At 71.1% G+C, this 56,318-nt stretch carries 51 protein-coding genes, 2 pseudogenes and 1 riboswitch (1 of these 54 running past the window's edge); of the genes and pseudogenes, 32 read left to right on the forward strand and 21 right to left on the reverse strand.

Annotated elements, in window-relative coordinates; all coding sequences use genetic code 11:
• Nucleotides 1-87: 87 nt before the first annotated feature.
• Together QMG73_RS21935 and QMG73_RS21940 are read right to left on the reverse strand one after the other, a co-directional pair.
• The gene (locus tag QMG73_RS21935) at nt 88-1,725 is read right to left on the reverse strand and encodes a thiamine pyrophosphate-binding protein (RefSeq protein WP_281898525.1); all 1,638 of its coding nucleotides are present in this window, start codon (nt 1,723-1,725) and stop codon (nt 88-90) included.
• A 17-nt stretch (nt 1,726-1,742) separates the two neighbouring features.
• Entirely contained in the window at nt 1,743-2,504 is a 762-nt protein-coding gene (locus QMG73_RS21940) for a cyclase family protein (protein WP_281898527.1), read from the reverse strand.
• Between the two features lie 202 nt (nt 2,505-2,706).
• Between QMG73_RS21940 and QMG73_RS21945 the strand changes: the two genes are divergently transcribed.
• On the forward strand, nt 2,707-3,693 hold the full coding sequence (locus QMG73_RS21945; protein ID WP_281898529.1) for a pectate lyase family protein: 987 nt from the start codon (nt 2,707-2,709) through the stop codon (nt 3,691-3,693).
• Between the two features lie 39 nt (nt 3,694-3,732).
• Here QMG73_RS21945 and QMG73_RS21950 read toward each other — a convergent pair whose 3' ends face one another.
• Nucleotides 3,733-4,191 carry a MarR family winged helix-turn-helix transcriptional regulator gene (locus tag QMG73_RS21950; protein ID WP_309299512.1) on the reverse strand — a complete coding sequence of 153 codons (459 nt, stop codon included), beginning with the start codon at nt 4,189-4,191 and terminating at the stop codon, nt 3,733-3,735.
• A gap of 32 nt (nt 4,192-4,223) precedes the next feature.
• Here QMG73_RS21950 and QMG73_RS21955 point away from each other — a divergent pair, with 32 nt between their 5' ends.
• The 3 genes from QMG73_RS21955 to QMG73_RS21965 are packed head-to-tail and all read left to right on the forward strand — an operon-like array spanning nt 4,224 to nt 6,746.
• On the forward strand, nt 4,224-4,652 hold the full coding sequence (locus QMG73_RS21955) for a GNAT family N-acetyltransferase (RefSeq protein WP_281898533.1): 429 nt from the start codon (nt 4,224-4,226) through the stop codon (nt 4,650-4,652).
• Between the two features lie 16 nt (nt 4,653-4,668).
• Entirely contained in the window at nt 4,669-5,790 is a 1,122-nt protein-coding gene (locus tag QMG73_RS21960; protein WP_281898536.1) for a 5-methyltetrahydropteroyltriglutamate--homocysteine S-methyltransferase, read from the forward strand.
• A gap of 50 nt (nt 5,791-5,840) precedes the next feature.
• Complete coding sequence (locus tag QMG73_RS21965; protein WP_281898538.1) at nt 5,841-6,746, forward strand: ABC transporter substrate-binding protein; 906 nt, start codon at nt 5,841-5,843, stop codon at nt 6,744-6,746.
• 906 nt (nt 6,747-7,652) lie between these two features.
• On the opposite strand, the gene QMG73_RS21970 is transcribed toward QMG73_RS21965, so the two are convergent.
• Nucleotides 7,653-9,032: a cellulase family glycosylhydrolase gene (locus QMG73_RS21970; protein ID WP_281898540.1), complete on the reverse strand. Its 1,380-nt coding sequence runs from the start codon at nt 9,030-9,032 to the stop codon at nt 7,653-7,655.
• Between the two features lie 246 nt (nt 9,033-9,278).
• Here QMG73_RS21970 and QMG73_RS21975 point away from each other — a divergent pair, with 246 nt between their 5' ends.
• The 12 genes from QMG73_RS21975 to QMG73_RS22030 all read left to right on the forward strand — a co-directional run bounded on the left by QMG73_RS21975 (nt 9,279) and on the right by QMG73_RS22030 (nt 18,454).
• Nucleotides 9,279-9,866, forward strand: a complete 588-nt coding sequence (locus tag QMG73_RS21975) for a CDP-alcohol phosphatidyltransferase family protein (RefSeq protein WP_281898542.1) — start codon at nt 9,279-9,281, stop codon at nt 9,864-9,866.
• Nucleotides 9,863-10,726 carry a DUF881 domain-containing protein gene (locus QMG73_RS21980; RefSeq protein WP_281898544.1) on the forward strand — a complete coding sequence of 288 codons (864 nt, stop codon included), beginning with the start codon at nt 9,863-9,865 and terminating at the stop codon, nt 10,724-10,726. The genes QMG73_RS21975 and QMG73_RS21980 overlap by 4 nt, the downstream gene beginning before the upstream one ends.
• The gene (locus QMG73_RS21985; protein WP_281898546.1) at nt 10,723-11,055 is read left to right on the forward strand and encodes a small basic family protein; all 333 of its coding nucleotides are present in this window, start codon (nt 10,723-10,725) and stop codon (nt 11,053-11,055) included. Before QMG73_RS21980 ends, QMG73_RS21985 begins: the two co-directional genes overlap by 4 nt.
• Before the next feature lie 12 nt (nt 11,056-11,067).
• Nucleotides 11,068-11,955, forward strand: a complete 888-nt coding sequence (locus QMG73_RS21990) for a DUF881 domain-containing protein (protein ID WP_407676843.1) — start codon at nt 11,068-11,070, stop codon at nt 11,953-11,955.
• Nucleotides 11,956-11,967: 12 nt separating this feature from the next.
• On the forward strand, nt 11,968-12,348 hold the full coding sequence (gene gcvH / locus QMG73_RS21995) for a glycine cleavage system protein GcvH (protein ID WP_281898551.1): 381 nt from the start codon (nt 11,968-11,970) through the stop codon (nt 12,346-12,348).
• A gap of 124 nt (nt 12,349-12,472) precedes the next feature.
• Complete coding sequence (odhI, locus tag QMG73_RS22000; RefSeq protein ID WP_265251338.1) at nt 12,473-12,919, forward strand: oxoglutarate dehydrogenase inhibitor Odhl; 447 nt, start codon at nt 12,473-12,475, stop codon at nt 12,917-12,919.
• A 54-nt stretch (nt 12,920-12,973) separates the two neighbouring features.
• Nucleotides 12,974-13,639, forward strand: coding sequence for a transcriptional regulator FtsR (gene ftsR, locus QMG73_RS22005; protein ID WP_281898554.1), 666 nt, complete (start codon nt 12,974-12,976; stop codon nt 13,637-13,639).
• Between the two features lie 173 nt (nt 13,640-13,812).
• The gene (locus tag QMG73_RS22010; RefSeq protein WP_265251340.1) at nt 13,813-14,277 is read left to right on the forward strand and encodes a bifunctional nuclease family protein; all 465 of its coding nucleotides are present in this window, start codon (nt 13,813-13,815) and stop codon (nt 14,275-14,277) included.
• A gap of 94 nt (nt 14,278-14,371) precedes the next feature.
• Nucleotides 14,372-14,941, forward strand: a complete 570-nt coding sequence (locus tag QMG73_RS22015; protein ID WP_281898556.1) for a MerR family transcriptional regulator — start codon at nt 14,372-14,374, stop codon at nt 14,939-14,941.
• Between the two features lie 879 nt (nt 14,942-15,820).
• A complete protein-coding gene (locus QMG73_RS22020; RefSeq protein ID WP_281898557.1) occupies nt 15,821-16,228 on the forward strand; it encodes a YciI family protein in 408 nt (135 codons plus the stop codon).
• A gap of 96 nt (nt 16,229-16,324) precedes the next feature.
• A complete protein-coding gene (locus QMG73_RS22025; RefSeq protein WP_281898559.1) occupies nt 16,325-17,476 on the forward strand; it encodes an RNA polymerase sigma factor in 1,152 nt (383 codons plus the stop codon).
• A gap of 36 nt (nt 17,477-17,512) precedes the next feature.
• Nucleotides 17,513-18,454: a C45 family autoproteolytic acyltransferase/hydolase gene (locus QMG73_RS22030; protein WP_281898561.1), complete on the forward strand. Its 942-nt coding sequence runs from the start codon at nt 17,513-17,515 to the stop codon at nt 18,452-18,454.
• A gap of 24 nt (nt 18,455-18,478) precedes the next feature.
• Here the strand turns inward: QMG73_RS22030 and mgrA are convergent, their stop codons facing one another.
• Nucleotides 18,479-19,471, reverse strand: coding sequence for an L-glyceraldehyde 3-phosphate reductase (gene mgrA, locus QMG73_RS22035; protein ID WP_281898563.1), 993 nt, complete (start codon nt 19,469-19,471; stop codon nt 18,479-18,481).
• A 43-nt stretch (nt 19,472-19,514) separates the two neighbouring features.
• A riboswitch (glycine riboswitch) is annotated at nt 19,515-19,609 on the forward strand.
• Between the two features lie 76 nt (nt 19,610-19,685).
• On the opposite strand from mgrA, the gene gcvP reads away from it, so the two are divergent.
• The 3 genes from gcvP to QMG73_RS22050 all read left to right on the forward strand — a co-directional run bounded on the left by gcvP (nt 19,686) and on the right by QMG73_RS22050 (nt 23,102).
• Nucleotides 19,686-22,445 carry an aminomethyl-transferring glycine dehydrogenase gene (gcvP, locus tag QMG73_RS22040; protein ID WP_281898565.1) on the forward strand — a complete coding sequence of 920 codons (2,760 nt, stop codon included), beginning with the start codon at nt 19,686-19,688 and terminating at the stop codon, nt 22,443-22,445.
• A 103-nt stretch (nt 22,446-22,548) separates the two neighbouring features.
• Nucleotides 22,549-22,725 (forward strand): hypothetical protein, encoded by a 177-nt coding sequence (locus QMG73_RS22045; RefSeq protein ID WP_281898567.1) that lies wholly within the window; start codon nt 22,549-22,551, stop codon nt 22,723-22,725.
• Nucleotides 22,722-23,102 carry a hypothetical protein gene (locus QMG73_RS22050; protein WP_281898568.1) on the forward strand — a complete coding sequence of 127 codons (381 nt, stop codon included), beginning with the start codon at nt 22,722-22,724 and terminating at the stop codon, nt 23,100-23,102. The genes QMG73_RS22045 and QMG73_RS22050 overlap by 4 nt, the downstream gene beginning before the upstream one ends.
• A 372-nt stretch (nt 23,103-23,474) precedes the next feature.
• On the opposite strand, the gene QMG73_RS22055 is transcribed toward QMG73_RS22050, so the two are convergent.
• Nucleotides 23,475-23,675 carry a DUF5999 family protein gene (locus tag QMG73_RS22055; RefSeq protein ID WP_281898774.1) on the reverse strand — a complete coding sequence of 67 codons (201 nt, stop codon included), beginning with the start codon at nt 23,673-23,675 and terminating at the stop codon, nt 23,475-23,477.
• A gap of 126 nt (nt 23,676-23,801) precedes the next feature.
• On the opposite strand from QMG73_RS22055, the gene QMG73_RS22060 reads away from it, so the two are divergent.
• Both QMG73_RS22060 and def read left to right on the forward strand, forming a co-directional pair.
• Nucleotides 23,802-24,998 (forward strand): chorismate-binding protein, encoded by a 1,197-nt coding sequence (locus QMG73_RS22060; protein ID WP_281898570.1) that lies wholly within the window; start codon nt 23,802-23,804, stop codon nt 24,996-24,998.
• Nucleotides 24,999-25,102: 104 nt separating this feature from the next.
• Nucleotides 25,103-25,600 carry a peptide deformylase gene (gene def / locus QMG73_RS22065; protein WP_281898572.1) on the forward strand — a complete coding sequence of 166 codons (498 nt, stop codon included), beginning with the start codon at nt 25,103-25,105 and terminating at the stop codon, nt 25,598-25,600.
• Nucleotides 25,601-25,642: 42 nt separating this feature from the next.
• Here def and QMG73_RS22070 read toward each other — a convergent pair.
• The 5 genes and pseudogenes from QMG73_RS22070 to QMG73_RS22090 all read right to left on the reverse strand — a co-directional run.
• Nucleotides 25,643-26,026, reverse strand: a pseudogene (locus QMG73_RS22070) (proprotein convertase P-domain-containing protein); the annotation flags it as partial.
• 66 nt (nt 26,027-26,092) lie between these two features.
• A pseudogene (locus tag QMG73_RS22075) lies at nt 26,093-26,686 on the reverse strand (HNH endonuclease family protein); the annotation flags it as partial.
• 49 nt (nt 26,687-26,735) lie between these two features.
• Nucleotides 26,736-27,920 carry a type III PLP-dependent enzyme domain-containing protein gene (locus QMG73_RS22080; protein WP_281898574.1) on the reverse strand — a complete coding sequence of 395 codons (1,185 nt, stop codon included), beginning with the start codon at nt 27,918-27,920 and terminating at the stop codon, nt 26,736-26,738.
• Nucleotides 27,910-29,526 (reverse strand): IucA/IucC family protein, encoded by a 1,617-nt coding sequence (locus QMG73_RS22085; protein WP_281898576.1) that lies wholly within the window; start codon nt 29,524-29,526, stop codon nt 27,910-27,912. The genes QMG73_RS22080 and QMG73_RS22085 overlap by 11 nt, the downstream gene beginning before the upstream one ends.
• Complete coding sequence (locus QMG73_RS22090) at nt 29,523-31,214, reverse strand: IucA/IucC family protein (RefSeq protein WP_281898577.1); 1,692 nt, start codon at nt 31,212-31,214, stop codon at nt 29,523-29,525. Before QMG73_RS22090 ends, QMG73_RS22085 begins: the two co-directional genes overlap by 4 nt.
• Here QMG73_RS22090 and QMG73_RS22095 point away from each other — a divergent pair.
• Nucleotides 31,201-31,755 carry a class I SAM-dependent methyltransferase gene (locus QMG73_RS22095; RefSeq protein ID WP_281898578.1) on the forward strand — a complete coding sequence of 185 codons (555 nt, stop codon included), beginning with the start codon at nt 31,201-31,203 and terminating at the stop codon, nt 31,753-31,755. The two genes, QMG73_RS22090 and QMG73_RS22095, sit on opposite strands and share 14 nt — an antisense overlap.
• A 232-nt stretch (nt 31,756-31,987) precedes the next feature.
• Here QMG73_RS22095 and QMG73_RS22100 read toward each other — a convergent pair whose 3' ends face one another.
• The gene (locus QMG73_RS22100; protein WP_281898579.1) at nt 31,988-33,487 is read right to left on the reverse strand and encodes an MFS transporter; all 1,500 of its coding nucleotides are present in this window, start codon (nt 33,485-33,487) and stop codon (nt 31,988-31,990) included.
• Nucleotides 33,484-34,515 (reverse strand): NAD(P)/FAD-dependent oxidoreductase, encoded by a 1,032-nt coding sequence (locus QMG73_RS22105; RefSeq protein ID WP_281898581.1) that lies wholly within the window; start codon nt 34,513-34,515, stop codon nt 33,484-33,486. Before QMG73_RS22105 ends, QMG73_RS22100 begins: the two co-directional genes overlap by 4 nt.
• A 301-nt stretch (nt 34,516-34,816) precedes the next feature.
• Here QMG73_RS22105 and QMG73_RS22110 point away from each other — a divergent pair, with 301 nt between their 5' ends.
• Nucleotides 34,817-36,460: an FAD-dependent oxidoreductase gene (locus QMG73_RS22110; protein ID WP_281898583.1), complete on the forward strand. Its 1,644-nt coding sequence runs from the start codon at nt 34,817-34,819 to the stop codon at nt 36,458-36,460.
• A gap of 117 nt (nt 36,461-36,577) precedes the next feature.
• Here QMG73_RS22110 and QMG73_RS22115 read toward each other — a convergent pair whose 3' ends face one another.
• A complete protein-coding gene (locus tag QMG73_RS22115) occupies nt 36,578-37,393 on the reverse strand; it encodes an oxidoreductase (RefSeq protein ID WP_281898584.1) in 816 nt (271 codons plus the stop codon).
• Between the two features lie 139 nt (nt 37,394-37,532).
• On the opposite strand from QMG73_RS22115, the gene QMG73_RS22120 reads away from it, so the two are divergent.
• Nucleotides 37,533-38,156, forward strand: coding sequence for a TetR/AcrR family transcriptional regulator (locus tag QMG73_RS22120; protein WP_281898587.1), 624 nt, complete (start codon nt 37,533-37,535; stop codon nt 38,154-38,156).
• A gap of 518 nt (nt 38,157-38,674) precedes the next feature.
• Nucleotides 38,675-41,425 (forward strand): Hsp70 family protein, encoded by a 2,751-nt coding sequence (locus QMG73_RS22125; RefSeq protein ID WP_281898589.1) that lies wholly within the window; start codon nt 38,675-38,677, stop codon nt 41,423-41,425.
• On the opposite strand, the gene QMG73_RS22130 is transcribed toward QMG73_RS22125, so the two are convergent.
• Nucleotides 41,422-41,913 carry a methyltransferase family protein gene (locus QMG73_RS22130; RefSeq protein ID WP_281898591.1) on the reverse strand — a complete coding sequence of 164 codons (492 nt, stop codon included), beginning with the start codon at nt 41,911-41,913 and terminating at the stop codon, nt 41,422-41,424. The genes QMG73_RS22125 and QMG73_RS22130 overlap by 4 nt on opposite strands.
• Complete coding sequence (locus QMG73_RS22135) at nt 41,906-43,105, reverse strand: glycosyltransferase (RefSeq protein ID WP_281898593.1); 1,200 nt, start codon at nt 43,103-43,105, stop codon at nt 41,906-41,908. Before QMG73_RS22135 ends, QMG73_RS22130 begins: the two co-directional genes overlap by 8 nt.
• Nucleotides 43,106-43,123: 18 nt before the next feature.
• Here QMG73_RS22135 and QMG73_RS22140 point away from each other — a divergent pair, with 18 nt between their 5' ends.
• Both QMG73_RS22140 and QMG73_RS22145 read left to right on the forward strand, forming a co-directional pair.
• A complete protein-coding gene (locus tag QMG73_RS22140; protein ID WP_281898595.1) occupies nt 43,124-43,579 on the forward strand; it encodes a MarR family winged helix-turn-helix transcriptional regulator in 456 nt (151 codons plus the stop codon).
• A 131-nt stretch (nt 43,580-43,710) separates the two neighbouring features.
• Entirely contained in the window at nt 43,711-44,571 is an 861-nt protein-coding gene (locus QMG73_RS22145; RefSeq protein ID WP_281898597.1) for a phytanoyl-CoA dioxygenase family protein, read from the forward strand.
• Between the two features lie 7 nt (nt 44,572-44,578).
• Here the strand turns inward: QMG73_RS22145 and QMG73_RS22150 are convergent, their stop codons facing one another.
• Nucleotides 44,579-45,532, reverse strand: a complete 954-nt coding sequence (locus QMG73_RS22150; protein WP_281898599.1) for a tyrosine-type recombinase/integrase — start codon at nt 45,530-45,532, stop codon at nt 44,579-44,581.
• A 325-nt stretch (nt 45,533-45,857) separates the two neighbouring features.
• Here QMG73_RS22150 and QMG73_RS22155 point away from each other — a divergent pair, with 325 nt between their 5' ends.
• The 3 genes from QMG73_RS22155 to QMG73_RS22165 all read left to right on the forward strand — a co-directional run bounded on the left by QMG73_RS22155 (nt 45,858) and on the right by QMG73_RS22165 (nt 47,536).
• Nucleotides 45,858-46,244 (forward strand): hypothetical protein, encoded by a 387-nt coding sequence (locus QMG73_RS22155; protein ID WP_281898601.1) that lies wholly within the window; start codon nt 45,858-45,860, stop codon nt 46,242-46,244.
• Nucleotides 46,245-46,336: 92 nt separating this feature from the next.
• Nucleotides 46,337-47,047 (forward strand): hypothetical protein, encoded by a 711-nt coding sequence (locus QMG73_RS22160; protein ID WP_281898603.1) that lies wholly within the window; start codon nt 46,337-46,339, stop codon nt 47,045-47,047.
• A gap of 6 nt (nt 47,048-47,053) precedes the next feature.
• Complete coding sequence (locus QMG73_RS22165) at nt 47,054-47,536, forward strand: pyridoxamine 5'-phosphate oxidase family protein (RefSeq protein WP_281898605.1); 483 nt, start codon at nt 47,054-47,056, stop codon at nt 47,534-47,536.
• A 1,115-nt stretch (nt 47,537-48,651) separates the two neighbouring features.
• Here the strand turns inward: QMG73_RS22165 and cydB are convergent.
• Together cydB and QMG73_RS22175 are read right to left on the reverse strand one after the other, a co-directional pair.
• Nucleotides 48,652-49,638 carry a cytochrome d ubiquinol oxidase subunit II gene (gene cydB, locus QMG73_RS22170; protein ID WP_281898607.1) on the reverse strand — a complete coding sequence of 329 codons (987 nt, stop codon included), beginning with the start codon at nt 49,636-49,638 and terminating at the stop codon, nt 48,652-48,654.
• A gap of 11 nt (nt 49,639-49,649) precedes the next feature.
• Complete coding sequence (locus tag QMG73_RS22175) at nt 49,650-51,038, reverse strand: cytochrome ubiquinol oxidase subunit I (RefSeq protein ID WP_281898609.1); 1,389 nt, start codon at nt 51,036-51,038, stop codon at nt 49,650-49,652.
• A gap of 27 nt (nt 51,039-51,065) precedes the next feature.
• Here QMG73_RS22175 and QMG73_RS22180 point away from each other — a divergent pair, with 27 nt between their 5' ends.
• Nucleotides 51,066-51,800, forward strand: coding sequence for a lysophospholipid acyltransferase family protein (locus QMG73_RS22180; RefSeq protein WP_407676844.1), 735 nt, complete (start codon nt 51,066-51,068; stop codon nt 51,798-51,800).
• A 60-nt stretch (nt 51,801-51,860) separates the two neighbouring features.
• On the opposite strand, the gene QMG73_RS22185 is transcribed toward QMG73_RS22180, so the two are convergent.
• Both QMG73_RS22185 and QMG73_RS22190 read right to left on the reverse strand, forming a co-directional pair.
• Nucleotides 51,861-52,394, reverse strand: a complete 534-nt coding sequence (locus QMG73_RS22185) for a LuxR family transcriptional regulator (protein ID WP_281898613.1) — start codon at nt 52,392-52,394, stop codon at nt 51,861-51,863.
• Nucleotides 52,391-54,865, reverse strand: coding sequence for a LuxR C-terminal-related transcriptional regulator (locus QMG73_RS22190; RefSeq protein WP_281898615.1), 2,475 nt, complete (start codon nt 54,863-54,865; stop codon nt 52,391-52,393). Before QMG73_RS22190 ends, QMG73_RS22185 begins: the two co-directional genes overlap by 4 nt.
• Before the next feature lie 154 nt (nt 54,866-55,019).
• On the opposite strand from QMG73_RS22190, the gene QMG73_RS22195 reads away from it, so the two are divergent.
• Nucleotides 55,020-56,318 carry the 5' portion of a dynamin family protein gene (locus QMG73_RS22195; protein WP_281898616.1) on the forward strand. It continues 204 nt past the right edge of the window, so 1,299 of the gene's 1,503 nt are visible here — the first part of the coding sequence; it begins with the start codon at nt 55,020-55,022; its stop codon lies off the right edge, out of view.

Below are 56,318 nucleotides of genomic sequence, written 5' to 3' on the forward strand. Positions count from 1 at the left end.
GCTATCGAGCGTGCAGGCGATCTAACCGGAACCGACCGACCACGCCCGGCGTGTCAGCAAACCCGGTGAACGTTTCTGGTCAGCGCACTAGTGGCCGCGGAAGGCTTCCTCCAGCCACCAGGAGCCGCGGCGCGACGCCACCTTGGCGTCGACCACGAGGGGACGCTCGCGCGGGCCGGCCAGCCATTCGCGTACCGCCGGCAGGTCACCGGGGTCGCGCACGGTCACGGCCGCGCAGCCGAACCCGCGCGCGACCGCCGCCAGGTCCGCGTCCGGGAACGTCACCGTGTCCAGCGGGTGGCCGTGCGGCCCGAAGTGGTGCACCTCGGCGCCGTACGCGGCGTCGTCGTACACGACGACCAGCAGCGGGACGCCGAGCCGGACCGCGGTGGTCAGCTCGGCCACGGACATGAGGAAGCCGCCGTCGCCGAGCGCCGCGACGGTGAGCCGGTCGGGCCGGGCGACCGCCGCGCCGAGCGCGCTGGCGAGGCCCAGCCCGATCGACTGGAACGCCTGCGTGAAGCAGAACCCGGCGGCGTCCGGCACGGACAGGAACATCGACGGGTACCCCATGAAGTTGCCCGAGTCGACGACCACCGTGCGTTCGGCGGGCAGCAGGTCGTCGAGCGCGATCGTCAGGGTGCGCGGGTCGATCCGGCCGTCACCGCCCTCGTCCACATAGGACACGTCGCGCCAGCGGCCCTCCGCGGCGATCCGCTCCCGTAGTTCAGGGCCGCGCCAGCCGGCGCGTGCGGGGCCGCGACGGTCCAGCTCCGCCCCGCACGCCCGGGCTATGACGGCGGCGTCTCCGGGTACCCCGATGTCGACGGGACGGTGCACGCCGAGCGCCGCCGGCTCCAGGTCGACCTGGGCGACCACCGCCGACGGCGGGATGAGCCGGCCGTGGCGGGTGGTCCACATGTTCAGGGTGCTGCCCCAGGCGACCACCAGGTCGGCGCCGGCGACAAGTTCGGCGCAGAGCGGCGTCGCGAAGCCGCCGGACACGTCGAGGTACCAGGGGTGGCCGGCGAACAGGCCCTTGGCCGCCGCGGAGACCGCGAGCAGCGCGCCGCACCGGTCGGCGAGCGCCGCGATCTCGTCGCGGGCCTTCCGGGCGCCGCGCCCGGCGATGAAGACCGGCCGGCGGGCGGCGTCGAGCGCGTCCACCAGCCGTCCGTGCTCTCTCCCTTCGTGATCAGGGCGTCCCTCATGCTGCTCTAGCGACTTGAGGGACGCCCTGATCACGGTCATTGCTTGGACGTCGAGGGGGAGGGCCAGGATCACGGTGCGGCCGGCGCCGGACGTGGCGAGGTGGCAGGCGGCCGTCACGTCTTCGGTGACCCGGTCGACGCTCAGGCGGCGGAACTCGGCACCGATCGCCGCCGCGAGCCCCGGCAGGTCGACGAAGAAGTTGGAGCGCGGGTTGGTCGCCTCGGGCGCCAGCACGACCATCGGGGTGCGGCTCTTGGCCGCCTCGGTCAGGCCGGTGAGCGCGTTGGTGACGCCCGGGCCCTGGTGCACGCTGAGCACCGCCAGCTGCCCCGACACCCGGGCGTACCCGTCGGCCATGCTCGCCGCGCCGCCCTCGTGCGCGGCCGGTACGAAGCGGGCGCCGGCCGCCACGAGCGCGTTCGTGACGTGGAAGTTGCCGCTGCCGACCACGCCGAAGACATGCTCGACGCCCTGCGCGCGCAGGGCGTGGCCGGCGGCGGTCGCGACGTCCATATCGCTGGCGCTCGACGCTACTGCTCGACCAGGGCGAGGACGCGGCAGGGGCTGCCGGAACCGTCCACGATGGGCAGTGGGCTGGCGATCAGTACCGCGCCGGTGGGCGGCAGCGCGGCGAGGTTCCGCAACTGCGTGAGCCCGTACTTGCCGGCGCCCAACAGGTACGAGTGGCAGGGGAACGGCGGGTCGAACGAGTGGGCGGCGCCCGCGTCGGTGCCGACCGTCTCCACGCCCACGCCGATGACCGGTGCCTCCTCGGCGAGCCACTTGGCGCACGCGACCGAGACGCCCGGCGTGTGGCCGGCGTTGGCGTACACGTCGTCGTCCTCGGAGCGGGCGTCCCAGCCGGTGCGCACCAGCAGCCAGCCGCCCTCGGGCAGCGGGCCGTGCGTGCGCTGCCACGCCTCGACGTGCTCGACCTCGACGAGGAAGTCGGGGTCGGCGGCCGCCTCGGCGGAAACGTCGAGCACGGCGGCGGGGCCGATGAGGTGCTTCGGCGGTACCTGGGACACGTCGGGCAGCTCGCGGCCGGTGACCCAGTGGATGGGCGCGTCGAAATGGGTGCCGGTGTGCTCGCCGGTGGCGAAGTTGTTCCAGTACCAGGCCGGCCCGGCGGCGTCGTACCGGCTGATCTCGGTGAGTTCGAAGCGGCGGGTCTGGCCGAACTGTTCGGGGAGGCCGATGATCGGCGTCCGCGCGGAGAGGGGAGCGGTGAGATCCACCACCTCGACCGCGCCGGTGGACAGGGCGCCGACGAGACCGGAGAGGAGCGTCATGGGGCGACTCTAAAGGACACCTTGTTGACAGGATCGATACAAATCGATAATCTCGCTGCTACGGAAAGCGCTTTCCGACGTGTGGGGACCTTGTGACCCGCACGAACCAGAAACGGGCTCCCACAGCTAGCGCACCCGCCAGCGGCTGCTCTGCCGCAGTGCCGGCGGCTCGCGGCATTCCGTCCAATGGGAGGTTTCCGCAATGACACCAGAACCGACCGGTACCGCCACCCCGAAATCCCGGTCACGCCGCTGGCGCGGTCCGCTGATCGCGGCCGCCGCCCTCGGCCTCGCCGCCACCGGCGCGCTCGTCGCGATGCCGAGCGCCAACGCGGCCACGTTCAACATGCAGGGCTGGGCGACCCAGGGTGGCGGCACCAGCGGCGGCGGCAGCGCCTCGCCGGTCACGGTCACCACGGCGTCCGCCCTGATCAGCAACATGCAGGCCAGCGGCTCGCGGGTCATCCGGGTATCCGGGACGATCTCGATCAGCGGCATGCAGAAGGTCGCCGCCAACAAGACGATCATCGGTGTCGGCAGCGGCGCGACGATCACCGGCGGCGGGCTCAACGTCGCCAGCGTCAGCAACGTCATCATCCGGAACATCAACTTCCGGAACTGGGGCGACGACGCGATCAACGTGCAGTACTCGACGCGCGTCTGGATCGACCACAACGCCTTCAGCAACGGCTACGACGGCGCGGTCGACATCAAGCGCGCGTCCGACTACGTCACCGTGTCGTGGAACAGGTTCTTCAGCCACGACAAGTCGGCGCTGCTCGGGCACTCCGACAGCAACGGCGGCGAAGACCGGGGCAAGCTGCGCGTCACGTACAACAACAACTACTTCGACGGCAGCAACCAGCGCCACCCGCGGGTCCGCTTCGGCAACCCGGTGCACGTGTTCAACAACTACTACCGCAACGTCGGCAGCTACGGCGTCGCCTCCACCTGCGAGGCCGGTGTTCTCGTCGAGGGCAACTACTTCGAGAACGTCTCCGACCCGTTCCACCGCGGTGAGGGCAGCTCGCCGGCCGGTTCACTGGTCGCGCGCAACAACCACTTCGTCAACTCGGGCTCGGGCTCGCAGGGCGGCAGCGTCCGCGCGATCCCCTATGGGTACCAGATGGACAGCGCGAGCAGCGTGAAGGCCTCTGTGCAGAGTGGCGCCGGCACCGGCAAGATCTGATCTGTCTCATCCTGAGCGGGCGGCCGGAAGGCCGCCCGCTCAGCACGTCTCGTCGGGATCCACCTTCGCGATGATGGCGCGGGCAACCTCTTCCATGCGCTTGACCTGCTCCGGCGTGAGCGCGTCGAACACCAGCTTGCGCACCTCGCCGACGTGGCCGGGGGCGCTCTCGACGACCTTCTCGTATCCGGCGTCGGTGAGCACCGCGACGTATCCGCGGCCGTCCTCCGGGGTGCGCTCGCGCCGCACCCACCCGCGCTCCTCCAGCCGCGCGACCAGGTGCGACAGCCGCGACTGGGAACCGTTGGCCAGGGCGGCCAGCTCGCTCATCCGCGCCGACCGGGTCGGCGACTCGGACAGCATGGCCATCACCGTGTACGCGAAGTGGGTCAGCTGGGAATCGCGCTGCAGCTGGGTGTCGAGCGCCGAGGGAACGAGCATGATGACGCCGACGAGCGCACGCCAGGCCCGCTGCTCGTCGTCGCTCAACCACCGCACGTGATCCACTCCTCAAGAATAGGGGGTGAGCCGTGTACAGCCTGCGACCCGCCACGGCTGTCGATCTTGACCTGTGTTTCGACCTGCACGCGGCGGCGATGCGTTCCTACGTGGCGGCGGTCTGGGGTTGGGACGACGGCGTCCAGCGCGACTTCCACGCCCGCGGCTTCGACCCGGCCAGGACCCGCATCCTCACGGTGGACGGCCGCGACCTCGGTGTGCTGATCGTCGAGTACCGGCCGGACGAGATCGTGCTGGGCCGGATCGAGCTGCACCCCGACGCGCAGGGGCGGGGGATCGGCACCGCCCTGATCCGCGGGGTGCTGGCCGAGGGCGCGGCGAGCGGCCGGCCGGTCACCCTCGAAGTGCTCACCGTCAACCCGCGCGCCCAGGCCCTGTACGAACGCCTCGGATTTCGCGAGGTCGGACGGTCCGGAGTGAAGGTGCGGATGCGACATTGAGGACTATCGTTAGCGCATGGTAGCGCGCACGATGCCTCCGTACCGCGCCGATCACGTCGGCAGCCTGCTGCGCCCGCCCGCGCTGTTGCGCGCCCGGGAAGACCGTGCCGCCGGCCGGATAACGGCCGACGAGCTGCGGTCCGTGGAAGACGACGCGATCAGCGCCGTGGTCCGCATGCAAGAGGAGGTCGGGCTCCAGTCGGCCACCGACGGCGAGTTCCGGCGTACCTCCTGGCACATGGACTTCATCTACCAGCTCGGCGGCATCGACCCCGTCGACGAGAAGCTCACCGTCCAGTTCTACAACGAGTCCGGCACCCTGGAGTTCCAGTCGGCCGCGCTGCGCGTGCACGACCGCGTCACGCTGGACGACACCATCTTCGGCGACGCCTTCACGTACCTGCGCGGGCAGGTGACCAGCGCCCGGCCGAAGCTCACCATCCCGTCACCCAGCATGGTCCACTACCGCGGCGGCCGGGCCGCGATCGACCCGACCGTCTATCCGGACCTCGACCAGTTCTGGGACGACCTCAGCTCCGCCTACGCCGAGCAGGTGCGGCGGCTCGGGGTGCTCGGCTGCACCTACCTGCAGCTCGACGACACCAGCCTCGCGTACCTCAACGACCCCCGGCAGCGCGAGCTGGTCGCCGCACAGGGCGGCGACCCGATGCACCAGCACGAGCGGTACATCCGGCAGATCAACGCCGCGCTGGCCGGGCGCCCGCCCGGCATGGCCGTGACCACCCACATGTGCCGGGGCAACTTCCGGTCGTCGTGGGCTGCCGAGGGCGGGTACGACTTCGTCGCCGAAGCCCTCTTCACGCAGCTCGACGTCGACGGCTTCTTCCTGGAGTTCGACGACGAGCGCTCCGGAGGCTTCGCGCCGCTGCGGTTCGTGCCGCCCGGGAAGATGGTCGTACTCGGTCTCGTCACCACCAAGCGCGGCGAGTTGGAGAGCAAAGACGACCTGAAGCGGCGCATCGACGAGGCGGCCAAGCATGTGCCGCTGGAGCAGCTGTGCCTGTCGCCGCAGTGCGGGTTCTCCTCCACAGTGGAGGGCAACGCGCTCACGTACGACGACCAGGTCGCCAAGCTGAGCCTGATCGTCGAGACCGCGCTCGACGTCTGGGGTGACTGATCGTGCGCCGGCGATCGTTGCTGGTTTTTGGTGTGGTTGGCGCTGCCGGGGTGGCTTGTGGTGACGGCGGGGGAGCCACCCCCGCCCCCGGCCGCCGCGACCAGGTCACCGTGGGCGTCATCGCGATCCTCGACGTGGCGCCGATCCACCTCGGCAAGCAGAAGGGCTTCTTCACCAGCCGCAACATCGAACTGACGCTCACCAACGCGCAGGGCGGCGCCGCGATCGTGCCGGCGGTGCTGAGCGGGCAGTTCCAGTTCGGCTTCAGCAACGTGGTGTCGTTGTTGCTGGCCCAGTCCCGCAACCTGCCGCTCAAGGTAGTTTGCAACGGAAACAACTCCACCGGCGTCGACGGCGAGGATTTCGGCAGCGTACTGGTCAAGGCCGACAGCCCGATCCGCGCCGCCGCCGACCTGCCCGGCCGGTCGGTCGCCGTCAACACGCTGCAGAACATCGTCGATACGACGGTGCGGGCATCGGTACGCAAGGCCGGCGGCGACCCTCGCGCATTGCGGTTCGTGGAGATGCCGTTCCCGGACATGCCGGCGGCGCTGCAAGGCGGCCGGGTCGACGCCGCCTTCATGGTCGAGCCGTTCCAGTCCGCAGCCCGCGCGCAGGGAGCCCGCTCGGTCGCGACCAGCTACGTCGACGCGGCACCCGACCTGACGGTGGCGCTGTACTTCACGTCTTCCGCCTTCCTCGAGAAGGAGCCCGACCTGGCGCGGCGGTTCGGCGAGGCGATGCGGGAGTCGCTGGCGTACGCGAACGACAATCCCGACGAGGCGAGAGCGGTGATCGGCACGTACACGCAGATCGCCCCGGAGGTGATAGCCGACCTGACCCTCCCGAAGTGGCCCCCGGACATCAACCGCACCTCCGTACAGACCTTGGCCGACCTGGCCCTACAGGACGGCCTCCTAACCAAACCCGCCAACCTGGCCACCCTCCTCCCATAGCCCGCACTCCCCTCCGCTTCCCGCCGCCCTTTTCCGCGGCCCCGCTGCCCCCTCTCGCCGTCGATCAAGGGCGAATGCACGTGGTTGGATCGCTTTTCGGCGTGCGTTCGCCCTTGATCCATGCGAATGCCCTTGATCGGCGTGGTGAGTGGCGCGCTCTTGCGACGTGCGACCTCACGACGCACGGCTACGCCGCGCCTTTCGCGGCGTGGCCCAGGGCCGGCGTTGGTGGGCGGGCGTGAGAGCGCCGCGCGGTCAGCGAGGCCGCGCGGTCCGGTCGCGCCCTGGCCCACGTCTTCACCCGGCCCGGCGCCGGGCGTACGGCCGAACTGCCTGTAGCGCCGCATCCATCGGGCATTGCGGACGATACGGGCGGCGCGCCTGCATCTGGCTCGCCCGGGCGCCTGGCTGCGCGCGGCGCGCCCGCTACGCCGTGCGCCGTGCGCCATGCGGCGTGCGCCGTGCGGCCGTGCGGCCTGGCGGCCGAACGCCGCGTCGATCAAGGAGAAACGCATGGATCAAGGGCAAATGCACGCGGAAAGAGATCGAACCACGTGCCTTTGCCCTTGATCGGCGGTCCGGGCGTGGCGACACGCCGCTGCCGTCGGACTCGCGCCCGCCGACGGCGTGCTGGCCCGCGCGCGTCCGCCGGCAGCGTGCCGGCCCACCCGCGCCCGCTGGCGGCGCGCAGGCCCGCCCGCGTCCGTCGATCAAGGGCATTTGCATCGATCAAGGGCGAATGCACGCGGAAAAGAGATCCAACCACGTGCATTCGCCCTTGATCGACGGAGGGAGGGGGCCCAGCCCCGGGCGGCCGCGCCGGCCCCGGGCGGTGGTCCCGGGCCGCCGGCCCCGGGATGGGGTGGTCGTCCCGGCCGGGGTATGTGCCCGGCCTGGCGCGGGATGTTAGGTGGCGGTGCAGGTGGGGGTGGGGGCGGAGTTGGTGCCGTTCCAGGAGCCGAGGAAGCCGAACGTCGTGCTCGCCCCAGCGCCCAAACTGCCGTTGTAGCTGACGTTGCGGGCGCTCACCGACGAGCCGCTGGAGGTCAGCGTCGTGTTCCAGGACTGGGTCACGGACTGGCCGTTGGCGTATGTCCAGTTGACCGTCCAGCCGCTGATCGCCGAGCTGCCCGCGGTTACCCGGACCTCGGCCTGGAAGCCGCCCTGCCACTGGCCGGTGATCGCGTACGTGGCCGTGCAGGCGCGGCCGGTGGGCGGGTTGCTGGTCGGGGGAGTGGTGGGCGGCGTGGTCGGGGGACGCGTCGTGGGCGCCGTGGTCGTGGGCGTCGTCGGGTTGACGCCGCCGAACCAGGTTGCCTCGCGGGAGGTGGCGCGGATGCCGTTGGTGCCGTTGAAGATCCGCTGACCCCAGGAGGTGAGCTGGGCGGGGTTGAAGTTGGTGACCATGTCGAGGTACTCGACGCCCCCGCCGTTGCCGCTCCACGACCAGCCGATGTATCCGATGCCGTTGGCCTGCGTGTACGACATGATGGTGTCTTCATCGGGGTTGCCATCGGAGTGGTTGTGCCCGAACTCGCCGACCACGATCGGCAGGCCGGCCGTGCGGAAGCGTCCCAGGTAGTCCTGGATCTCCGCGGCGGTGTCGAACACGCCGTACATGTGGATCGAGAAGACGGTGTTGCGCTGCGGGTCGCTGTTGAAGACCGACTGTGCGTTGTCGCGCATGATGAACTGCCAGTCCTGGCCCCACATCGGCGCGTCCACCATGATCATGTGCTCGAAGCCGGCGCTGCGCAGGCGGCCGATCGCGTTCGACGTGGCGGTGGGCCAGGTGGCGCTGACGCTGGCGTTGTTGCCGAACGGCTCGTTGCCGATGTTGATGATGATGAAGTTCTCGGTGCCGGCGAGCGCGGTGCGCTGGCCGATCCAGTAGCTGGCGGCCTGGTCGAGCGTGGCGGCCGCGCCCTCTTCGCCGTACCCGGTGGTGTCGTGCGCCTCGAGGACGCAGATCAGCCGGTTGGTGCGGCACAGGTTGACGATCGTGCCGAGGTCGTTGCTGGGACCCCAGCGCTGGCCGCTGCCGAGTACGACCCGGACCGTGTTGGCGCCGAGCGACTTGATGTTGGCGAACGAGCTGGTCTGGCTGGTGTACCAGACGTGCGGGTGGCTCACGCCGCGCATGACGAAGTTGCTGCCGTTGGCCTCGACGATCCGTCCGCTGTTGACGCGCAGCCCCACGGCCGCGTCGGCCGGCTTGACGAAGACCATGATCGAGGCGATCAGGGCGAGTACAGCGGTGCCCGCTATCGCGATCTTTCGTTTCATGATTCACCTCAGGTAGGAGCCCGTGAGGGCAGGTGAAGGGCTGTGCCCACAGCCCGACGAGGACCACCCGGCTCCCTGGGTGTGGCATCAGAGTAGATGAATGCCTCGGTCTAATCAACCGGTTAAGTTGAGGCACAAACCCAGTATCCTAGGACGCCCTAGAGGGTGTGGCGCACGGTGTCCACAAACGAGACAGCTATAGTGCTCGTCGGCAGGGCACCAGGTCAGGGGCGGGAGGGAGGCTCGGTGTCGCACGTCCAGACACCGAACGCGCGGATTCTCACGATCCCGAACCTGATCAGCTTCGCGCGCCTGTTGGGCGTGCCGCTGTTCCTCTATCTCTTCCTCGGGCCGGAGGCCGACGTCGCGGCGGTCGTCGTGCTCGCGATCGGTGGCACCAGCGACTGGGTCGACGGGTACGCCGCCCGGCGGCTGGGGCAGGTCAGCCGGCTGGGGGAGCTGCTCGACCCGGCCGCCGACCGGCTGTACATCCTCGCCACGCTCGTCGCCTTCACCGTGCGCGAGGTGGTGCCGTGGCAGTTCACCGCCGCGCTGCTGCTGCGCGAGCTGGTACTGCTCATCGCGCTCGCCGTGCTGCGCCGCCACGGGTACGGGCCGCCGCCGGTGCACTACGTCGGCAAGACCGCCACGTTCATTCTGCTCGCCGCGTTCCCCGTACTGCTGCTCGCGCACGCCTCCGCCGGCGCCGAGCCGGTCGCCGGTCCGATCGGGTGGGCGCTCGCCTGGTGGGGCCTGGTGCTGTACTGGGTGGCGGGAGCCCTGTACGTCGCGCAGGTCGCCAGCCTCGTGCGGTCCGCCCCGAGGAAGACATGAACGACAAGAACCGGGTGTTCACGCCCGACTTCCTGACCCAGCTGTTCCGTGACCCGCTCGATCCCGGGTACGCGGACGCCGCCCGCCGCCGCGCCGAGAACGGCCCGCCCGCCGGGTGGCGCGCCACCAGTACCAGAGTCATCAGCGCCGTCACGATCGTGGCCGTCGGATTCCTGCTGGTGGTGGCGTACCGCCAGACTCTCGCCGACGAACCCTCCCGCAGCCAGGCGCGGGCCGGCCTGGTCAACCAGATCGAGCAGCGTCAGGCCGAGACCGACCGCCTCGACACGGAGGCCGAGCGGCTGCGCGCCGAGGTGGCGGCCCTGCGCGACGCCGCCCTCGGCGATACCGAGGCCGAGAAGCTGCGCGACCTGGAGGCCCGCACGGGCCTCGCCCGGGTGCACGGCGACGGGGTGGTCGTGCGCGTCGACGACGCGCCGTCCGCGATCGACGCCGTCACCGGCGCCAACGGCAAGCCCGACCTCGGCCGGGTGCTCGACCGCGACCTGCAGGACATCGCCAACGCGCTGTGGAGCGCGGGCGCCGAGGCGATCGCCATCAACGACCAGCGGCTCACCGCCACGTCGACGATCCGTGCGGCCGGTTCGGCGATCCTGGTCGACTTCCGGCCGGTGACCCGGCCGTACGAGATCCGTGCCGTCGGCCCGGACGACATGGACAAGAAGCTGCGCGACAGCCCCACCGGGCGGCTGTTCCGGGCGCTGGTCGCCGACCAGGGCATGTCTTTCGAGGTACGGGACGCCGAAGACCTGACCCTGCCGGCGGCCGCCGAGCCGCGCCTGCGCTACGCCACGCCGTCCCCGTCGGTGTCGGCCAGCCCTTCGGAAGGCGGAAAATGATCGCTGTACTCGCGCTGGTCATCGGCGTGATCCTCGGCGTGGTGCTGGACCCGACGGTGCCGCTGGGACTGCAGCCGTACCTGCCGATCGCGGTGGTCGCCGCCCTCGACGCGGTGTTCGGCGGCATCCGGGCCAAGCTCGACGGGATCTTCGACGACAAGCAGTTCGTGATCTCGTTCATCTCGAACGTGCTGGTGGCGGCGCTGATCGTGTACCTGGGCGACCAGCTCGGCGTCGGCGGCCAGCTCTCCACCGGCGTGGTCGTCGTGCTCGGTGTCCGCATCTTCGGCAACGTGGCCGCCATCCGCCGGCTGCTGTTCAAGGCGTAGGGTTCGGTGCCGATGAGCAACCCAAACCGGAATTCCGGTCGTTCGCCGTCGGGGTCGTCCACGGCTCCTAGCGGGATGCACAGTCCACGGAAAGATGTGACCCGCAGGCCGACCGGCACCGGGTGGCCCGACGAGGCGAAGCGGCCCGCTCCGGCCCCTTCACCGGCGCCGGCCCGTGCCGGCGCACCCGCCGCGTCCGCGCGGCGGAACCGGTTCAGTTCCGCCGGCGTGTTCATCGCGTTGTTGCTGGGCCTGCTGGGCTTCACCCTGGTCGTCCAGCTCAAGAGCAACTCCGAGGAAACCGGCCTGGCCTCGGCCCGCCAGGAAGACCTGGTGCGCATCCTGGCCGACCTGGAGGCGCGCGAGCAGCGGCTGCGGCAGGAGATCTCCGGTCTGGAAGACAGCCAGCGCCAGCTCACCTCCGGCGTCGAGGGCCGGCAGGCGGCGCTGGAGGAGGCCAGCCGCCGCGCCGACGAGCTCGGCGTCCTCGCGGGCACACTTCCGGCCCAAGGGCCGGGACTGACCGTCCGGTTCGAGGAGGGGGACCAGAAGCTCAAGGCCGCGGCGCTTCTCGACGCTGTACAGGAACTGCGTGGCGCCGGCGCGGAGGCGATGCAGATCAGCGGTACCGGTGGCGACCCGGTGCGGATCGTCGCGTCCACGTATTTCCTGGACACCGAGGGCGGGATCACAGTGGACGGTGAGCGACTGACCGGCCCGTACACCATCGATGTCATCGGTGAGCCGCGAACGATGGAGACCGCCCTGAAGATTCCCGGTGGGGTGGTGGAGTCGGTCGGCAACGACAACGGTACGGTGATCGTCCAGGAGCGGGACGTGGTCGAGGTGTCGGCCCGTGCCGCGCCCACGAACCTGCAGTACGCACGTCCCGCCTCATAGGTAAGGAATGCCGTGATCCCCGATGATTTGCGCTACACCGCGGAGCACGAGTGGGTGGCGGCCACCGCCGGCGGACCCGTGCGGGTGGGCATCACGCACTACGCCCAGGACGCCCTGGGCGACATCGTCTACGTGCAGCTTCCCGACGCCGGAGCAGCGGTGACGGCCGGCGAGCCGATCGGCGAGGTCGAGTCGACCAAGAGCGTGTCGGAGATCTACGGGCCGGTCACCGGCAAGGTGGTCGCGCGCAACGACAAGCTCGCCGACACGCCCGAGGTCATCAACACCGACCCGTACGGCGAAGGCTGGCTGGTGGAGATCGAGCCGAGCGACCCCGCGGCACTCGACGGCCTTCTGGACGCCGCCGCGTACCGTGAGCTGACAGAGAGCTGACGGAACCTCGTGGGCATCGCCCGCGAGTCTGGTTGACCCTGTATTTGAGCGCTGGCTACGCTCGCCCAGTCGAAGCGAACCCCTGTGCTCCGTGCTGCTTGAGAAGATTCCGTGAGGTGGTCCGATGACTCGCCCAGACGACGAGTTTCCCCCACTCGACGTCACGTCCACGCTGAACCTCGGTTCGCTCGACGAGGTACTGGAAGGGCCTGACGCCGATGTGGTGCCGAGCCGGATGTCCGGCTCGCTGCCGCCCGGCATGGCGTTGCTCGTCGTCCGGCGCGGCCCGAACGCCGGCGCCCGGTTCCTGCTCGACCACGACGTGACCACCAGCGGCCGGCACCCCGACAGCGACATCTTCCTCGACGACGTGACGGTGTCGCGGCGGCACGCGGAGTTCCACCGTGACGGGGGCACGTTCACGGTGCGTGACGTCGGCAGCCTCAACGGCACGTACGTCAACCGCGAGCGGGTCGAGTCGGCCACTCTCAGCAACGGCGACGAGGTCCAGATCGGCAAGTTCCGCCTGGTCTTCATCGCCGGCCCGCGCCCCGACGAGGAGGCCAGGTAGGGCGTGTCGCTCGGCAGCGCTCCGTCATCGCCGCCCCAGCCGTCGGCGCCCCTGATGAGCATCGGTGAGGTGCTCGCTCAGCTGCGCCCGGAGTTCCCGGACACGACGATCTCGAAGCTGCGGTTCCTGGAGGCCGAGGGTCTCGTGGAGCCGCAGCGTACGCCAGCCGGCTACCGCAAGTACAGCCGGAACGACGTGGCGCGGCTACGCTTCGTGCTGACCGCCCAGCGTGACCAGTACCTGCCGCTGCGGGTGATCCGCGACCAGCTCGCCGAGCGCGAGGCCGCGCCTCCGGCGCCGTCCCGCCCGACGCTGGTGGCTGTCGGATCACAGACCGCGCCGCCGGTCGAGTCCCGGCTGACCCGTGCCGAGCTGCTGGAGCGCTCCGGGCTCGACGAGGCCACCCTGCTGGAGGTGGAGCGGCTCGGCCTGGTCGGCCCGGTCGCACCCGGCCGGTACGACGGTGAGGCGCTCGCCGTGGCGCAGGCGGTCGCCGGGCTGGCCCGGTACGGCCTCGAACCGCGGCACCTGCGCGCCTACCGCGCGTCCGCCGACCGCGAGGTCGGCCTGTTCGCCCAGCTGCTCGCGCCGATGATGCGCCAGAGCGACCCAGCGGGCCGCGCCCGCGCCGCCGAGACAGCCCGCGAACTGGCAGGCCTGTCCCAACAACTCCACGCCGCCCTAGTCCGCGCCGGCCTACGCGAAACGTTGGGCCGGTGAGCGAGTGAGCGCAGCGGCGCGGCGGCGTTACGACCGGCCCCGGTGACCGGCGACTGGCTGGACCACGTCGGGCCGGTCGTGGCGCCGCCTAGGGGCGCCGCGAAGCGAATGAGCCAGCGGTACCGTGTACCGTGCAGAGAGGGCGGAAAGACACAACCACACGGAGGCGGGCGGTGCGCGAGCTGAGCGTGGTCGGGGTGCGGGTGGAACTGCCCAGCAACCAGCCGATCGTGCTGCTGCGAGAAGTCGACGGCGACCGCTACCTGCCGATCTGGATCGGTGCGGTCGAGGCCACCGCGATCGCCTACGAGCAGCAGGGCGTCAAGCCGGCGAGGCCGCTGACGCACGACCTCATGCGCGACATCCTGGCGGCCCTACAGGCGCCGTTGCGCGCGGTGGAGATCACGGAACTCAAGGAAAACGTCTTCTACGCCGACCTGCTCATCGGTGACGGCCTGCGGGTGTCCGCGCGACCGAGTGACTCGATCGCGCTGGCGTTGCGGGTGGGCGCGCCGATCCGGTGTGCCGACCAGGTTCTCACCGAGGCCGGCATCGTCATTCCGGACGAGCAGGAAGACGAGGTGGAAAAGTTCCGGGAGTTCCTGGAGCAGGTGCGTCCGGAGGACTTCGCGGGATAAGTGTGGCGTACACCCTTGGCGGCGTGTCGCGCCAAACGTTCCCCGGGGATCCTCAGGGTGCGCTATAGGGTTGGCCTCGTTGGGAGGTTGCCACATGTCTGAGGATCCCTCTGATTCTGGTCAGCCGTCTGGTCAGCCAGAAGACCTTGACACAGTCGGGTACCGCGGGGTGACCGCCTGTCACGCGGTCGGGATCAGCTACCGGCAGCTCGACTACTGGGCGCGTACCGCGCTCGTGGTGCCGAGCATCCGCGACGCGTCCGGCTCCGGCACGCAGCGGCTGTACTCGTTCCGCGACCTGGTCGTGCTCAAGGTCGTCAAGCGCCTGCTCGACGCGGGCGTGTCCCTCCAGAACATCCGCAAGGCGATCGAGACGCTGCGTTCGCGCGGTGTCGGCGACCTGGCCGGGATCACGCTGATCTCCGACGGCACCACGGTGTACGAGTGCCGTTCGCCGGAGGAGGTCGTCGATCTGCTCCAGGGCGGGCAGGGCGTGTTCGGCATCGCGATCGGCGGGGCGTTCAAGGAGATCCAGGGTTCCCTCTCCCACCTGCCCGCCGAGCCGGCCGCTGGCACCCCGGTGTCCGCCGACGAGCCGCTCGACGACGAGCCTCCGGCGGGCGACGAACTCGCCGCCCGCCGCGCCCGCCGCCGCGCCGGCTGATCCTTCCCCTCCGCGCTGCGAGCGGCCCGCTCTCCCGGCCCGCTCCCACGCCCGCACCACTGCTCCCGCTCGACGCGTCGCGCTTGGGCCGTCGCGCTTGGTGTTTCACGGGGCCGTCGCACCGATCAAGGGCGAACGCACGTGGTTGGATCTCGTTTCCGCGTGCGTCCGCCGCCTGGCCAGCCCGGCACGGCGTGTCGCCACGCCCGGTACGCCGATCAAGGGCAAATGCGCGTGGTTCGATCTCTTTCCGCGTGCGTTCGCCCTTGATCCATGCGGATCTCGTTGATCGACGCCGCCGAGTTGAGGGCTCTGGCGCCATGTCAAACCCGACCTCCGCGCCCAGGCCGGGCCGCGAGGCACGTCCGAGACCCCGACCGGATTGTCCCGATCCGCGCAGCGGACCGCTCGAGCTGTGAACGTTTGTGGCTGCTCCAGCAGCCACAAACGTTCACAGCTCGCCGCAGGCAGCGACCCCGCCATGGGACCTCGCGCGCTCAACCCACGGCGTCGCTTCCCTAATCGCGGCGCTGACCGCGCCGGACCGCGGGACCGCGGGACCGCGCTGGCCGCGCCGGCCCGCGCCGGACCGCGGGACCCCACCGGCCGCGCCGGACCGCGTCGGCCGCGCCGGACCGCGCCCGCGCCGACCGCGGAGCGGATCGCGCGGCGGACTGGACGCGCGGAGCGGTCAGCGGGGCGGCCCGTATCGGCCGTGCGGGGAGCGCTGGCGGCGGCGCTTGGACGAGGCGATCGGGGTAGGCAGCGCGACGGAAAAATCTTCCACAAAATGTCTCGGTGGATGTCGAGAACCCGGGTCCGGCTCCGTCCCCGCACTGAACGCGGCCACAATGGCCGTACCGCGACAAGGAGATCATGATGGCCAAGTACCTGCTGCTCAAGCACTACCGCGGCGCTCCGGCGGCGGTCAACGACGTGCCGATGGACCAGTGGACGCCGGAGGAGGTTTCGGCCCACATCCAGTACATGCGGGATTTCGCCACCCGGCTCGAAGGCTCGGGCGAGTTCGTCGACGGTCAGGCGCTGTCGCCGGAGGGTACGTTCGTCCGGTACGACGGTGAGGGGCGGCCGCCGGTCACGGATGGTCCGTTCGCGGAGACGAAGGACCTGATCGCCGGCTGGATGGTGATCGACGTCGACACCTACGAGCGGGCCCTCGAACTGGCCGGTGAGCTGTCGGCGGCGCCGGGTGCGGGCGGGAAGCCGATCCACGAGTGGCTCGAGCTGCGTCCGTTCCTCGCCGAGCCCCAGACCATCACGGAGTGACGTGCCGAGCCCCAGACCATCAGGGAGTGACGTGCCGAGCCCCAGACCATCAGGGAGTGACGTGCCGAGCCCCAGACCATCAGGGAGTGACGCACGGTGGATGAGGCTCTGCTGCGGGCTCTCACCCCTACTGTGATCGGCATCCTCGTCCGTCGCGGAGCTGACTTCGCGGCGGCTGAGGATGCCGTGCAGGAGGGGCTGGTCGAGGCGGTGCGCGCGTGGTCCGACGGGGTGCCGCGGGACCCCAAGGGCTGGCTGGTCACGGTGGCCTGGCGCAAGTTCCTCGACGCCGCCCGCGCCGACACCTCGCGGCGGCACCGGGAGGAGCTCGTCGAGGCCGAGCCCGCGCCGGGACCGGGCGAGGCGGTCGACGACACGCTCCAGCTGTACTTCCTGTGCGCGCACCCGTCCCTGACGCCGGCCTCGGCGGTGGCCCTGACGCTGCGGGCGGTCGGTGGTCTGACCACGCGCCAGATCGCGCAGGCGTACCTGGTGCCCGAAGCGACCATGGCTCAACGGATCAGCAGGGCGAAGCGGACCGTGTCGGGCGTCCGCTTCAACGAACCCGGTGACGTGGCCACCGTGCTGCGCGTGCTCTACCTGGTCTTCAACGAGGGGTACTCCGGCGACGTCGACCTCGCCGCCGAGGCGATCCGGCTGACCCGGCAGCTGGCGGCCAGGACCACCCACGAGGAGGTCGCGGGGCTGCTGGCGCTCATGTTGCTGCACCACGCACGGCGTGCGGCGCGTACCGGCCCGGGCGGCCGGCTCGTACCCCTCGTCGAGCAGGACCGGAGCCTGTGGGACACCGGCCTGATCGCCGAGGGGGTCGACATACTCCAGGCGGCTCTGGCCCGCGACCGCCTGGGCGAGTTCCAGGCGCAGGCCGCCATCGCCGCGCTGCACGCCGACGCGCAGCGGGCCGAGGAGACCGACTGGGTGCAGATCGTCGAGTGGTACGACGAGCTGGTCCGCCTCACCGACAGCCCGGTGGCCCGCCTCAACCGTGCCGTCGCGGTCGGTGAGGCCGACGGGCCGCGGGCCGGCCTGGCCGCGCTGGCGGTGCTCGACCCCGCCCTGCCCCGCTACACCGCCGCTGCGGCGTACCTGCACGAGCGCGACGGTGATCCGGTCACCGCGGCGCGCCTCTACGCCGAGGCGGCCCGGCTGGCGCCCAACCTCGCCGAATGCGAGCACCTCACGCGGCAGGCCGCACGCCTGAACGCGGGGCTGCGTGAGTATTCCTGACAGACCCTGTCCTGTTTACCGGTTACCGTCCCGCATGTGGAACTGACTTTTCGCGCGATCGATGTCGGAGACGGGCGTGACGGACGCTGGGCGAAACAAGCCGAGCCGGTGTGGCCCGTCATCGCCGGCGAGACCGACCCGAGCGCCCTGGAGCCCGCCGGTGAGGCCGCCGCCCGGGAGCTGTTCGCCACGCACATGCCGGAGCTGGTGCCAGTACTCGATGGGCTCGCCGCGGAGCTGGACCGGCCGGGCGCGGCCGGCGTGCTGACGCAGGCCGCGCTCAAGCCGTTCTTCTCCGGCTGCTCGATGGCGAGCGCGCCGGGTGCCCTGGTGCGCAACTACGACTTCGACCCGGAGCATTGCGAGCGCACGGTCGTGGCGTCCCGGTTCCTACGTCCGGTGATCGGGATGGGCGACTTCCTGTGGGGGCTGCTCGACGGCATGAACGACGCCGGGTTGGCGGTGGCGCTGTCGTTCGGCGGGCGGTTCGTCCATGGGCGGGGGATGAGCATCCTGCTGGTGGTGCGGTATCTGCTGGAGACCTGCGCGAGCGTCGACGAGGCGTGGCGTGTGGTGGCCGGGATGCCGGTGTCCACCGCGCAGAACCTGATTCTCGTCGACCGGGAGCAGGCCGCCGTCGTACACCTGGGGCCGGATCGGAAGGCCGCGCGTGTCGACGAGGGCTGCGTGACCAACCACCAGGACGCTCCCGTGCCCGCGGACCAGGAGGCGTGGGGCGCGACCGGGCGCCGCCTGGCGGCGCTGCGGGCGATGCCCGACCCGTCGGCGGACGAGCTGGTCGCGGCCATGCTGCGCCCGCCGCTGTACCAGACGCGCTATGCCGAAGGCATGGGCACCGTGTACACGGCGGACTACCGCCCGGCGCAGGGCCGGGTCACGTACGCGTGGCCGGCCCACCGCCACGAGCAGTCGTTCGAGCGCTTCACGCCGGAAGAGTGGACCGTGCGCGTCGGCTAGCCGGCATGCGGCGGGTGGGAGGGGCTAGGCCGGGGCCAGGTTGTCGATTTCGGCCAGCTCGGCGTCGGTGAAAGCGAGGTTGGACAGGGCGGCCACGTTGGCTTCCAGCTGGGCCACGCTGCTCGCGCCGATGATCAGGCTGGTCATGCGCTCGTCGCGGAGCGCCCAGGCGAGCGCGAGCTGAGCCAGTGACTGCCCGCGCTGGGCCGCGATGTCGTTGAGCGCCCTGATGGTGGCCATCCGCTCGTCGGACAGGTCGCTCTCGTTGAGGAAGACGCTGGTGCGTACCCGGGAGTCGTCGGGGATGCCGCCCAGGTACCGGTCGGTGAGCAGGCCCTGCGCGAGCGGGCTGAACGCGATGCAGCCGGCGCCGGCCTCTTCGAGGGTGTCGAGGAGGCGGTCGCGTTCGGTCCAGCGGTTCAGGATCGAGTACGACGGCTGGTGGATCAGCAGCGGGGTGCCCAGGTCGCGCAGGATCGCCGCCGCCTCGGCGGTCTGCGCCGAGTTGTAGTTGGAGATGCCGACGTACAGCGCTTTGCCGGCGCGTACCGCCGCGTCGAGGGCGCTCATCGACTCCTCGACAGGCGTGTCGGGGTCGGGGCGGTGGTGGTAGAACACGTCGACGTAGTCCACGCCCATCCGCTTGAGCGACTGGTCCAGCGACGACAGGATGTACTTGCGGGAGCCCCACTCTCCGTACGGGCCGGGCCACATGTAGTACCCGGCCTTGCTGGAGATGATCAGCTCGTCGCGGTACCCGGCAAAGTCCGTGTGGAGGATCCGGCCGAAGTTCTCTTCGGCCGAGCCCGGCGGCGGCCCGTAGTTGTTCGCCAGGTCGAAGTGGGTCACGCCCAGGTCGAACGCGCGCCGCAGGATCGCCCGCTGCGTCTCCAGCGGCCGCCCGTCGCCGAAGTTGTGCCACAGGCCCAGGGAGATCGCGGGCAGGCGCAGCCCGCTGCGGCCGGAGCGGCGGTAGGTCATGGTGGAGTAGCGGTCGTCCGCGGCAACGTACGTCACGTCGGTCACCGTAGCCTGGGCTGGTAGGTTTGACCTTGCCGGTACCACCCACGCGGGAGAGACCGCCACGCACCACGGCGGCGCCGAAGGGGCAAATCCTCCCCGGAACCTCTCAGGCAGAAGGACCGCGGGGGCAGGCGACTCTGAAGGACCCTTCCTGGGTACGACAGAGGGGGAGGCCGCATAGTCGACCTTTCCCCCTGGGAGTGCCCCTATGAGTTTCGCCGGCCGGCACATCGGACCCTCCGACGACGACCAGCGTCGCATGCTCGAAACCGTCGGCCACGGCTCGCTCGACGAGCTGATGGACGCGGCGATCCCCGAGGTGATCCGCTGGCACGGCAGTCTGGACCTGCCGGCCGCCGCGAGCGAGCCGGAGACGATCGCCGAGCTGCGGGCGCTCGCCGAGCGAAACACGGTCGCGGCGAGCATGATCGGCCTCGGCTACTACGGCACCCACACGCCGGCCGTGATCCGCCGCAACGTGCTGGAGAACCCGGCGTGGTACACCGCCTACACCCCGTACCAGCCGGAGATCAGCCAGGGCCGGCTGGAGGCGCTGCTCAACTTCCAGACCATGGTCACCGACCTGACCGGGCTGGCCACCGCGAACGCGTCGATGCTCGACGAGGGCACCGCCGCGGCCGAGGCGATGACCCTCGCCAGGCGCGCGTCCAAGAGCAAGAGCATGGTGTACGCCGTCGACGCCGACACGCTGCCGCAGACCCTCGCCGTCCTGCGCACCCGTGCGGAGCCGCTCGACATCGCCGTGACCGTCGTCGATCTTGACAATGAGGCGCTCCCCGACGAGTACTTCGGGCTGCACCTGCAGTACCCCGGCGCTTCTGGCGCCGTTCGCGACCACGCCGCGCTCGTGGCCGCCGCGCACGAAGCCGGCGCCCTGGTCACGGTGGCCGCGGACCTGCTGGCCCTGACCCTGCTGCGCCCGCCGGGCGAGATCGCCGCGGACATCGCGGCCGGCACGACACAGCGTTTCGGGGTACCGATGGGGTTCGGCGGGCCACACGCCGGCTACCTGGCGGTGCGCGCCGGCCTGGAGCGGATGCTGCCCGGCCGGCTGGTCGGAGTGTCCCGCGACGCCGACGGCGCCCCCGCCTACCGGCTGGCGTTGCAGACCCGCGAGCAGCACATCCGGCGAGAGAAGGCGACCAGCAACATCTGTACGGCGCAGGTGCTGCTCGCGGTGATGGCGAGCATGTACGCCGTCTACCACGGCCCGGACGGGCTGCGTGCGATCGCGTCGCGGGTGGCGGGGCGGGCGGCGACGCTCGCGGCCGGCCTGCGCGCGGGCGGGGTGCCCCTGGCCGCCGACGACTTCTTCGACACCGTGACCGCGGTGGTGCCCGGCCGGGCCTCCGCCATTGTGGAGGCGGCCGCCGAGCGGGGCGTCAACCTGTGGCTCGCCTCGCCTGACACGGTGGGGATCGCGTGCGACGAGCTTTCCTCTGAGGCTCATCTCGAGGCGGTGTGGGACGCGTTCGGGGTTTCAGCGGTTGCCGCGGTTTCACCGCGGGTGCCGCTGGAGCGGACGTCCGACTTCCTCACCCACCCGGTCTTCCACAGCCACCACTCCGAGACGGCCATGCTGCGGTACCTGCGGCGGCTCGCCGACAAGGACTACGCGCTCGACCGGGGCATGATCCCGCTCGGCTCCTGCACGATGAAGCTCAACGCCACCACCGAGATGGAGCCGGTGACGTGGCCCGCGTTCGCCGACATGCACCCGTTCGCGCCGGCTTCGCAGACCGCCGGGTACACGGCGCTGATCTCCCAGCTGGAGGGCTGGCTGGCGGAGATCACCGGGTATGACGCGGTGAGCGTGCAGCCGAACGCCGGCTCGCAGGGTGAGCTGGCCGGGCTCCTCGCCATCCGGGAGTACCACCTCGGCCGGGGCGAGGCGCACCGCGACGTGTGCCTGATCCCGTCCAGCGCCCACGGCACCAACGCGGCCAGCGCCGTCATGGCCGGCATGCGGGTCGTCGTGGTGGCGTGCGACGCCGAGGGCAACGTGGACCTGGTCGACCTGGACCGCCTCGTCGACCTGCACCGCGACTCGCTGGCCGCGATCATGGTGACGTACCCGTCGACGCACGGCGTGTACGAGACCGGTATCGCCTCGCTGTGCGCCAAGGTGCACGACGCCGGCGGCCAGGTCTACGTGGACGGCGCCAACCTGAACGCGCTGGTCGGGTTCGCCAAGCCGGGCCGGTTCGGCGCGGACGTGTCGCACCTGAACCTGCACAAGACGTTCTGCATCCCGCACGGCGGCGGCGGACCGGGCGTCGGGCCGGTCGCGGTACGGGCGCACCTGGCGCCGTACCTGCCGACGGCGGTGTCGGCGGCGCCCTTCGGGAGCGCGGGCATCCTGCCGATCTCGTGGGCGTACCTGCGGATGATGGGCCCCGACGGCCTCGCCCGCGCGACCGGCGTGGCGGTGCTGGCGGCCAACTACGTGGCGGCGCGGCTGCGCGCCCACTACCCGGTGCTGTACAGCGGCAACAAGGGCCTGGTCGCCCACGAGTGCATCCTGGACCTGCGGCCGCTGACCAAGGCCACCGGCGTCACCGTCGACGACGTCGCCAAGCGGCTGATCGACTACGGGTTCCACGCGCCGACGATGTCGTTCCCGGTGGCCGGCACGCTGATGGTGGAGCCGACCGAGTCCGAGGACCTGGCCGAGCTCGACCGGTTCTGCGACGCGATGATCGCGATCCGTGCGGAGATCTCCGCTGTCGAGTCGTGGGGTGCCGACAACCCGCTGCGCAACGCGCCGCACACCGCCGCCATGGTGACCGCCGATGACTGGGACCACCCGTACCCGAGGTCGCTGGCCGCGTACCCGGACGGGGTGGACCGCGCGTCGAAGTACTGGCCACCGGTGCGCCGGATCGACGGCGCGTACGGCGACCGCAACCTCGTCTGCGCCTGCCCACCGCCGGAGGCCTTCGCGTAGCGCGTCCTTCTTCGTGATCAGGGCGTCCCTGAAGTCGTTCTGGCGACTTGAGGGACGCCCTGATCACCACGAGGGGGTTGCGTGGCGCTGTACCCTGATCGCTATGAGCGCGCAGCACACCCGAGCCGAGACCGAGCGGATGCTCGCCGAGGCCGGCATCGCCGTGACGCCCGAGGGCAAGGCCCGGGCGCGCGCCAAGCTGCGCGCCGCCGAGCAGCGGATGACGCCCGAGGCGTGGGAGCGGCTCGACGAGCGCTACCGCCGCGCCGACGCCGCGTGACCGAGCCACCCATACGGCTCGTCCTGGACGCTACGGCCGTCGTCGCCTACGGCGTGGGCAACGTCGCCGTCGGCGAGATCATCGCCGAGGTCGCAGACGAGGACGCCGGCATCGCGGTGCCCGACATCTGCCTGATCGACGGCGCCCGCCAGCTCGACCGCGACAACTGGCACGTGCTCGACCTGCTGCTCGCCCACTCCCACGTCGAGCGGCTGGAACTGCCCGAGGATTGGCGGGACGTGTCGGCGGCGGCCCGCCTGTTGGGCTCGACCAGCCGCGCGGTGGCGATGCTGGCGGCCGTGGATCTGCGGGCGTACGTGCTGACCGCCGAGCCGGAAGCGTATGGCGCCGAGGCCGCCCCGGTCATCGGCTTCTGACCTCTCAGGATTTCGAGCTACCGCGACGCCCGTCGTGCGCGAGACCGTCGCTCCCGCGGCCTCACCATCCGCGTCCAGGCACGCTCAAGATCCCGACAAAAACCCTGATTTTGTCGCCTCAGACGCGCCCGGTAGCAGCAATATCGGGGATTTCGCTGCTACGTCCGGGCGGGTTGTGCAGCCGCAGGGTCGACGGCGGCGGGAACAGGGGCGGTGCGGGCCGCGAGCTGTCCGTGCGCGGGGAGGGGCCCCGCGGAGGTTAGCCGCGGCGGCCGGGGTGTCGAGGGACGACGGTGTCCGTCGAGTGCCTCAGCCCGCGAACGGTGGGGGCGAGGCGGGTGGCATGCTCACTCAGATGGGGCAATGCCGGGGTCAGGCGGCCAGCGCGTGGCGCGCCGGGCCGCGGTGGGGTGCGATGGTGCTGCCGTCGGGGAGGAGCTCGCCGGTGTCTTCGAAGATGATGACACCGTTACACAGGAGGCTCCAGCCCTGCTCGGGGAAGGACGCGACGACTCGTGCGGCCTCCCGGTCGGTGGCTTCAGCGGATGGGCAGGTGGTTTGGTGCGGACACATCGGGTTCTCCGGCCGGTGGGGTAGTTGCTGTGTCACGGTTCACATGACCAGTGACGCACGCTACCAAGCGGAACGACACTCCTTCGAGCAGGTTTTGGCACTATCACGGGAGAATCCCCCCTTCGGATGAGTCGATTCAAACCGGTTGGCGTGGAAACGCTCCCAACTAAGTCTACGCTCGTCACAGGCCGTCCGCCGTCCTGTTACGGACAGCTGAGGGAGCGCTCTCGCTTTGAGTGGCGGATCGGTGACACCGGCGATCCGGCTCAGCTTCTCGAAGACTTCCTCGAGAGCAACGGACTCACTGTGCGTGACATCGGCGGTATCGGCGGAGCGCACACCGAGCGGTGTGGCGCGTCGGTATTCGTGTCGGCCGCCGCGGGAGCCCGGATGATCGGCGCGCCGGCCGGCCGGCCGAGTCCCGCGCCCCGGGTACCGGACGTCGTCGCGGTCGCCTACGCCCACGGCGAGAGCGCCGCACCGCCGCGAGAGGGGCACGGGCGGTGGCGGCTCGGGCCGTGGCGGGACAGCTGGACGCCCGCCGACCACGCCGCCGCCGTCGAGCGCGCACGCGCCGCGATCGGTCGGGGAGACGTGTACCAGGTCAACGTGGTCGGGCACGCGTCCGCCCCGTACACCGGTGATCCGCTGCCGGCCCTGCGGACGCTCGCCGAGCAGCCGGGCGCCCGGTACGCCGGGGTGCTGAGCGGGCGCGGCTGGGCGATCGGGTGTGCCTCGCCGGAGACCCTCGTGGAGGTGCGCGGCGGGCGGATCGTCACCAGGCCGATCAAGGGCACCCGGCCGGCGACCGTGGCCGGCCGGCGCGAGCTTCTCGCCTCGGCTAAGGAGCGCGCCGAACACATCATGATTGTCGACCTGGAGCGCAACGATCTCGCGCGACTCGCCGAGACGGGCACCGTGCGGGTCGACGACCTGTACGCGTTGCGGCGCTGGTGCGACCTGTGGCAGGCCGAGTCGGTGGTGTCGGCGGTTCCGGCACCCGGGATCGGCCTGGCCGACCTGCTGCGCGCGGTCTGCCCGGGCGGCTCGGTCACCGGGGCGCCGAAGCTGTCGGCGCTGCGGGAGATCGCCGCCATGGAGCCGGTCGGGCGAGGCGCCAGCATGGGCGCGCTCGGCTGGGTCGGGCCGGACCATCTCGACCTGGGCCTCACGATCCGGACCGCGGCGGCCGCCGACAGCCGGGTACACCTGTGGGCCGGCGGGGGGATCACCTGGAGCAGCGACGCGGCGGCCGAGGTCGCGGAGGCCGCCGCCAAGGCCGCCCCGCTGCGCCGCGCCCTCGCCCACCCCGCCCCGTCGTGATCAGGGCGTCCCTGAAGTCGTTCTAGCGACTTGAGGGACGCCCTGATCACGACGAGGGGCGCGGCGTGGGCGTGATGGGTAAGGCTCCCGATACGCTGGCGGTCATGACGATGCGGCCTATCCGCCTGCTCGGGGACGCGGTCCTGCGTAGCCCCGCCGATCCGGTCACCAGTTTCGATGCCGAGCTGCGGGCTCTTGTCACCGACCTGTTGGACACGCTGCTCGGTGCGCCGGGGCGGGCCGGGGTGGCGGCGCCGCAGATCGGGGTGAGCGCCCGCGTGTTCGTGTACGACGCGGACGGGCAGGTGGGACACGTCGTCAACCCGGAGTTGGAGGTGTCCGAGGAACTGCAGGACGGTGACGAGGGTTGCCTGTCGATCCCGGGCCTGTACTTCCCGACGCCGCGCGCCATGCACGCCACGGTGCGCGGCTTCGACCAGCACGGTGAGCCGCTGACCGTACAAGGGAGCGGGTTTCTGGCCCGGGCGCTGCAGCACGAGACCGACCACCTGGACGGCAAGCTGTACATCGACACCCTGCGCGGCGACACCCGCCGGCAGGCGCTGCGCGAAATCCGGGCGGCCGCCTGGGCCCGGCGCTGACCCGCCGATCTCTGCAAGATCGGCGGGCGTCAGCGAGGGGCGCTACACGGTCAGGGTCCAGGTGTTCAGGTAGCCGGTGTCTTCGGCGTAGACGTCCTGGACGCGCAGCGCCCACGTGCCGTTCGCCGTTTCGCTCGACAGGTTCGCGGTGTACGTCGTGTTGACGTTGGCGGTGCCGTCGTCGGCGTTCGACGACTTCAGGGTGTAGGTGGAGCCGTCCGGGGCGGCCAGCGTCACCACCAGGTCACCTCTGAACGTGTGGACGATGTTGACGTACACGGTGGAGCTCGCGGAGGCGGCGCGGGCGCAGCCGGCGACGGTGACCGAGCTGGTCACGACCGCTCCCGCGTCCGGGATGGTGACGTCGGTGCCGTTGGTGGCGGCGCACCCCGAAGGCGGCGGCGTCGGGGTCGACCCGCCACCGCCGCCCAGCACCGTCTCGACGGTGATGGTGGAGTTGGTGCAGGACGCCGCGTACGAGGTGAGCGCGCTCTTCTCCGCTGAGTCGACGGTCAGGCCCCAGCGGGTTTTGACGGCCGCCCACTCGCCGACGTACCGGCAGTACACGCTGGACAGTGGCGGCATCCACTCGGCCGGGTCCTGGTCGCTCTTGGACTGGTTGACGTTGTCGGTGACGGCGGCGAGGGTGCGCGCGTCGCCGAGGTCGTTGGCGAACGACTGGCGTTGGGCGGTGGTCCAGGTGCGGGCGCCGGAGTCCCACGCCTCGGCGAGCGGGATGAAGTGGTCGATGTCGATGTCGGCGGGGAGTGTCCAGTAAGCACCGTCGTAGTAGGAGTACCAGCGGCCGCCGGACAGGGTGCAGCCGGAGCCGACCGACGGCGCGGTGACCGCCTCGGCGATGAGCACCTCGTACCGGGTGTTGCAGCCATCGGAGTCGGCGTCGACCCAGTGGGGGAACAGGTCCCGGTTGTAGCCGGTGCGGATCTCGGTGGCCACGGGCAGGTCGGCGATGAGCGTGCGCAGTGGCTTGGAGACGGTGGCGGCGGTGGCGGGCGACATGACGGCCAGCCCGCCGAGCAGGGCGAGAGCGACGGCGGCGACCGCCGTCAGACACCGTTTGATCATGCCGGTGACGCTAAGCCAGATATTCGAATATATGGTGATACCTGAAGGCTCATACCACGAACATCTGGGGCGGCGGATGCCGCAGGAACTCGTGGTGGGAGATGTCCCAACCGTAGGCGCCGGCGCGTCCGAACACGAGAACGTCACCCACGCGTAACCGTTCGACCCGTTGGCCGCGGGTGAGTACGTCGCGGGGTGTGCACAGCTCGCCGACCGCGTCGACGTCGACATCCTCGACGGCCGGGCGGGGGTACGGGTGCGGCCAGTCGTCGACCGGCAGCACGGTGAACGGGTGGCTGTACCCCCAGGCGGCCGGGAGCCTGAAGTGGTGGGTGCCGCCGCGCAGTACCGCGAACCACCGCCCGTGGGTGCGTTTGAGGTCGAGCACCTCGGCGGCGTACCAGCCGGCGTCGGCGGCCAGCCACCGGCCGGGCTCGAACACGAGGCGTACCCCGTCGGGCGGGACGATGGCAGCCAGGGGCGCGGTGTCGAATGTGGCCGGTCCGGTGTAGTCGACGCCGAAGCCGCCGCCCACATTCACGTACTCCAGCGCGATGCCTAACGACGCGGCGGTCGCCACGGACCAGCGCAGCGCGTCGTCGACGAACGCGGCGTGGCGGGCGCCGTCGAGGTTGTTGGAGACGGCGTGCAGGTGGAAACCGATCACGCGGATGTGAGGCAGCGTGCGGGCGAGCGCGACCACGCCGGGCAGGTCGGCCTCGTCGATACCGAACGGCGTGGGCGCGCCCGCCATCTGATGGCTCCCCGGCAGCCCACCGTCGCGCCGGTTCACCCGCAGCGCGACGCCGACCTCCCCGTGATCAGGGCGTCCCTCACGTCGCTCTAACGACTTCAGGGACGCCCTGATCATAAAAGCGAGGCGGTGGAGTTCTAGCGCGCTCTCGGCGTGGATCATCGCGCCTGCTGACAGGGCCGCCATGAGCGACGCTTCCGGCTTTGCTGGGCCGCCGAACGCTATGCGGCGGGCGCCGGCGGCCCGCGCGAGCGCCAGTTCGCCGCCCGAGGCCACCTCCAGGCCGTCGGTGGCGGCGGCGAGGGTCGCCACCACGTCCGGGTGGCCGTTGGCCTTGACCGCGTACAGCAACTCGGCGCCCGCCGGCAGCGCGGCCTTCAGGGCGGCGGCCCGGGTCCGCAGCACCTCCCGGTCGTACACGTAGGCGCACACCGGCCGCGACGCGCCGGCCAGGGCGGCGCGGACCCGATCAGGCGGCATGCAGCGGGTTCCGCACCGGGATGTACACGTCGCCGCCCTCGGCAAGCCGCATCCGCACTAGCGCCTTGTGCGGCACCCGCGGCGCGGTGAGCGCGGCGTGGTCGGCGGCGGCCGCCGCGGCGGTACGCGGGTCGGCGAGCAGCGGCTCGTACGCCTCGTCGACGACGGCGCGGACCAGCCGCCAGGCGGCCGCCTCTTCCAGCCCGTGGGAGTCGCCCAGCCGGACCACCAGCTCGCCGAGATGCGCCTGGAACGCCGTGTAGCCCAGCTTGGCCCGCATCACACCGGGCTCGTCGGTGCCCACCACCGAGCCGGGCCACAGCGACAGCGGAACCCCGGCCGCCGCCAGCCGGGGCCGCAGCACCCGCAGTCCGGCGAAGTCCCGCAGGGCGAGCCGGTGCGGCGCGCCGTCGACGAACACGGGCAGGCAGTTCTGCAGGTGCGCCTCGAGCGCGATCCCGTACCGGGTCTGCAGGCGCAGCAACGGCGGCAGCAGCAGTCGGGCGTACGCCTCCAACCACGCGAGGGGGCCGCGCCCGTACTCGTCGACGAGGCCGGCCACGGCCAGCGGCAGCGCGCCGCCGGGTACGACCCGTTCGCCGGGGGCGAGCCGGCCGTCGAGTCCGGTGCGGACGATCGCGGACACGTCGCGGCCCGAGCCGGCCGGCACAGCCGCCCCGGCGGTCTCGGCCAGCAGCAGCACGCGCTCTTCGCCGGACAGCAGCTCATCCAGTACCGCCGACAGCGCCGGCCCGTTGCGGGTGCTGGCCACGGAGATGGTGCGTCGCGTCGAGGTGACCTGGATGTCCAGGGACACCTTCAGGTACCGGCGCTGGCCGTCCGCGGCGGGCGGCAGCAGCAGGGTGCGCAGGGCGGCGGTGGGCGCGGCGGGCACCTCGGCGTCCAGTACCCGCAGCGCACCGGACTCGACCAGGTCGGCGTACCGGTGGCGCAGCACCGCGTCGCGCTGCCAGGCGTGCACCGGCTGGATCAGGTATCCGGGTGGCGGCGCCGGCACCTGCGGGTACCCGGACAGGGCCGCGCCGAGGTCGTCGCCGGTGTGCCGGTCGGCGCGGACCGCGACGAACCCGATCGTGGTCTGGCCCGCTTCGAGGTCGTGGGCGAGCACGTCACCGACGTCCCAGCCCAGCCGGGTACGCCCGCACGGGTGCAGGTTGTGCCCATCGACGGCCAGCCGCTCGGCGGCGAGCGCGTCCTCGTCCGGCGTACCCCCGCGGGGGGACGGTGGCCGGGTGTACGCGATCGCCAGGTTCACGACGGCGTCGGCGAGCTCGGCGGCGAGCCGGTGATTCCGCAGTGCCACCGGTAGCAGGTCGACGGGGTCGGCAGGTACCGCATCGAACTCCACCCGGTCGAAACCGTGCGCGCGGCCCCGACCGGCGTGCCGCGCGCGGGCGTCGCCGATGTTCTCGCGGCACAGCGCGCCGAGCAGCCGCCGCCCGACGGCCTGCGCGGCCTGCGGCAGCGCGGCCCGGAACGGGCCGACCAGCTCCGGAGCCAGCTCCGCCAGGTGCGATTCGACGTGCCCGGCGGCGTCTTTGACGGTGCCCGGCTGGAAGGCGCAGGTACTCAGAACTGGGCTCAACGCATGCCTGCCAAGGGGTTCGGGAGGGACGCCCACACGTCGGTGAGCGGGTCTGCCGCGAGGCGCATAGCGGTGGTCGCCTTCACCGGAAGGCTAGCGCGGAAGATCGACTGATCGTTTGTGACCGCCGCCACGCGCGCCCACAGCCGTTCCGGCGCGATCCCGTGCACCCGCCCGAACGCGGCCACCTGCTCGGCCAGAACCCCGCCCAGCGCCGCGGCGAACAGCTTGTCGCGCAGGGCGTCAGGGTCGTCCGTGACAAGATCACCGTGTACCGGCGGCGGGTCGACGCCGTGCGCGCGCAGCCGGGCGGGGCTGATCCGTACCCCGCCGACGTCCCGGTACAGCAGCCGCGTGGGGCGGCCGTCGTGGAGCACGACGAGCGTGTTCTGACCGTGCGCCTCCAGGGCGACGCCGCGGTGCAGGATGGTGAGCAGCGGCGGCAGGAACACCCGTGCGAGGGCGGCGAAGAACTCCTCCGGCTCGGCGGCGCCGGGCGCGCCACCGAGTGCGCCGAGCGGCACGGCCGTCTCGCCGGGCGCGAGCACGGGGGCGAGCCGCCGCACGTACGCCAGGCTCCGCGACGGGGCGCCATCGACGAGGACGGCGCCGGCGCGGTCCTCGCGCAACACCTCCAGGCCGGTGCCGCGTGCGAGGTGGGCCAGCAGCGCCGACACCACCGGTCCGTTGTGGACGGCCGCCGGCGATACGGTGCGCACGGCCGAGGTCATCTGGACGTCGACGGCGGTCTTGAGGTGGTACCCGGGCACGGCGAGCGTGCGCAGCGACATGAGCGGCCGCGCGGGCAGCGTGCCCGCCGGGATGAGCCAGGGGTACGCGTCGAGCACGTGCGCGTACTGCCAGGGGTGCACGATCAGGCGGGGCGGCGCGTCGCCGTACCACCGGTCGGGGGGAACCTCCACCACGCGCAGGGGTACGACGGGCCGGTGTTCGGGGGCGTACGCGAGGATCTCGGCGGTGGACATGCCGAGGCGGGTGCGGCAGCAGGGGTGCAGCGGGTGGCCGTCGACGACGCCCTGCTCGACGCTGACAAGGTCGTTGCCGTCGGTGTTGCCGTTGGTGGGTTGTGCGCTGCTGCTGTTGGGCCGTGCGTTGCCGCCGTTGGAATGTGCGCTGCCGTCGTTGGGCTGTGCGTTGGCTCGGGCCAGGGCCAGGTTGGCGACGCTGTTGTCCACCTCGACGGCGAAGGCCTCGCTGCGTCGGCTGCCTTGGCTTGCTTCGCGGCCTTCGCGGCCTTCGCGGCCTTCGCCGCCTTCGCGGTCGAGCAGCGCCCGGACCAGCGCGGCGGGGTCGGTGTAGCCCCCGATGGTGAGGCCGTCGGGCGCGACCGCGTACGGCTCGGCGGCGTCGGCGGGCCCGGTGAGGCGGTATGGTGTTGCGCTGCTTTGCTCTGCTTCCCTATCGGCAACACCTGGGCCGGCCATCGTCACCGTCAGGCGTCCATCGTGGACCTCGCGGCCGATCACGCCGGGAATGGGCTCGCGGGCGAGGGCTCCCCACAGCCGCCCCAGCACGGCGGCCCGGGCTCCGGGCAGCGCCGCCAGGTAGGGCGCGACCAGGTCAGGCCGCTGCTCGCGTAGCGCGGCGAGGGTGCTGGCGGGATCGGGTGTAAACCGGTGGGGGGCACCGGCCCGCGACGGCGACGATTCGTGGATGGACCCTGACATCCTGGCCTACTACGACCGCAAGCCGGAGACAGACCGACTGGCCGCCGGGCCGGGCCTCATCGAACGGGTGCGCACCCAACACATTCTTCGTCGCGTCCTGCCGCCCCCACCCGCCAGGGTGCTCGACGTGGGCGGCGCCACTGGGGTGTACGCGACGTGGCTGGCCGGGCTCGGGTACTCGGTGCGCCTCGTGGACCCGGTGCCGGGGCACGTGGCGGCGGCCCGGGACTCGGGTGTGGACGCCGTGGCGGGCGACGCCCGGGCGCTGGCCGAGCCGGACGCGTCCTACGACGCGGTGCTGCTGATGGGTCCCCTGTACCACCTGACGGCGCCGGAGGAGCGGCTGGCGGCGCTGGGGGAGGCGGCCCGGGTGGTACGCCCCGGTGGCGTGGTGGTGGAGGGCGTGGCAGGTTGGGTACCGGGTGCGGAGGCCGCGTTCACCGACGAGCGGGTGCTGGCACTGGTGGCCAGCGTCGAGGAAGAACCCGCCCTGGTAGGCGCCAGCGCCCACATCCTGGCAATCGCCACCCCACCATCCTAGGACGCTGTACAGATTGTGCCGCACCACACACGGCGGCCGCACCCAGGCGAGCTCCGCGCCCTGGCGCCCTCTGCTCGCCGATCAAGAGCGAATGCACGTGGTTGGATCGCTTTTCCGCGTGTATTCGCCCTTGATCCATGCAAGTGGCCTTGATCGGCGATGTGGATCAGGGCGCGCGGCGTGCGCTGTGCGGGGCCGGCAAGACGATGGGCAACCCGTTCCATTGCCGACGCTAGTGGGCCATCACGGGCTCGCCCTCGGACGGCTCCAGTGCCCGATTCGGGATCAGGAATGCCGCGATGATCGCACCGACCACGAAGAACCCGGAGCCCCACGCCAGGGTGGCCGTGTAGCCCTCGACCCCGGCCTGCGCCGCGGCCAGCGCGCTGGGCTTGTGCGAGGTCAGGTAGTCGGTCGTGGCCGACGAGGCAACGGTGGTCAGTAGCGCCGTACTGATGGAGCCGCCGACTTGCTGCCCGGTGTTGATCAGCGCCGAGGCGACGCCCGTGTCCTCGTGGTGCAGGCCTGAGGTCGCCCCCTGGATCGCAGTGGTCATCACCGCGCCGATGCCGAGACCCAGCAGGATCAGGCCGGGCATGATGTGGGTGGCGTACGTGCTGTCCAACTCGAGCCGGGTCAGCAGGGCCATGCCGGCCGCGGCGACCAGGAAGCCGGCGCTGACGACGATCTTCGGGCCGACCTTGGGCAGCACCAGCGAAGGCATCGTGGTCGACGAAGCGACGACGGCCGCGACCATCGGCAGGAATGCCAGACCGGTCTTGATCGGCGAGTAGCCGAGGCTGGCCGCGAAGTAGTAGGTCAGGAACAGGAAGATCGAGAACATCCCCATGCCCAGGACGAACACCGCAATGAACGAACCACCGCGGGTCCGGTCCAGCACGAGTCGCAGCGGCAGCAGCGGATGCGCGACCGTGGACTCCAGCCGTACGAACACGGCGAGCAGCACCGCGCCGACGATCATGGAGCCGAGGGCGACCGGGTCGGTCCAGCTGGTGGACTCCACGTGGGCGAACCCGTAGACGATGGCGAACAGCGCGGCGCTCACCACGACGATGCCCGGAATATCGAGTTTGGGCTTCTTGGTGATCACGGGCCTGGCGAGTAGCAGCAACGCGCCGATCAGGGCGGGGGCCGCGAAGGCGACGTTCACGTACATCACCCACCGCCACGACGCCCATTCGGTGAGCATGCCGCCGAGCAGCAGCCCGATCGCGCCGCCGGCGCCGCCCAGCGCACTGAAGATACCGAAGGCCTTCGCCCTTTCTGACGGTTCGGTGAAGGTCACGCTCAGCAGTGCGAGTGCTGCGGGCGCGAGCAGTGCGGCGAAGAGGCCCTGGGCCACACGTGCCGCGACGAGGATCTCGAAGCTGGAGGCCGCGCCGCCGAGAATGGATGCGGCCCCGAAACCTGCCAGGCCGGTCACGAAGAGCGTGCGTCGGCCCCACAGGTCACCGAGTCGGCCGCCGAGCAGCAGCAGACTGCCGAACGCCAGGGCGTAACCGGTGATGACCCACTGCCGGCTGCCGTCGCTGAAGCCGAGGTCCTGCTGCGCCTGGGGCAGCGCGATGTTCACGACGGTCGCATCGAGCATGACCATGAGCTGTGCCATGCCCAGCACGACCAGCACCCACCAGCGCACGGCATGTGAGCCGCGAAGGCCCGAGTCTGTCTTTGTGGCGGCGGGTGCCTCGCGGTCGACGGTGGTACTCATTTCTCCCCTTGCTTGCTGTGCGTGGCTGCCTGGAGGGCCGCGTCGGTGTCCGCGGTGGCCAGCATCCGGTTGATGTCGGCGGCTGCGAGGGCGCCGGCCGCTGCGGAGGCGCCGACCTGGGCGACCGGATCGGTGGCGTTGCCGGCCACCCACACACCCGGCACCTCGGTGGTGCCGGCCATGCCGGAGGCGAAACCGTGGCCGATGTTCGGCACGTCCCGCATCGGCAGGCTCAGACCTTCCAGGCCCCGGGTGCGGGCCTGCATCCGCGGGCCGACCGCGAGGACGCGGCGCGCCACGACCTGGCCGTCGGCCAGGCGCACCCCGGCGAGGGCGCCGTCCTGGTCGTTGACGACCTCGGTGACCGGGGTGTCGATGACGCGGATGCCGCGGGCGGCGAAGCGGGCGCGGCTGTCCTCGTCCAGGTCTGTGCCGTGGGTGAAGTAGGTCAGGTCATCGGTCAGCTGGCGGAACAGAAACGCGTGGCCGATGGAGGCCGCGCTAGTGGCGAGGATTCCGATGGGCTCATCGCGCACCTCCCAGCCGTGGCAGTACGGGCAGTGCACCACACTGTCCCCCCAGTGCTCGGCGAGCCCGGGCACTTCCGGCAGCACATCCGTGAGGCCGGTGGCGACCAGGATGCGGCGAGCGGTGATGCTGCGGCCGTCGGCCAGGGTGACGGTGAACCGCAGGTCCCCGTCCGCCGACGGGGCGGCGGGCTCGGCGGAGACCACCTCGCCGTGCACGACGCGTCCGCCGTACTGGCGTACCTGCTCCCGGCCCCGTCGAAGGATCTCGGGCGGCGGGGTGCCGTCCAAGGCGATCAAGCCGTGCACGGCCTTCGCGGGCGCGTTGCGCGGGGAGCCGCTGTCGACCACGACGACCGAGCGGCGGGAGCGGGCGAGGATCAGCGCACCGTTCAGCCCTGCGGCGCCCCCGCCGATCACCACCGCGTCGACGGTCCCCTCGGGCAGTGCGTCGCTCGCGGAGTCCTCGCCATCGGGCGGTCGCTGGGTCTCCTGTGTCATGAGTCAAAACCTCCAAGCCGCCTTCGCGGCGTCGCGGTCCTGCAAGCCCGGACCAAGCCGGTCCGCCGAGCTCAGGATGGTTGTGTACTGAACTGTCAGAAACCTAGGCGGTTCTGTACTGAGTTGTCAAGTACGGGAGATCTGCCTTACCTTCTGCCTGGTCAGGGTCCAGGAAGGGCTCTCGCCGTGGTGGTTGGGCACGGCCGCGACCACCGTGGCGAGAAAGGCCCGCAAGAAGCGTCGAAAACCAGCGGAGGAGAATCGTGACGGGAGCGATTCGCCTGCCAGGTAAGGGAGAAACATGAGCATCATCCCCGTGCCGGACGAGCTGACCCATTACTCGTCCCGTCGGCTGGACGAGGTTCATAAGATGGCCTTCCCGGTGTTGAGCCAACACGTCCTGGACCTGTTGCGGTCATCCGGTGAGGAGCTGCACCCCACGCCCGGCGAGTTGCTGTGGGACGCCGGTGATCCATATGACTTGCACCTCGTACTGACCGGTGGCGTGCTCCTCGTGGACCGCCGGGAGGACCGGGTTGTATTCGTGATCGAGGCCGGTGATTTCGTCGGCGAGCTCGGCATGTTGATGGGGCAGCGCTCCGTCTTCCAAGGCGTGGCCATGGAGGAGACCGCGATCCTGCGGGTTCGGGTGGAGGAACTGCGCCGGCTGGTGGAGATCTCGGGAGAGCTGAGCGATGTCGTGCTGTCCGCTTTGGATGCCCGGCGGCGTTTCCTGAGCAGAAAGGGCGAGGGCGGTCTGGTACTGGCCGGAGACGACGACCGCGACCTGCACCGCCTGCAGGACTTCGCTGAACGCAACCAGATTCCCTACCGGACGGTGCTGCGCTCAAACCCGTCGGCGTGGTCGGACCTGGCGCAGACCTGTGCCTTGCCCGAGACCGGTACGGCCGTTGTCACGGCACAGCGCCGCGTCATGACAGCGCCGACCACGCGTGACCTGGCAACCGCGCTGGGCATCGACCTGTGGGGCATCGCCGACGATGCCCGGTGTGACCTGCTGGTGGTTGGCGCCGGACCGGCGGGGCTGGCCGCTGCGGTGTACGGGGCGTCGGAAGGACTGGACGTGGTCGTCGTCGAGGACGTCGCCATCGGCGGCCAGGCCGGCAGCTCGTCACGGATCGAGAACTACCTCGGCTTCTACCGCGGCGTGTCCGGGGTTGAACTGGCACGGGCGGCGATGCTGCAGGCGGTCAAGTTCGGGACCAGGCTTCTCTCACCCCGCTCAGTCACTGGGCTGTCGGAGGTGCCCGGCGGGTTTCGGGTGCGGCTCGACGACGAGCACGACATCCTCGCCTCAGCGGTGATCATCGCCAGCGGCGTGCGCTACCGGCGCCTGGACCTGCCTGGCCTGGCCGACCTGGAGGGCCGTGGCGTCTACTACGCCGCAAGCCAACTGGAGGCCAACCCGCTCTCCGGGCACAACGCCGTCGTTGTCGGGGGCGCCAACTCCGCCGGCCAGGCGGCCCTGTTCCTCGCGCGCAACGCCGCCCACGTCCACGTCCTGACCCGCCGCGATGACCTGCGCGACACCATGTCGAACTACCTGGTCCAGCGCCTGACCCACCACCAGCGGATCACCGTGCACCCGTGCAGCGAGCTGACTGCCGTCCATGGCAGCGGCCGGCTCAGCGCTCTGACCTGGCACGACCGCGCCCGCGACCGGGATGTACGACTCGACGCGGCCGCACTGTTCCTGATGATCGGCGCGGACCCCTGCACGACCTGGCTGCATGACATCGGCGTCGACCTCGACGCCAAGGGCTTCGTGCTCACCCACGACAGCTTCGCCACCTCGATACCCGGGCTGTTCGCCGTCGGTGACGTACGCGCAGACTCCGTCAAGCGGGTGGCATCGGCCGTCGGCGAGGGATCCGTTGTCATCTCCGCAGTCCACGCCTACCTCGCCAGCAGAAGGACGTTCTGACCCGAGCCTTACGGCGAGCCATGGTTGAACAGCGGTCGATCAGCGCGAGCACGTCGCTGGTGAGGGATGCGAAGTCGAATTTCACGAGCGGCCGGACGACAGATGCTGACCGCGGGGTCAGGCGGCTAGCCGGTTGAGCTTGCGGATTTGGTTGTCGAAGGCGCGCGAAGGCACGATCCGGCGCAGGATGCTGACGCGTGCGGCCATCGAGCCGGCGGTGTACCGGAGCTTGGGCTTGGAATCGGTGGCGGCCGCGACGATCACCTTCGCGACCACGTCCGGGTCGTCGGCGTTGCGCACGGCCGTGGCCAGCACGTCTCGGGCGATCTCCCGCTGCGCGGCGTAGACCGGCAGGGGCGAGTCGGGTGCCAGGCTGCTTGCCTCGAAACTCGTGCTTGTGTAGGCCGGCTCGACCAGCAGCATCCGCACGCCGTGCTCGCGAAGCTCGTGGTCGACGGACTCGGAGTAGCCCTCGACCGCATGCTTGGCGGCGGCGTAGACGGCCATGAAGGGCGCTGGGATCAGACCGAGTACCGAGGACACGTTGACCACGCGGCCACTGCCCCGGGCGCGCATATGGGGCAGCACCGCGTTTGTCATCCGCATCAGGCCGAAGACGTTGATGTCGAAGACCTCCTTGGCCTGGGTGATCGAGCTCTCCTCGCCGGCGCCTACCGCGCCCACGCCTGCGTTGTTGACCAGGACGTCGATCCGACCGAACCGCTCGATCACCTCTTCGACCAGGGAGCGGACCGACTCGTCGCTGGTCACGTCGAGATCGAGGAACGTCACCCCGGCAAGCGGCCCGGCGTTCGCCGTGTTGCGGCTCGTGCCGACTACCGCGAAGCCGGCGTTCACGAGGGCGAGCGCTGCCGCCCGCCCGATCCCGGAGGAGGCGCCCGTCACAAGGGCCACTGGGAGGGCTGTCTGCATGTTGGTTCCTTCGGTTGTGGGCATGACTTCGTCGTGCCCAGTGCGGAGTGGCCAGGACGGTTGTGTACTGAACTGTCAAAAACCTAGGCGGTTCTGTACTGAGTTGTCAAGTACGGTGGGTCGGCATTACCTTCTGTGTATGGCGAGACCACGAAGCTTCGACCGCGATCACGTCCTGCATGCCGCCGAGCGGCAGTTCCGTACCACTGGCTACAACGGCACGAGCGTCGACGACATCAGCGCCGCCACCGGCCTGGGCCGCGGCAGCCTCTATGCCGCGTTCGACGGCAAGCACGGTGTGCTGCTGCAGGCGATGGCCGGGTACTTCGCCCGGCTGGGGGAGTTCGCGCCGAAGGCGCTCGCCGGACCGGACGAGGGCGCCCTCGAACGACTGCACGGGTACCTGCTCCGCGCCGTCCACGGGGTGCCACTCGCCGCCGACGTACCCCCCGCCCCTGACCGGGCGGCGGCGGCCTGCTTCGCCGCCAAGATGGCCCTGGAGCTCGGTACCTCCGACCCCGAGGTGCAACGCCTGGCCAATGACTGCTTCTCCGTCCTCACGACGGCGGTGGCCGACTGTGTGCGAGCGGCACAGCGCAGCGGCGACATCGACCCCGACGCGGATCCGGACGACCTCGCGTACCTTCTGCTGACCATCATCCGCGGCACCGATGTCGTCGGCGCGTACGGCCACAGTCGCGCCCGCCTGACCTCGATCGCGGAGAGTGCGTTCGCATTGCTGCCTCGCCCGCACCACCGCTGAGAAGGGCACGGTTGGGCGCAGGAAGTAACATCCTAGGATGTCTTACAGGGTGTGACACGGCTCGCACGTCACACGAGAGGCCATACAAAACAAGGCTGACGACGCGAGAGGACTCCGCATCGCAGCGGCCATCCCGGTCGAACCGGTCTCGCGGGTCGCCCAATGGCGCGGTGGTCCAGTACCGGCACGGGAACTGCGCGGCCTGACTCAGCGGCGTCGATCAAGGGCATCTGCATGGATCAAGGGCGAATACACGCGAAAAAGAGATCGAACCACGTGCGTTCGCCCTTGATCGACGGAAAGCGGGGCGGCGCGGCGAAAGCGGGGCGCGGCGCGAGCACAGAGCGGCGCGAGCGGCGAGTGGGGGAGCGGCGCGGGGGTTAGCGGCCTCGGTTGCGGCGGAGCCAGATGCCCAATGCGCCGATGAGGATGAAGAGCAGCATCGCGTAGACCAGGCCTTTGAAGAGCACGAGCAACCTTCGCACATCGGGGTGGGGCGCAGTCAGTACCATGCGCCGGTGGACGAACCCGTACGGCTCGCCGTTGACCTGGGCACTACGCATACCGTGGCGGTGGTGCGGCGCGGCGGGCAGCAGCCGCGGACGCTGTTGTTCGACGGCACGCCGCTGTTGTCGTCGGGGGTGTTCGTCGACGCGGCCGGCACGCACCATACGGGCCGGGATGGGCAGCGGCTGGGTGCGGCGCAGCCGGAGCGGTTCGAGCCGCATCCGAAGCGGCGGGTCGACGAGGGCATGGTGCTGCTCGGCGAGCTTGAGGTGCGGGTCGAGGAGTTGTTGGCGGCGAGCCTGCGGCGGGTGGGTGACGAGGCTCGTACGGCGGGGATCGATCCGGTGGGTGGCACGGTGTTGACGTGTCCGGCGGATTGGGGTCAGCCGCGGCGCAATGTGTTGCGGGCGGCGGCGTGGCGTGCCGGGTTGGGTGAGGTGCGGCTGCTGGATGAGCCGATCGCGGCGGCGACGTACTGCGTGCAGGTGTTGGGTCAGCAGGTGGCGCCTGGGCAGTGCTTGGGTGTGTTCGACTTTGGTGGCGGCACGTTCGATGTGGCGGTGGTGCGGCGGGAGCCGGCGGGGTTGCGGGTGTTGGCGACCGGTGGCCTCGACGACCTGGGTGGCCTCGATGTGGACAGTGCCCTGGTGGCGCACCTGGGGCAGTTGGTGGCGGTCGGCGATCCGGCGTTGTGGAAGCGGTTGAGTGAGCCGGCGGATCCGGGGCAGCGGCGGGATCGGCAGGCGTTCTGGTCTGAGGTGCGGGCGGCGAAGGAGATGCTGTCGCGGTCGAGTACGGCGCCGGTGCATGTGCCGGGGCGGCCGGAGCCGATGCATCTGACTCGTGAGGAGTTGGAGCGGGTGGCGGGTCCGCTGGTGGCGCGGGCGGTCGACGAGACGCGGCGGGTGTTGCAGCGTTCGGGTGTGCAGCCGGGTGAGCTGGGTGGGTTGTTGCTGGTGGGTGGGGCGAGCCGGATGCCGCTGGTGGCGAGCCGCTTGCACGCCCGGTTGGGGGTGGCGCCGTCGGTGCCGGAGCAGCCGGAGCTTCCGGTGGCGTATGGCGCGATGGTGCATGTGATGGCGTCGCAGCCGGCGACGGGCGAGGCGGGGTTGGCGCCGTATCCGGTGTCGGGTCCGATCGGTGCGGGTTCGCCGGTGACGGCGTATCCGGTGTCGGCGCCTTTCCCGCCGGGGCCAGCGAGTGGGCCCCTGGGTGGGCCGGCCCCGATCAGTCCGCCCATGCCTCCGCCGATGATGCCGGTGGGAGGACAGCCGCCGGTCGCCAAGCCGCCCGCGAAGCCGAAGCGGCCGGTGCGGCGGGCGTTGCTGGTGGCGATGGTGTTCACGCTGGTCGGTGGCTTGATGGCGGGTGTGGTGACGGGTGCGCGCTGGCTGATCCGGACCCTGGACGACAACAATCTGTCGATCGGTAGCGGCCCGGGTGGCGGTGGCCTGCTGGGTGGTGATGAGAACGGCGGCGACGGTGAGCTGGCGACCACGCACACGGTGGCGTTGAAGCGGGACGGCACGGCGGGTGTGGCGGTGGTGGGCGACAACGTGGTGTACGCGGTGGCGGGCGGCGGGTCGACGGAGGTGGTGTCGCTGCCGGGCGGTGGCGGTGCGGCGAAGTGGACGGTGAGCGTGCCGATCGAGCCGACGGAGATCCGGTTGACGGCGGTTGGTGACCTGGTGGTGCTGGACGGCGAGCGTTCGAGTACCGATGGTGGCGACGATGTGCGGGCGGTTTTGTCGGCGGCGGATGGCAAGCTGCTGTGGAAGAAGAAGTGGAAGGACCGCCGGGATGTCTCCTATGTGGGCACGGACGCGATCGTGGAGTTCCTGGGTGGTTCGCTCAACGGCAACGCGGTGCTGCGGGTGGATCTGCGCAACGGTCGGGAGAAGTGGAAACGCTCCACCGGCGACGACTTGTTGATTATCGATCATCACCGGATCGAGGCGGTGGGGCAGTGGCCGGACGGGAAGGGTGACGGTGCGCTGCCGGGTGCGCGGGGTGCGCTGTTCGACGTGTTCACGGCCACGCCGGAGGCGGTGGTGGAGCTCGACGCGAGCAACGGCAAGGGGTGGCTGGTCGACACGTCGAACGGTAAGACGAAGGGCAGCGGCTCGTTGCCGCTCGCCGATGAGCAGTGGACGGTGTACGGCGGGCTGGTGATCGGGTTGCAGAACGACGACACGTCGGGCGGTAAGGCTGTGCTGGCCGGATACAAGCTGCCGTCGTTCAAGAAGGCGTGGACGTATCCGCTGACGAACGGTTTCGACGTGGAGAAGGTCAAGCCGTGCGGGCAGTTCGTGGTGTGCATGGCGGTCGACGAGCCGGAGAACGACAAGACGATCGCTGTTGACGTCCGCACGGGTAAGCAGGCGTGGAAGGTCGACGTCGAGTGGTCGGATGACGAGGGCTGGTATGTGACCGAGGATCGATTGGTGTTCGGCCCGGCGACGTTCGACACGGTGACGGACGCGAAGATCCTGAAGGGTGATGGGGCGGCGGCTGGCAAGTACCCGGATTTCTCGCATGTGCTCGCCACGCGGGGTGGGCGGATGGCGGTGCAGGAGGGCCGGGTGCAGGGTTCGGAGGTGATCATGCAGGTGTATGCGACGGAGATCGCGACGGGTAAGTCGACGAAGGCGGTCGACATCGGTAAGGAGGCGGCCGATCAGGTGTCGATCGGGGGTGATCTGGTGGCGGTGTGGACCGGTGACCGGCGCGTCATCGTCCTGAAGATCAAGTCGTTCGGTTAGCCGCGCCAGGGGCGCAGGCGGGGCCACCAGCCGGGCACGTTGCGGCGGTAACGCTCGTATTGGTCGCCGTAGCGGCGGTGCAGTGCCGGCTCCTCGTGCCAGCGGGCGAACGCCATCATGATGGCGCCGGCCACAATGGCGTACAGGAAAAGGATCGGACGGGCGAGCAGCAAGCCCTGCCCCGCGATGGCGGCGAGGACCGCGACGTACATCGGGTTGCGGACATGGCGGTAGAGGCCGCCCACGACGAGGCGTTCGGTGGGTGCGATCGGCGCGGGTGTGCCGGCGCCTTCGGCGACGAACCGGGTGAACGCGTGCACGAGCACGGCCGCGCCGGCGGCGGTGAGGAGCGCGCCGGCGGCGCGGACGGCGAGTGGTGCGGTGCCGGCGTCCCAACTGGTCAGCCACCAGGGGACCAGCCCGGCGACGACGCCGGGCGCGGCGGCGAAGAAGACGGCGCTGCCGGTGGCGGCGCGGCTTTTACGCATGGAGGATCGCCTCGGCGGCGGCGCCGGGTCCGTCGAGGGTGGCATATGCCTTTTGTACGCGGGCGGCCGCTTCGCGGTGTATCGGGTCGGTGAGCATGCGGGCGGCGTCTGTCCGGATTGTGGCTGGTCGGGTGCGGCGGGCGGCGCCGAGGCGTTCGAGGAGGGCGAGGTTGAGGTCCTGTTCGGGTTGCAGGGGTACGCCGAGCAGTGGGGTGCCGGCGGCCATGGCGGTCTGCACGGTGCCCTGCCCGCCGGCGGTGACGGCGAGCGCGACCCTGGGCATGATCAGGTGGCTGGGGAGCACGCCCGCGACCATGATCCGGTCGCTGCTCTCCGACTCCAGGTCGTAGACCGTGGCGGCGACGAGGACCTTCGTGTCCTTCGGTAGCGCGCGTATGAGGGCGCGGACGAGCGCCGGGGGAGAGGAGTTGACCGCCACGTACACGACCGGGCCGTCGGCCAGGAATTCGTCGACGGCCGGGGGCAGCGGCACGTCGAGGTGCGCGAACAGCGGGCCGGTGTAGCGCAGCCGGGTGCCGGGCCGGTAACCCCGGCCTGGTCGCCACGCCTCCAGGTCGGCGGGTGCGACGCCGAGCACGTCCGGAGATTCGGGTACGAGGCTGAGGTCGCCGAGGACGAGTGCGGCGAGACTGGGTACGGGTGCGACGCCGAGGCGGGCGGCGACCCGGTTGAAGCCTCCACAGTAGAAGCGGACGCGGGGCGGGGCGGCGTTGACCAGCCGCCGCGGGAGGCCGCGCATGGGTGGCAGTAGCCGGCGTTCGAACGCGGGCGGCACCCAGCTGCCGGCGTGTTCGGTGACGAGTTTGACGCCGGCGAGGCGGGTGGACAGCACGGTGCTGAGCGTGAATCCGGTGACGACCGTGGTCACCCGGTGTGCCCGGAAGTAGTCGGCTTCGGCGGTGGCGTACTCGTACAGCTCGCTGTCGCTGTACATGCTCTGCCGGACGGGGCCGACGCCGAGCTCGTCGCGCAGGAAGCGGGCGCACCGGTCGGCGGTCATGGGTGGGCCGATCTGGTCGTAGGGGACGCCGGCGGCGCGCAGCAGGTGCTCGTAGGTGCCGCCGTGGGTGGCGACCCGCACCGGGGCGCCGCGCGCGCGTAGCGCCCGGTAGATCTCCAGCATGCGGGAGACGGCGGACAGGTAGCCGCAGTGCGGCACGAGGCAGATCACTTAGGTAATATATTGCGTATGTCGAAGGTGTGGAAGTCCCCAGAGCTGCAACCGCCGGTACGCGCGTTCCGGACCGTCCTCGCGCTCGCCCAGCGACTGCGCTACCAGATGGACGACCGGCTACGCGCCGACGGCCTCACCACCCAGCAGGCGGCCCTGCTCACCGTCGTCATCGCCATGGGGGAGCCCTCCGCCACCCAGGCCGCCGCCGCCCTCGGCACCACCCACCAGAACATCGCCCAACTCGTCGGCGCACTCGAACGCAAAGGCTTCCTCGAGGTACGGCCCGACCCGGCCGACCGGCGCCGCAAACTGCTCGCCACCACACCCGCCAGCGACGCCTACTGGATAGGCCGCGACCAGGACGACATCGCCGCCATCGCCTCCTGGTTCGCCGTCCTGTCACCGTCCGAGGTGGATACCCTCTGCGAACTCGCCGACCGCGTCCTGGGCGGCCTGCGATCGCACCCTTGATGGGCCTCCGATCGCGCCTTGGACGCGGCCTGCACGGCCTTCAGAAGAACTTCACAGGAATTCGTGAAACGGGATCCGGGTCTCCACCCGTCTAGTGATCGGGACGATCCCACACCACAGGAGGCCCTGACATGACCACGACCGTTCCGGCCGTGCAGCACCCCGGCACCGCGATGACCGCGGACCAGCGTGCCCAGTTCGAACGCGACGGCTACCTGGTCGTGCCCGGCGTACTCGACGCCGACGAGGTCGCCCACTACACCGAGGCCGTCGACCGGGCCTACGAGCGGCACGCACCCGAGGGCGGTCCGATGCACCTGCTCGGCGCCGTACCGAACTGCCCCGAACTGGCACCCCTGACCGACCACCCGGCCGTATTCGGCCTCGTCTGGTCCATCCTCGGCTGGAACGTGCACATCTACCACTCACACCTCGACGTGCACCCGACGGTGACGGGGGACCAGCCGTTCCGGTACCAGTGGCACCAGGACGGCGGCCGCCAGAACCGCGAGATCGAAACCCACCCGCGGCCACGGATGTCGGTGAAACTCACCTACTGGCTCACCGACGTGTCAGTACCCGGCCGCGGCAACCTCAAAGTCGTACCCGGCAGCCACACCACCGACTGGATCGCCGGCCCACCCACCCGCAGCATGCCGTGGCCCGACCCCGAAGACGCCATCCACGTCACCGCCAACGCCGGCGACGCCGTCTTCCTCGACCGCCGGCTCTGGCACGCCCAGTCCGACAACCACTCGCCGATCACCCGCGCGGCGGCATCCTTCGCGTACACGTACCGGTGGGTGCGGGCACGGGAGGAACTGAAGCGGGAACACCCCGGACTCAGCCCGGTGCAGCAGCAACTACTCGGGGCGCTGGGCGCCACCGACGGCGACCACGCGTGGGGACACGCCCCCCACGGAGTGCCGCTCTACACGCTGCTGCGCGAAACCGGCAACCTCGACCCCGGCTACCCCCACCTCAAGCCGTAGCCCACAGTCACCCCAGACCACCCAGCGCGCGGTTGGTGCGGTTCGCCCGCACCGCCGCGCGCTGCTGCGCCGCCGTCACCTCGATGTAGCCCTGCGACGTCGTCAGCGACGCGTGCCCCAGCAACCGCATGATCTCCGAAGCGTTCGCCCCGTCCTCCGCCAGCCGCGTCGCGAACGTGTGCCGCAACGCGTGCAACTGCGCACCCCGCGGCACCCGATCGGTGATCCCCGCCCGCCGGTAACAGGACTCCACCAGATACTGCAAACCACCCCGCCGCAACGGCTCACCCCGGCGATCCAGCAACAACGGATCACCCGGCCGCACCCGCCCGAACCGCACCCGCACGCTGTCCACGTACCGCTCCACGACCGCGTCCAACTCCGGCTCGATCGGCACCGACCGCGGCCGTCCACCCTTACCGGCGACCTCCACCCGCCGCTCACCGGGCCGGCCCACCACCGACCCCACCCGCAACGCCAGCAGCTCCGCCAGCCGCAGACCCGCACACAGCGCCAGCGCCAGTACCGCGACGTCGCGCTCGGGCCACGGGTCCCGCTGCCGCGCGTCGGCCTGGTGCACCGCCTGCAACAGCTGCTCAGGAGTGTCCTCACCACGCAGCGGCTTGGGGGAGGCGGCCGCCATCCGCGGCTTGCCGACCGCCGGCATCGGGTTGCCGGCGGCCACCCCCTCGATCACCAGGAAACCGAAGAACGAATTCCAGCTCGACCAGGCCCGGTAGACGGAGGCGGGGGCCCGGCCAGCGGCGAAGGCGGCAAAAGCCGCCCGCAAAACCTTGGGGGAGAGGTCACCCAGAGTGACGTCTTCGCCGATGAGCTTCAGGATCGCGGTGAGATCGCGACGGTACGCCAGGAGGGTGTGCTCGGAGGGCTTGCGCACGGTGCGGGCTGCCAGGAACTCCTCGACGAGACCTTCGACCGGAATGTCTTGTATGTCCTGCATAAGGAATATTATGCATCAAATACCGACTCGGCGGGAGGAGTGCTTCCTCTCCGCTGGCGGGGAATGGGCTAATCGTCTTGGGCTCGTCTGGTGCACGTCCGGGGCCCGGCTTTCCGTCTTTGCATGTGCGCACTGGCTTCTGTGCGTGCGGACCGGCGCCTCCGTGGGGCGCGCCGCCCCACGGAGGCGCCTTCATGATCGAGTTCTGTCAGAGGCGTTCTGTCGCGGTTTCCGCGCTCGAACTCCCCGGGTCGAGGGTCTTCCGCCTCCTCTAGTTGACATAATGTAGATTATCGAACAACTAAAGTGGATCACGGTTGGCACCATGACGGACGTGTCCGGTCTCCAGCTTCTCGGCCTGCTCCCGCCCCTGCTGCTCACCGCTGTGGCCGTGTGGGGCCACTCGACGCGGTTCGTGTTGCGCAGGCGCGGCGTACGGGCGCAAGGCCGGCTCGCTGGCGGCGGCTGGTACGCCGGACTGCACTCCTGGACCGTCGCCTACACCGACCAGACCGGCAAGGCTCACCTGCTGTCGGTACCGTCGGACGGCGCCCCTGGCAGCGGCTCGCGGGTCGATGTCGTCTACGACGCCCGGAACCCGGGCACCGCGATGTCGGAGTTCGAGTTGCGCAGGCCCGCTTGGACGACGTTCAGCGCGTTCCTGTGCCTCGTCGCCGTCGCCTACACGGTGATTATTTTGCTCTGGGTGTAGCGCGCAGTCCTCAGTGGCCGTGTCGAGTGGACGTTGTCGGACCCGGCTGGTAGGAAGCTGTAATCAAACACGTGTACGGAAGAGGTCGCGCGATGGCAGGGTTGTCCCACGACGAGCTCGAGTCGATCCGCGACACGCTCACGGCGGGTCGCAAGCCGCGGGTGATGTTCACCGACTCCGCCGGTCAGATCGCCGGTCAGATCGGTCAGGTGACCGAGCTGACCGATCCCGAGGCGTCCGACGAGTGGGTGGTGGTCCGGTTCGGCCGTGACGAGTTGCCCTTCTCCCCCGCCGATCTGACGATCCCGCCGCGGGGCGCCAAGGCGGCGGCCGCACGGGCGAAGAAGGCGGCGCCCGTGCCGGAGCCCGACCCGGTTCCGGCACCAGAGTTCAAGATCACCAGGACGCCGGTTCCGGCGCCACGCAAGGAGGCCAAAGTGACCACTGTGGACGCCCCCGCGAGCCAGCCCGGCCCGGCGCCCGCCGCCGACAAGCCGCGCAAGGCCGCCGGTAAGGCCGCGAAGCCGAAGGCTCCCGCCGGCTTGACCGTCACGTTGGCGTACACGGATGGCGAGTGGACGGTGGCGGCCACCCAGGGTGCCAAGTCGCTCGCGAAGCCGTACGTGGTGAAGCCTGTGGAGGCGTTGAAGATCGTGGGGTTGGTCGACGTGCCGGGCGTGAAGGAGGCCGTCGAGCAGATCCTGGCCGCTGAGCGCAGCGAGGCCGAGCAGCAGGCGGAGAAGCTGCGCGCCGAGCTGGCCGAGATCGAGGCGCGGTTGGCCGAGCTGCGCGACGCGGGGTGAGCGCGGGTGGCCAGCTGGGCTGAGGTGGAGGCGGACGCGCCCGAGTTCGCCGCGGCGGTGCGGCGCCTGCTCGACGCGCACCGGCACAAGACGCTGGCGACGCTGCGCCGTGACGGTTCGCCGCGGATCAGCGGCACCGAGGCGCAGTTCCGCGACGGCGAGCTGTGGTTCGGCGGGATGTGGCTGTCGCGCAAGGCACTGGATCTGCGGCGTGACCCGCGGTTCGCGCTGCACAGCGCCAGCGTCGACCCTGACGACGACGATCCGGCGGCCTGGCCCGGCGACGCGAAACTGTCGGGCCGGGTCGAGGAGATCACCGACCCGGCCCGGGTGTCCGAGGTCAACAAGGACGCTCCCCCGGGGCCGTCGCATCTGTTCCGCGCCGACATCACCGAGGTGGTGCTGACGAAGGTCGGCTCCCCCGCCGACCACCTGCTCATCCAGTGGTGGCGCGAGGGCAAGGGTTTACGCGTCTTCAAACGCACATAGCGCCTCCCACGTGCGCTTCACCCGGCCCGTGCGCGCTGCGCGGCTTTGCCCGCCCAGCGGCTTTTGCGTGGCCCGCTTCGCGCCGCGTGCAGCGTGCTCCTTGCTCGCCGCACGGGCACGCGTGCTCTTCTGCTCGCCGCGCGGGCTCGCCCGGCGAGCGGCCTTTGCGCGGCCCGCAGTGCGGCATGCGGCGTGTCGCCGCGCCGTTTGCGCCGATCAAGGGCGAATGCGCGTGGTTGGATCTCTATTCCGCGCGCGTCCGCCCTTGATCCATGCGGATTTCCTTGATCGGCGTCGCTGAGCTAGGCGCGCGCGGACCAGGCGTCAGGTCGCTGTTCCGCGACGCGCTGTGAACGGTTATTGCTGCTGGAGCAGCAATAACCGTTCACAGCGCGAGAGATCCGCTACGCGGATCGGGGCAATCTGGTCGGTGGGCCGCTTGCGCGATGATCGCCGCCGCATGCGGCGGCCCGGTACATCCGCGGCCGTCGGCCTGGTCGTGAACGTGCTCGTGTCGCGTGTGCTGGTGGGGACACCAGGTCGTGTTCGTCGATCGCGACCCGGTGTTGGGCTCGAGGCCCTTCTTGATCGGCGAAGGCAGCAATTTCGGGGAAAACGTCCCCTCGACCAGCGTCTGATGCCGCAATATCCGGGAAAACGCGGCATCGGGTGTCCAACCGCGGACGACGCTGTGCCGGCCGACGGGTGCGGAGCGCGGCGCGAAGGGTTTGCGGGAGCGAGCGCAGCGGCCGTCGCGAGTCCGCAGGGCCGCAGGCCGCGCCGATCAAGGGCATCTCGATGGATCAAGGGCAAACGCACGCGGAAAGAGATCAAAGCACGTGCGTTCGCCCTTGATCGGCGCAAACGGCGCGGCGACACGCCGTACCGCACCCGCCGGACGGCGCCCGCGCGACGCCCGTACGCGGATCGGAGATCAAAGCACGTGCGTTCGCCCTTGATCGACGAGCAAAGGAGCGCGCACGGCGCAGAGCGGGGACGGAGGGCGCACGGCGCAGAGGGGCGGAGGCGCGGAGGGCGCGGCGGATAAAGGGGCGGAGGGCGTGCGGAGGGTGTGCGGGGCGGAGCGAGGGGCGCGGAGGGGCGAGAAGGAACTGTTAGTCGGGGATTTGGGCTATGCCTAGGCGGCGGCGGAAGACCCAGTACGTCCAGGCCTGGTACATGAGGACCAAGGGGGCGAAGAACAGGGCCACCCAGCTCAGGATGCGCAGCGTGTACGGGGTGGCGGCGGCGTTCTCGACGGTGAGGCTGTGGGCGGGGTCCACGGTGGACGGGAGGACGTCGGGGTACAGGCCCGCGAACAGGGTGGCCACCGCCAAGGCTATGCCGCTAGCGGTACCCAGGAATGCCCACCCTTCGCGGCCGCGACGGTTGGCGATCAGGGCGCCCACGACGGCGGCGATGGCCGCGAGGGCGCAGATCAGGGCGAGTCCGGCGGGCGCTGTCCAGGTCAGGAACGTGGCGAGCAGGGCGGCGGCCGCGACGCCGGTGCGGGCGGCGAGGGTGTTGGCGCGGGCGCGGATGTCGCCGGTGGTCTTGAGGGCGAGGAAGACGGCGCCGTGGGTGACGAACAGGGCGAGGGTGGTAAGGCCGCCGAGCAGCGCGTACGGGTTGAGCAGGTCGAGCAGGCCGCCGGTGTATTCGTGGTCGGCGTCGAGGGGTACGCCGCGGGCGATGTTGGCGACCGCTATCCCCCACAGGATGGCCGGTAGCAGGGAGCCGAAGAAGATGGCGGTGTCCCAGCGGGCTTTCCAGCGCGGGTCGGGGCGTTTGCCGCGGTACTCGAAGGCGACGCCGCGCAGGATCAGCGCCACCAGGATCAGCAGCAGCGGCAGGTAGAAGCCGGAGAAGAGGGTGGCGTACCACTCGGGGAACGCGGCGAACATGGCCCCGCCGGCGGTGATGATCCAGACTTCGTTGCCGTCCCAGACGGGGCCGATGGTGTTGATGAGTACGCGGCGTTGTTTGTCGTCGCGGCCGAGGACGGGCAGCAGGATGCCGACGCCGAAGTCGAAGCCTTCGAGGACGAAGTAGCCGACGAACAGGGCGGCGACGAGGGCGAACCAGACGGTGGTGAGCTCCATGACGGCGGTCCTTAGTAGGCGAAGGCGAGCGGGCGGTCGGCGTCGTCTTCCAACGGCGGCGCGACAGGTGGTAGGCCGGCCTTCGCGTATCGGAGCAGGAGCTTGACCTCGACGATGGCCAGGGCGGCGTAGAGGAGTGTGAAGGCGGTGAACGAGGTGAGGACCTCGGTCAGTGAGACGCTGCGGGATACGCCGTCGCGGGTGAGCATCTCCCCGAACACGAGCCACGGTTGGCGGCCCATCTCGGTGAAGACCCAGCCGCTGATGTTCGCCAGGAGGGGCAGCACCGGCAGGATGAGGGTGGAGCGCAGCAGCCACCGGTTGGTGGGGATGCGGCCGCGGCGTTGGGCCCAGAGGGCGATCAGGGCGATGAGGGCGCCGGCCATGCCGAGGCCGATCATGAGGCGGAACGTCCAGTAGGTGACGGGGATGACGGGGCTGTAGTCGCCGGGGCCGTACTGGGCGGTGTACTGGGCTTGCAGGTCGTCGATGCCGTGCACGGTGCCGTTGGGGTCGCCGGTGCCGAGCCAGGACAGCAGGTACGGGATTTTGAGGGCGAAGATCTCGCGGCTGCCGTCGAGGGTGCCGACCGTCAGGACGGAGAAGGCCGCGGGTTGCTCGGTCTGGTACAGGGCTTCGGCGGCGGCCATCTTCATCGGCTGTACCTCGGTCATGATTTTGCCCTGGGTGTCGCCGGTGATGGCGACGGTGGCGGCGGCGATGAGGGTGACCCAGGCGCCGAGTTTGACGGCGGGGCGGAACTCCTCGGTGCGGTGCTTCATCAGGTGCCACAGGCCGACCGCGGTCATGAGGGCGCCCGCGACGAGAAACGCGCCGGCGATGGTGTGCGGGAAGGTGATGAGGGTGACCTTGTTGGTGAGTACGGCCATGAAGTCGGTGAGTTCGGCGCGGCCGGTTTCGGGGTCGACGCGGTAGCCGACCGGGTTCTGCATCCAGGAGTTGGCGGCGAGGATGAAGTAGGCGCTGACGGTGGAGCCGATGGCCGCTATCCAGATGCAGGCGAGGTGGACGCGTTTCGGCAGCCGGTCCCAGCCGAAGATCCACAGGCCGAGGAACGTGGATTCGAGGAAGAAGGCGAGCAGCGCCTCGATGGCCAGGGGTGCGCCGAAGATGTCGCCGACGAAGCGCGAGTAGTCGCTCCAGTTCATGCCGAACTGGAATTCCTGCACGATCCCCGTCACGATGCCCATGGCGAAGTTGATCAGAAAGAGCTTGCCGTAGAACTTGGTCAGGCGCAGGTACCGGTCGTCGCCGGTGCGTAGCCAGACCGTCTGTAGGACGGCGACCAGGGTGGACAGGCCGATGGTGAGGGGAACGAAGAGGAAGTGATAGACGGTGGTGACACCGAACTGCCAGCGGGCGACATCGAGCGCGTCCACGTGAAACCCTCCCGTACCCCGACCAGTATTACTACGTCCGGTAGTAATACTACGGGATGTCGTAGAGGGCTTCAGGTAGCGGCGCGTGTGGTCCTCGCCGCATTCGGCCGGCTGCGGGTCACCGGCGCGGTACCCGACGGGCCGGTGATCCTGGCCGCCAACCACATCAGCCCCGTCGACCCCGTGGTGCTGCTGGCCGCCTGCCATGCCATCGGGGTCGCGCCCCGGGTCATGGCCACCGCCGGCGTGTTCCGGGCACCGGTGGTCGGTGCGGTGCTGCGCCGCGCCGGGTACCTGCGGGTCGCCCGCGGCACCGCCTCGGTCACCCAGGCGCTGCACGACGCCATCGAGGCGGTCGCCGCCGGTGACCCGGTGCTCATCTACCCGGAGGGGCGCATCGGGCTCGCCCCCGGTATGTGGCCCGAGCGCGGCAAGACCGGCGTGGCACGGCTCGCCGAGGCCACCGGCGTACCCGTGGTGCCGGTCGCGCAGTGGGGCGCACACGAGATCGCCCCGTACGCGGCGCCGAGGGGCGCGGTGCGGGGGCTGGCGCGGTCGGTGCTGCGCCGTCCACAGGTGAGCGTCCACTTCGGGCGGCCGGTGTCGCTGGCCGGTACCGGATCGGCGCGGGAGGCGACGGACCGGGTGATGGCCGCGATCGCCGACGCGCTACTCCCCCTGCGGGCGGCCGAGCCCGACGTGCCGCGCTGGCACGATCCCACCCGCCCGATCGACCCCAGCCGCGCCCGCCTCGCCCCATGATCAGGGCGTCCCTCAAGTTGCTAGAACGACTTGAGGGACGCCCTGATCACAAGAGAAGCGTTAGCGGCGGGCGCGGAGGTAGGCGAGCACGGCCTCTCGGGTGGTGCGGACGCCCAGGAGCTGGCGGGCTTGGGCTATGCGGCGGTTCGCGGTGCGCAAAGACAGGAACTCGGCCGCCGCGGCCGCCGCGATCGTCTCGCCGTTCGCCAGCCGCTCCAGCAGCGCCCGCTGCTCCGGCACCAGCTGCCCCACCAGGTCGTCGTCGCCCGGTTCGGGGTCGGCGTCGACGGCCCGGTACACCGGACCGAGCCGGCCCAGGTCCGCGACCAGCGCCCGCCCCACCTCGCCGACCGCGTCGGTGATCGCCACCACGCCGGCGCCGCGGGCCGCCGCCATCACCACCAGGTGGACGGTCTCCAGGTCGGGCACCCGCCCGTACAGCACCACCCGCGACTCGGTGATGTCCCAGCCGCCGTCGGTGAGCGCGAACCCTTCCCGGGTGGTCCAGCCGGCGCGCGCGAGCCGGCGCAGCACCGACGTGGCGTCGGTGGCGCTGGGCACCACATAGCGTGGAGCGTTGTCTGGGCCCGTCATTGAGAACCCCCGAGCCGCGCGGCCGCCTCCGTGCGCGTACGAGCCCCCAGTTTGCGCATGCCCGACCGGATGTGTGTCTCCACCGTCTCGGCGGAGATGCCGAGCTGTCCGGCGATCCGGCGGGTCGGCTCGCCGGCGGCCACCAGGCGCAGCACGTCGCGTTCCCGGTCGGTGAGCTCACCGCCGGAACGGGGTCCGCGCTGGTCGCGGCGCACCGCGTGGCGGCGCAGCGCCCGCCTGGCCCGCCCCAGCAGCACCACCAGGCCGGCCTGTTCGGCGAGGGCCTCGGCGGCCAGCAGCGGCGGCACCGCCCGGGCCGGGTCGCTCTCGTGCAGGCCGCGGGCCAGTAGGCAGCGCACCTCCTCGCGGACGGCCAGGTCGTGCCAGGCGGCCGCGGCCTGGTCGAAGTCGCCGGCGCCCGCCCAGGCGGCCAGGGTCGCCTCCACGGGGGCCAGGCCACCCGCCGGGGCGCCGGCGACCACCAGGGAAGCCCCGTCGTACGCCGCCCACCGGGCGGTGATCCGGCGCAGCCCATCGACCAGCGGCGGGGCGCCGGGCGTGAACCCGGCCGCGGCCCGTTCCGGCTGCCCGTCGAGCCAGGCCGCCTCGCGTCCTACCCAGTCCAGCAGCGCCGCCACCGACGGCGGCGCGGTCGGCGCGCCGGCGAGGCGGGACCGGGCCGGGGCGAGCAGCCCGCCGTCGGCCTCGACCAGGCCGGCGGCCGCGATCGCGTAACCGCGCGCCTGTACCGGCAGCGTCCGGTCGGTCAGGTCACCGGCCCGCCGCAGCACATCATCTCCAGGCGCCGGCGCGCCGCTCCGCTCGCGAACGGCGTCGGAGCCGCGCAGCGCCGAACACCACAGCTCCGCGGCCAGGAAGCGGGTCTGCCAGCTGTACGCCACGTCGATCGCGCACGCGGCGGCCGCGTTCGCCGCGGTCTGGGCGGCCTCGGCCAGCCGCCCGTCGGCGGCGAGGGTCTCCACCAGCAGCCACGCGCTCCATCGGGCGGCGAGGAGGTCACCGGCCGCGCCGGCGGCGGCCGCCGAGGACGCCAGGGCGTACTCCCAGCCCTCGGCGCGCCGGGCGGCGCGGACGGCCGCGAGGGCCGCGCGGAGGCCGGCGTGCGCGGGCGGGTCGCCGTGCCGGGCCTCGATCCGCGCCGCCTCGTCGGCCGCGTCGTGCGGGGCGGCGGCCAGCTGGGCCAGCAGCAGCACCCGGTCGCGGGCGGCGACCAGGGCCGGGTCGGCGGTGTCGGGCACCGGCGCGGCGGCCGCCCGGGCCGCCGCGACGTCGCCCACCTGAAGCAGCGCCTCGCCGCGCAGCACAGCCGCGTCGACGCCCAACGGTGCCTCGGTGGTCAGGGCGCGCACGGCGGCGCGGGGTCGCCCGGCGGCGAGGGCGGCGGCGGCCGCGGCCACCCGCACCGCCGGCTCCGCGTCGACACCGGGCAGATCACAGGCCAGCAGCAACAGCTCCGCGCGTTCGCCCGCCGTCGTCGCGTGGTCGGCCGCCGTCACGGCCATCGTGTACGCGGACACACCGTCACCCGCGGCGGCCAGATGACGCGCGGCTTCCCGTGGCGGCACGAGTCCCGCCAGCCGGCGGTGCAGCGCCTCCCGCCCCGGCGGGTCGAGCAGCCCGGCGGCCACCTCGGCCACGTACGGCGACACCGGCGCCAAATCCCCGTCGACGGCCACGACCAGTCCCGCCTCGGCGAGCTCGTCCACACCGGTGCCCAGTACGGCGGCGGTGGCCGGGCGGCCCAGCAGCCCCAGGGCGGCCATCGCGGTGCGGGCGGGTCGGGTCAGGTCGGCGAGGGCACCCGCCACCGCGTACTCGATCTGTCCCGCCTCGGCGGCCAGGTCGGTGGCGCCCCGGGCGGCGGCGTGCCGGGCCAGGGCCTCGACGGCCAGGGGCGCGCCGCCGGCGCGGGCGACCACCGACGCCACAGCGGCCGCGTCCAGGCTCGGCGCGACGCGGGTGGCGAGCGCGGCCGCGGCGTCGGCGGGCAGCGGCGGCACGGTCAGCCAGCCGCCGGCCGCGTCGCGCAGCCGGGCCACCACGTCCGGCGGCAACCGGTGCGGGGTGCGCAGCGCCACCACCACCCGGCAGTGCGCGGCGATCGCCGGCAGCGCCGCCAGGGTGGCCGGGTCGGCCCACTGCACGTCGTCCAGCACCAGCAGCCCGCCCCGGACCCGGGAACGCACCGCCTCGGCCAGCAGCGCCGTGTCACCGGCCGGCAGCCGCACCCGCACCGCTCTGGCCAGCGCGAACGCCGGCACCGTCGACAGCATCGCCAGGCCGCCGCCGGTGAACACGGGGCCGCGGAACGCCTCGCCCAGCTGCCGCAGTACGGTGCTGCGGCCGGCACCGGGCCCGCCGGCGACGACGACCAGGGCCGGTGCGGCCAGCAGCCCGGTAGCCTCCGCGATGAGGGAACCGGGCCGCACCGTTGCGGTCGCGTGACGCACGTTGGGCCTCCGGCATGGGGGTGGCACGAACATGGGATTCTGCGTCGGCAGGATATTCGTAATGTGGACCGTAGGAGGGACGACCAACACCATGAGTGAGCACGACCGCGGGTACCTCGTCATTGTCGCCGACCGCATGGTCGGCTGACGAGTCATGGGACCAGGTCCACTCTCCGCCCGCGTCGCCGCCCTGTGTGACGAGGTCGGCCCCCGGGTCGGCCCCGCCGCCCAGACGCAGGTGCTGGGCGTCCGGCGGCGGCTCGACGAGCCCCTGCGGGTCGCCATCGCCGGTCGTCTGAAAGCCGGAAAGTCGACACTTGTGAACGCGCTCATCGGCCGCCGGGTCGCGCCCACCGAGGTGGGCGAATGCACCCGTATCGTGACCCAGTTCCGGTACGGCACCGCCGACCGGGTCGACGTGGTACGCCGCGACGGCTCCCGGGCCAGCCTGCCGCTCGACGAGGCCGGCATGATCCCGCAGCGGCTCGGCGTGCCCCGGCACGAGATCTCGTTCGTCGACGTCACCCTCACCAGCGACCACCTGCGCGACCTGACCGTCGTCGACACACCCGGCCTGGCCTCGACGAACACGTCGGTCAGCGCCGGCGCCCGCCGGTTCCTGTTCAACGAGGCCCCGATCGACGAGGACATCGACGACGACTCGGTCGGTGCCATCTCCGGCGCCGAGGCGATCGTGTACGTGTTCACCCAGTCGGTCCGCGACGACGACCTGCAGGCCCTGGAAGCGTTCCGGTCCATCTCGGCCCGGCTGGCCAGCAACCCGATCAACTCCGTCGGACTGTTCAACAAGGTCGACAAGCTGGTCGCCGGGGTCGCCGACCCGTGGCCGGTCGCCGGGCCGCTCGCCTCCGACCAGACCAAGGTGCTGCGCCGCGTCGTCTCCGACGTCGTACCCGTGGTCGGGCTGCTCGCCGAGACCACCGAGGCCGGCCGGCTCACCGCCGCCGACTGTGAGGCCCTGCGCGCCCTGGCCCAGCTGCCGCACACCGAACGGCTCGTGCTGCTCGCCTCGGTCGACCTGTTCACCTCACGGGAGTGCGCGGTCCCGCGCGAGCAGCGGGAACGGCTGTTGCGGCTGCTCGACCTGTACGGGATCGGCTTCGCCATCGCGCAGCTCGCCGCCCGTCCGCAGCTGGCCAGCGGCGACCTGGTCCGGATGCTGTACCAGGCGTCCGGGTTCCCGCGGCTGCGGCACACCCTGGACCAGGCGTTCCGGTGGCGCACCGACGCGATCAAGGCCGGCTGGGCACTGTCCAGCCTGGAGAAGGTCGCCAGCCACACCGCCCGCCTCGGCGACCGCGAGCTGCTGCGCGACGCCATCGAACGGGTCCTGCAACAGCCCGACTACCACCGGCTGCGGCTGATGGAGGTGGCGCAGCTGGTCAGCACCGGCTCCGTGGAGCTGCCCGAGCCGATGGAGCAGGAACTGACC

It is taken from the genome of Phytohabitans aurantiacus (assembly GCF_027923225.1).
Lineage (GTDB): Bacteria > Actinomycetota > Actinomycetes > Mycobacteriales > Micromonosporaceae > Phytohabitans > Phytohabitans aurantiacus.

Excerpts from the sequence above, each read along its gene's own strand:
- QMG73_RS21935 (WP_281898525.1), bottom strand. The coding sequence starts at position 1,725 with ATGGACGTCGCGACCGCCGCCGGCCACGCCCTGCGCGCGCAGGGCGTC.
- odhI (WP_265251338.1), top strand. The coding sequence starts at position 12,473 with ATGACTCGCCCAGACGACGAGTTTCCCCCACTCGACGTCACGTCCACG.
- def (WP_281898572.1), top strand. The coding sequence starts at position 25,103 with ATGACGATGCGGCCTATCCGCCTGCTCGGGGACGCGGTCCTGCGTAGC.
- ftsR (WP_281898554.1), top strand. The coding sequence starts at position 12,974 with ATGAGCATCGGTGAGGTGCTCGCTCAGCTGCGCCCGGAGTTCCCGGAC.
- QMG73_RS21970 (WP_281898540.1), bottom strand. The coding sequence starts at position 9,032 with ATGAAACGAAAGATCGCGATAGCGGGCACCGCTGTACTCGCCCTGATC.
- QMG73_RS22120 (WP_281898587.1), top strand. The coding sequence starts at position 37,533 with ATGGCGAGACCACGAAGCTTCGACCGCGATCACGTCCTGCATGCCGCC.
- QMG73_RS22150 (WP_281898599.1), bottom strand. The coding sequence starts at position 45,532 with ATGCAGGACATACAAGACATTCCGGTCGAAGGTCTCGTCGAGGAGTTC.
- QMG73_RS22185 (WP_281898613.1), bottom strand. The coding sequence starts at position 52,394 with ATGACGGGCCCAGACAACGCTCCACGCTATGTGGTGCCCAGCGCCACC.
- cydB (WP_281898607.1), bottom strand. The coding sequence starts at position 49,638 with ATGGAGCTCACCACCGTCTGGTTCGCCCTCGTCGCCGCCCTGTTCGTC.
- QMG73_RS22090 (WP_281898577.1), bottom strand. The coding sequence starts at position 31,214 with ATGTCAGGGTCCATCCACGAATCGTCGCCGTCGCGGGCCGGTGCCCCC.
- QMG73_RS22055 (WP_281898774.1), bottom strand. The coding sequence starts at position 23,675 with ATGTGTCCGCACCAAACCACCTGCCCATCCGCTGAAGCCACCGACCGG.
- QMG73_RS21980 (WP_281898544.1), top strand. The coding sequence starts at position 9,863 with ATGAACGACAAGAACCGGGTGTTCACGCCCGACTTCCTGACCCAGCTG.
- QMG73_RS22110 (WP_281898583.1), top strand. The coding sequence starts at position 34,817 with ATGAGCATCATCCCCGTGCCGGACGAGCTGACCCATTACTCGTCCCGT.
- QMG73_RS22095 (WP_281898578.1), top strand. The coding sequence starts at position 31,201 with ATGGACCCTGACATCCTGGCCTACTACGACCGCAAGCCGGAGACAGAC.
- QMG73_RS22015 (WP_281898556.1), top strand. The coding sequence starts at position 14,372 with ATGTCTGAGGATCCCTCTGATTCTGGTCAGCCGTCTGGTCAGCCAGAA.
- QMG73_RS21960 (WP_281898536.1), top strand. The coding sequence starts at position 4,669 with ATGGTAGCGCGCACGATGCCTCCGTACCGCGCCGATCACGTCGGCAGC.
- QMG73_RS22060 (WP_281898570.1), top strand. The coding sequence starts at position 23,802 with ATGAGTCGATTCAAACCGGTTGGCGTGGAAACGCTCCCAACTAAGTCT.
- gcvP (WP_281898565.1), top strand. The coding sequence starts at position 19,686 with ATGAGTTTCGCCGGCCGGCACATCGGACCCTCCGACGACGACCAGCGT.
- QMG73_RS22105 (WP_281898581.1), bottom strand. The coding sequence starts at position 34,515 with ATGACACAGGAGACCCAGCGACCGCCCGATGGCGAGGACTCCGCGAGC.
- QMG73_RS22160 (WP_281898603.1), top strand. The coding sequence starts at position 46,337 with ATGGCAGGGTTGTCCCACGACGAGCTCGAGTCGATCCGCGACACGCTC.
- QMG73_RS21985 (WP_281898546.1), top strand. The coding sequence starts at position 10,723 with ATGATCGCTGTACTCGCGCTGGTCATCGGCGTGATCCTCGGCGTGGTG.
- QMG73_RS22140 (WP_281898595.1), top strand. The coding sequence starts at position 43,124 with ATGTCGAAGGTGTGGAAGTCCCCAGAGCTGCAACCGCCGGTACGCGCG.
- QMG73_RS22115 (WP_281898584.1), bottom strand. The coding sequence starts at position 37,393 with ATGCAGACAGCCCTCCCAGTGGCCCTTGTGACGGGCGCCTCCTCCGGG.
- QMG73_RS21945 (WP_281898529.1), top strand. The coding sequence starts at position 2,707 with ATGACACCAGAACCGACCGGTACCGCCACCCCGAAATCCCGGTCACGC.
- QMG73_RS22130 (WP_281898591.1), bottom strand. The coding sequence starts at position 41,913 with ATGCGTAAAAGCCGCGCCGCCACCGGCAGCGCCGTCTTCTTCGCCGCC.
- QMG73_RS22020 (WP_281898557.1), top strand. The coding sequence starts at position 15,821 with ATGGCCAAGTACCTGCTGCTCAAGCACTACCGCGGCGCTCCGGCGGCG.
- QMG73_RS21940 (WP_281898527.1), bottom strand. The coding sequence starts at position 2,504 with ATGACGCTCCTCTCCGGTCTCGTCGGCGCCCTGTCCACCGGCGCGGTC.
- QMG73_RS22080 (WP_281898574.1), bottom strand. The coding sequence starts at position 27,920 with ATGCCGCCTGATCGGGTCCGCGCCGCCCTGGCCGGCGCGTCGCGGCCG.
- QMG73_RS21990 (WP_407676843.1), top strand. The coding sequence starts at position 11,068 with ATGAGCAACCCAAACCGGAATTCCGGTCGTTCGCCGTCGGGGTCGTCC.
- QMG73_RS22155 (WP_281898601.1), top strand. The coding sequence starts at position 45,858 with ATGACGGACGTGTCCGGTCTCCAGCTTCTCGGCCTGCTCCCGCCCCTG.
- QMG73_RS22045 (WP_281898567.1), top strand. The coding sequence starts at position 22,549 with ATGAGCGCGCAGCACACCCGAGCCGAGACCGAGCGGATGCTCGCCGAG.
- QMG73_RS22100 (WP_281898579.1), bottom strand. The coding sequence starts at position 33,487 with ATGAGTACCACCGTCGACCGCGAGGCACCCGCCGCCACAAAGACAGAC.
- QMG73_RS22145 (WP_281898597.1), top strand. The coding sequence starts at position 43,711 with ATGACCACGACCGTTCCGGCCGTGCAGCACCCCGGCACCGCGATGACC.